Genomic DNA, 57,671 nt, shown 5'->3' with positions numbered 1-57,671 from the left:
GATTTCGGTTGGCAGGCCATCTTCAGCCGCCACCACATCACGCACCACATCCCAGTCCATGCGCAGGTTGTTGGTGATGTCTTCACGCTTGAGCATCGCGTTGATCACGGCGGTGTGCTTGTCGACCACCGACGGGTTGCCCTTGTCGTCGATCGGCGTGTGCGCTTCCAGGTAGATCTTGCCGCCACTGCGACCGAACTTGTACGCGTCGTTGAGAATCCGCACCGAAGTCCCCACCGGCACCATGCCGGCCATTTCCAGCACGTTGTTGTTGAACATGCGGAAGCAGCCGTGGCTGGTGCGCATGCCGATGCCGAACTTCTTGTTCGAACCGTGGATCAGGTAGCCCGGCGTGCCCAGGGTGAACTTGAACGGCCCCAGCGGGTTGTCAGGACCGGCCGGCACCACGTTCGGCAGCGGATCACCGTCGGCAGCGTGCTCGGCCTTGATCGAGGCAGGCGGCGTCCAGGTCGGATTCGGCGTCTTCGCGGTGATCGTGGTGTGCGCGATCGGCGAGCCCCAGCCTTCACGGCCGATACCCAGCGGGAAGGTGTACACCACGTTCCGGCCTTTCGGGTAGTAGTAGAGGCGGTATTCGGCCAGGTTGATCACGATGCCTTCGCGCGGGCCCGGTGGCAGGATGAAGCGGGTCGGCAGGACCACTTCGGTGCCGGCGCCCGGCAACCAGGCATCGACGCCCGGGTTGGCCGCGACCATTTCCGAATAGCCCAGATCGTAGGTGGTGCCCAGATCGGCAAAGGTGTCTTCGTACTTGGCCTTGATCACCTGCACCTGGCCGATGATGTCTTCACCGGGTGGTGGCAGGGGAAACTCCAGTGCAGCAACGGGACCGGCCACACACAGGGCGGCAAGAGACAGGCAGCGGGTGACGGCAGGAAAACGCGGCAACATCCGGAGAATCCTTCGCAAGATCGACAAGGGTAATAAGAACGCGATTGTACACCGCGTCCAGAGAATTCGGGGAGATGCGCCGATGGGCTGGCAAACTCTTCATGATTGAAGCTGCCGCCCGCCCGGACTGCATTCGGAAGATGCCTGCGCTTAAAGCTCGAATCGCAACTCGGGCCAGATCGGCGAGGTGCCGCGCTTCTGCGATTCGAGGATCGCCCGGCACAGCGAACACAGGCGCTGATCCTGGAACACCCGGCGATCCACGCTCGACCAGCGCGGTTGCGCCGGCAGCAGACTGCCGCACAGGGTTCGGTCAGCCGAGCCACCGAGCTCCAGTTGACGGGTCACCAGATGCACTCGCACTTCCTGGCAGGCGAACAGATCCAACTGTTCGTCAGGCTCGATCAGTTGGTAGGCGAACAGGGACCAGGCAGAACGCGGCATCGGGGGCTCCAAATTAGGGGGCGCCACATTAGCCGAAAGCCTGCCGCTAGAAAAGCCTCATAACAGCGGTTTTAGCGTCGGCCAGACATTTTCCAGCAACTTGCCCTGAGCCCCGGCCGCCGGGTGCAGACCGTCGGCCTGCATCAAGTCCGGATGCCCGCCCACACCGTCGAGGAAAAACGGCACCAGCGGGATTTTTTTCTCCTCGGCGAGCTTGCCGTAGACCTCGGCAAAGGCATCGGTGTAGCGCTTGCCGTAGTTGGGCGGCAACTGCATGCCGAGCAACAGCACCTTGGCACCGCTTTGGCGGGAGCTGTCGATCATCGAAGCAAGATTTTGTTGCAATTGCGTCGGCGGCATTCCGCGCAGGCCATCGTTGCCGCCCAATTCGAGGATCACCAGTTCCGGTTTGTGCTCTGCAAGCAGCGCAGGCAGCCGCGCCTGGCCTCCGGCACTGGTGTCGCCACTGATGGACGCATTGACCACTTTGTCGTCAAAACCTTCGGTCTTGAGCCGCTGTTCGAGCAACGACACCCACCCCAGCCGGGTATCCAGTCCGAAACCGGCGCTGATACTATCGCCAACGATCAGGACTGTACCCGCCGCTGCGTTCTGGGCCATGCACATCAAGGCCAGGCCAGCACTCAAAAACCACACACGCATCGGATTCTCCATGGGCGCAAGCATTCTCACCGCGAAGAACCTTAGCAAAGTGGTTCCCAGCGCGGAAGGTGAACTGACCATCCTGCACGAACTCAGCCTGGAACTGAACAAGGGCGACAGCCTGGCCATCGTCGGCGCGTCCGGTTCCGGCAAATCCACCCTGCTCGGTCTGCTCGCGGGCCTTGACCTGCCGAGCAGCGGCGAAGTAACGCTCGCCGGGCAAGGCCTGAGCAATCTCGACGAAGATCAGCGCGCGCGCATTCGCGCCGAACACGTAGGCTTCGTCTTTCAGTCGTTCCAGCTGCTGGACAGCCTCAACGCGCTGGAAAACGTCATGCTGCCGCTGGAGCTCGACGGCCGCAAAGACGCTCGAAGCCGCGCCACCGGATTGCTGCAACGGGTCGGCCTTGGCCAGCGCCTGACTCACTCGCCACGCCAGCTCTCCGGTGGTGAGCAGCAGCGCGTGGCGATTGCCCGGGCGTTCGCCGCCGAGCCGGACGTGCTGTTCGCCGACGAACCCACCGGCAACCTCGACAGCCACACCGGCGAGCGCATCAGCGACTTGCTGTTCGAATTGAACAAGGAACGCGGCACCACCCTGGTGCTGGTGACCCACGACGAACGCCTGGCCCATCGTTGCCGGCGTCTGATCCGTCTTGAAGCCGGCCTGTTGGTCGCCCCTCTGGAGCCTTGATGGCACGTCTGCCGCTGTTGCGTCTGTTCAGTCTCGCCCTGCGCCAACTGATGCGCGATGCCCGCGCCGGTGAACTGCGGGTACTGTTTTTCGCCTTGGTCGTGGCAGTCGCGGCGAGTACCGCGATCGGCTATTTCGGTGCCCGCCTCAACGGCGCGATGATGCTGCGCGCCACCGAGTTTTTAGGCGCCGACCTGTCGCTCGAAGGCAGTTCGCCGGCCCGGCCGGAACAGATCCGGAGCGGCACCGAGCTGCGTCTGGATCATGCGCAGGTGGTGGAGTTTTCCAGCGTCATCGCCACGGACAACGGCATTCAGCTCTCCAGCATCAAAGCGGTCGACCGCGCCTATCCGCTGCGCGGCGAGCTGAAAAGCGCTCTCGCCCCTTACGCGACAGAAGAAACGGGAGGCGAGCCGCAGCCCGGTGAAGCCTGGGTCGAAGCGCGCCTGCTGACGGCGCTGGACCTGAAGATCGGCGACAGCATCGACGTCGGCATGAAGACGTTGAAACTGACGCGAGTGCTGACCTACGAACCGGATCGCGCCGGCAACTTCTACAGCCTGACGCCACGGGTGCTGATCAACCTCGACGACCTCGCCGCGACCGGCGTGGTGCAACCCGGCAGCCGGGTGAGTTACCGAGAACTGTGGCGCGGAGAGCCGCAGGCGCTGGAAACCTATCGCCAGCTAATCAAACCGGGACTCGCCGCCAACCAGCGGATTCAGGATGCCCGCGATGGCAACCGGCAGATCGGCGGTGCACTGGGCAAGGCCGAACGCTATCTGAACATGGCCAGTCTGGTTGCCGTGCTTCTGGCCGGTGTCGCGGTGGCGCTATCGGCGAACCGCTTCGCCAGCCGGCGTTTCGATGCCAGCGCCCTGCTGCGTTGCCTGGGCTTGTCGCGCCGGGAAACCCTGGTGCTGTTCAGTATGCAACTGACGGTGCTCGGCCTGCTCGCCAGCCTCAGCGGTGCCCTGCTCGGCTGGCTCGCGCAATTGGGATTGTTCGCGCTGCTGCATGATCTGCTGCCGACCGACGTACCGCCGGGTGGCTTGCTGCCGGCGCTGGCCGGCATCGGTACCGGGCTGGTGGCACTGGCCGGTTTCGCCCTGCCGCCGCTCGCCGCACTGGGCCGCGTGCCTCCGTTGCGGGTATTGCGCCGGGACATGCTGCCGATTCCATCGAGCACCTGGATGGTCTATGGCGCGGCACTCGGCGCGCTCGGGTTGATCATGTGGCGCCTGAGTCTGGACCTGCTGCTGACGTTCGCCCTGCTCGGCGGCGGTGTGGTCGCCGCGCTGGTGCTCGGCGGCTTGCTGCTGTTGCTGCTGCAAAGCCTGCGTCGCCTGCTTGCGCGCGCGTCCTTGCCGTGGCGTCTCGGGCTGGGTCAGTTGTTGCGCCATCCTTTGGCGGCGGCTGGCCAGTCATTGGCCTTCGGGCTGATTCTGCTGTCCATGGCGTTGATTGCACTGCTGCGCGGTGAACTGCTCGACACCTGGCAAAACCAGTTGCCGAAGAACGCACCCAACTATTTCGCCCTGAACATCCTGCCGGCCGACAAACAGGCCTTCACCGATCACCTGATCAATGTCTCGGCCCAGGCCGCGCCGTTGTATCCGGTGGTACCGGGACGGCTGATCAGCATCAATGGCGAAGCGGTGCAGCAGATCGTCAGCAAGGATTCGGCCGGCGACCGCGCGATCCAGCGCGACCTGAGCCTGACCTGGGCGGCGGATCTGCCGGCGGGCAACAAGATCACCGCCGGTTCGTGGTGGACCGGGCAACCTTCGGATGACGTTCCGGGCGTTTCGGTGGAAGGCAAGGTGGCCGAGAGTCTCAAGCTCAAACTCGGCGATCACATGGTGTTCAGCGTCGGCGGGGTCAATCGCGAAGCGAAGGTCACCAGTTTGCGGGAGATCAACTGGGACAACTTCCAGCCGAACTTCTTCATGATCTTCCAGCCCGGCACCCTGAAGGATCTGCCGGCGACCTACCTGACCAGCTTCTATCTGGCACCCGGTCACGATCAGCAGATTGTCGAGCTGTCCCGAGCATTCCCGGCAGTGACCATCCTGCAGGTCGAAGCCTTGCTCGAACAGCTGCGCAGCATCCTTGCCCAGGTCACCCTGGCGGTGGAGTATGTGTTGTTGTTTGTGTTGGCGGCGGGGATGGCGGTGCTGTTTTCCGGTTTGCAGGCAACCCTGGATGAGCGCATTCGCCAGGGTGCGCTGTTGCGTGCGCTGGGGGCCGAGCGGCAGTTGCTGATCAAGGCGCGACGGATCGAGTTCGGCTTGCTCGGCGCAGTCAGCGGATTGCTCGCGGCGATCGGTTCGGAAGTGGTGAGTCTGGTGCTGTATCGCTTCGCCTTCGACCTGCCGTGGCATCCCCATCCGTGGTTGCTGCTGTTGCCGTTGATCGGCGCGGCGCTGATTGGTGGCGCCGGGGTATTCGGCACGCGGCGTGCGCTGAACGCCAGCCCGCTGACAGTGTTACGCGAGGGTTGATAGACTCCAGCCGTCTTAATCACAAGAAGTCGCCATGAGCCGTTATCGCCCTCCCCGCACCGCCGGCACCGCGCTGATCACCCCCGAAGGTGAAGCGCGGATGCGCGCCGAATTCCATGAGCTGTGGCATGTGCGCCGTCCGCAGGTGACGCAGTCGGTCAGCGAAGCGGCGGCTCAGGGTGATCGTTCGGAAAATGCCGAGTACACCTACGGCAAGAAAATGCTGCGCGAGATCGACAGCCGCGTGCGTTTTCTCACCAAACGCCTTGAGGCGTTGAAAGTGGTCAGCGAAAAACCGAGTGATCCGAACAAGGTCTACTTCGGCGCCTGGGTGACCATCGAAGACGAAGACGGCAAACAATCGCGCTATCGCATCGTCGGCCCGGACGAACTGGACCTGAAACTCGGCCTGATCAGCATCGACTCACCGCTGGCCCGCGCCCTGATCGGCAAGGCGCTGGATGCTGAAGTGCGGGTACAGACGCCGACCGGCGAACAGTTCGTCTACATCGTGGCGATCGAATATCCCTGACGCTCAGCGCCGGGTGATCAGGCCTTGGCGTGCGACGCGGGTCAGTTGGCGAATCATTTCCGGCGCCTCTTCAAGGCTCGGGGCCTGAATGACGGCCAGATCGAAACTGTCATCGGCAAAACGCGCCAGCGACTCACCGTCTTCAACGAACTGGATCAGGAAGGCGGCAGGACCGCCGCTGCGGCGTGGCCAGCCATCGAGATAACGCAACAGCGTCGGCTGATGTTTGCCGCCAAGCAGGATTTTCGGATTGCGCTGGGTGATGTGTGCCGTGATCGGCGCGGGACGTGCTGGAGGGCGTAGTGCATTCATCGTGTCGTGTCTCTGCCTCAAAAGTCTGCATGGCAGGTGAGAGGCAACACCGAACCAGCGCTTTAGCGGTATTTCGAAGCCCTGTTCCGGCTTCTGACGGCAACTGAAGAATAGTCACCTGGCGCCCCGCAAGTAGCTGTTTAAATCGGCGCATGAGCGGCATCCTAGAGAACGTGACCGGCCAGTGTCAAGAATCAGCCGCAACAAAAAAGGCCCGCACAATGCGGGCCTTTTGCTTGAGCCAGAGCCTTCACCCGGCGATGGCGCGATCCACCGAGAGCTTGCCGGCGCCTTCGATCAGCACCGCGAGGCTACCGCCGAGCAGGGCCAGAGCGAACTCGTAACCGTTGTTGGCCATGAACAGACCGTTGCTGATGTGCACGGTGAAGATCGCCACCAGCGACAGGAAGGTCAGGCCCAGTGCCGCCGGGCGAACCAGCAGGCCGATGATCAGCGCCAGACCGGCGAAGAACTCGGTACCGCCGGCCAAGGTGGCCATCAGGTAACCCGGGGTCAGGCCGATGCTTTCCATGTATTGCGCAGTGCCCGCCAGGCCGTAGCCACCGAAGAGGCCGAAGAGTTTCTGCGAGCCGTGGGCGGCGAAGATCACGCCGACGGCAATGCGCAGAATGGTCAGACCGTAGCCGGCGCGGGTGAACAGAACCTTGTTGATCAGAGAGCTCATGTTGCGTTTCCTTGTTGTCAGAAGTGCTTGTTGGTTGGCCGCTATATTAATCAGTTATTTTCATGTTAAAAGCGCAAAAATTCCGCCATAACAATCAACTTTTTTGATCATTTGCGTGAAACCACTTTCTGCCCCCCGGGCTCCAACGACTCCCGCTCCCGGTCGAACGCCAAGTAATACTTGTTCACGCTATTAACATAGCTGACGGCGCCCATTCCCACCTGCTCCATGGCGATGCGCTCGACCTGAAAGAACCATTGGTTGGGATTCAGGCCGCGACGTCGTGCCTCGGCACGCATGCCCTGTACCCGCTCCGGGCCGATGTTGTACGCCGCCAAAGTGAACGCCATGCGCTCGCGCTCGTTGAGTTTCGGGCTGTTGAAGAACTTGCGGCGAATCATCGCCAGGTACTTGGCCCCGGCCTGCACATTCGCATCGAGATTCTGGATATTGTTGACGCCAACCCGCTGCGCCGCGGACGGGGTGATCTGCATCAGCCCGGTCGGCCCGCTGCCGCTGCGCGCGTTGGGCTGTAGCGCCGACTCCTTGAAGGCCAGCGCCGCCAGGTTGAGCCAGTCCATGTTTTGCGCTTCGGCGTGTTTCTGCAGGGTCGGTCGCAGTTTTTCCAGGCGCTGACGGTCAGCCTTGGCCAACGGATAGTGCACTTGATACAGACGGCGGTAGATCCGCAGGAACGCCGCATCTTCGTTCGATGGTTTTTTGTAGCCGGTCAGGAAGCGGTCGATGCTGGCACGCAACATCGACGCATCACGGCGCACGAACCAGTATTCCTCGCCCGGTTCGCTGATCATCACCTGACGGTCGAAACGCAGCTTGGGCAGGATCTTGCCCCACCGCTCGGCAATCGGTTGCTCGACGATAGTCAGGTGGAAGATCCCGCCCTGAACCATTTCCAGCACATCCTCGACCGCCAGCGTCGGATCGACCCATTCAATCTTGATCGGCGCCAGCTTGTGCAGCGCCAGTTTCTGGTTGAGCTGGCTGACCGCCTCCCCCGCCGCACTGCCGGTGGGCAGCGCCAGGGTTTTGCCGGCCAGTTGCTCGACCTTGGTGTAGCGCTTTTCACCCTTGATGCCGACCAGCACCAGCGGCACGTTGCTGGCGATCGGCTCGCTGCTGGCGACCGCGTGGCCGGGTTGCAACTCGAGCAGTTCGCCTGGCGCAACAAGATCGCCTTCGCCACGCTGCAGCGCGCCGAGCAATTGATCCTTGGCTTTGGGGATGATCTTGAGGGTGATTTCCTGGCCGTCGCGGGCGTGGCCATTGAGGTATTGCTCGAAGGCGCGCAGCCGGTGGTATTCGATGCCGATGGCCTGGCCCTGGACTTCGCCGGAGCTGTTGCGGCTCTGGTTGACCAGCACCCGCAGCACGCGGCTGCTGCGGATTTCGGTCAGGTCGCGAACCTTGGCGGCCGGCACGGCTTGCAGCGGCCCGGGCAGCCGCGCGACCGCCGTCATCGGCAGCAGCAGCGAACCACACAGCAGGAGCAAAACCGAGGGACGAACCATCCACTCTCCGGAAAGAATACGGGGCGTTTTCACCGCTGAGCGGTCGCAAAACACCGACGAAAACAGAGCGCCTGGAGCGCTGATAAAGTGCGAGAGACTGGCACAGTGATGGCAACTCTGCCACCCCAGCCTGCCTCGCGGCCTCAACAGACAGCCATAAGCCGTTGTAGTTCTTGGCTTTTCTTATAAATCTACAGCTCTGATATGCTTTCCGGCCTTCGGCCCGAGGTAGCACCATGCAACTCATCGATATCGGCGTCAACCTGACCAACCCCAGTTTCGCCGACAAACACCAGGCCGTGCTCGACCGCGCCTATGCGGCCGGAGTCTGCCAACTGGTGCTGACCGGCACCAGCGTCGAAGGCAGCGAACAGGCACTGGAGCTATGCCAGCAACTGGATCCTGACGGCCAGCGACTGTTCGCCACCGCCGGCATTCACCCGCATTCGGCCAGCGACTGGAACGCCGACAGCGCGCGGCGTCTGCGCAGTCTGCTGCAGGAATCGAACATGGTCGCGGTGGGCGAATGCGGGCTGGATTTCAACCGTGATTTTTCGCCGCGCCCGCAGCAGGAAAAAGTCCTCGAAGAACATCTGGCGCTGGCTGCCGAACTGCAATTGCCGGTGTTCCTGCACGAGCGTGATGCGAGCCAGCGCCTGCTGGACATCCTCCGTGACTTCCGCGACCGCTTGCCCGCCGCCGTGGTGCATTGCTTCACCGGCGAGCAGAAAGCCCTGTTCAGCTACCTCGATCTGGATCTGCACATCGGCATCACCGGCTGGATCTGCGACGAGCGTCGCGGCACCCATTTGCATCCGCTGGTGAAGGAGATCAAGCGCGGTCGCCTGATGCTGGAAAGCGATGCACCGTACCTGCTGCCGCGCACGTTGCGGCCGAAGCCGAAAAACGGCCGCAACGAGCCGGCGTATCTGACCGAAGTGCTGCGTGAAGTGGCGTTGCATCGAGGCGAGACCGAAGCAGACCTGGCGGCCCACACCACCGCTTGCGCACGTGCTTTCTACGGTTTACCTACCCTGCCCTAGCCGAGGCCAATGCATCAGTTGTTGATGCACATCAAGATCCGGACACCTGCGTAGCGGCACAATAATGGCACCTTGCCAAAACTGTTTCCGCTATCAGAGAAGACCTCCATGGGTGCCTGGCTTAGCAATATCTCGCTGAAATACAAATTCTGGGCGGTCAACGCGGTCGCCTTTGTCACCACCCTGTTGCTGGTGCTGTACGCCGTGCAGCTCGAACAACAGGCCCGCAGCCACGCCGCGCAAACTTCGGCCCAGGCCCAGGCGCAATTGCTCAAGGCCTGGCCGGCCGGGCAGGCGCTGCCCAAATCCGATCAAGTGCTGACTTTCAAACGCGGCGAAGCGCCGCGCCTCAACGATCAACCGCTGCTGGAGATCACCGACAGCAACGGCTGGATCGAGATCAGTCACTTGCCGTTGTTCGGTGAAAACCCGCTGCTCGGCGCCGAGGTCTTCAGCCGTGCCGATGGTCAGCAGGTCGCCGTGATCGCCTATGCCCCAAGCCTCAGCCAGGTGTTCAGCGAGCGCTTCGCCAACTACGCGGTGGCGGTGTTCATCCTGATGCTGGCGATGCTCGGCGCTTCACAATTGTTGATCCGCTTTCTGCTCAGTCAGCTCAATACGCTCAAGGACGTGATGCTGCACGTGGAGAAAACCGGCGACCTTGCCGCCCGGGTGCCGCTGGCCTGCAAGGATGAAGTCGGTCAGATGGCCAACGCGTTCAATGCGATGCAGGCTGGTTATCAGCGAGTAGTGACCACCGTGGCCAACACCGCGCGGCAACTCGACGTCGGTGCCGCGCGACTGGCGTCGAGCATGAACGAAGTACGTCACGGCATGCTCGGCCAGCAGAGCGAAACCGATCAGGCCGCCACGGCGATCAACGAAATGACCGCCACCGTCTACCACATCGCCCAGCACGCCGGCGCCACTCGCGACCTGTCGCAGACCGCCGACGGCCTGGCCGGCAGTGGCCAGCAAGTGGTGAGCCGGGTGCAGACTTCGATTGCCGGCCTGTCCAGCGGCGTGCAGCAGACCGCCGAGATGATCCAGCGTCTGGCCGAGGACAGCCAAAAGATCAACGGCGTGGTCAGCGTGATCCACAGCATCGCCGAACAAACCAATCTGCTGGCGCTCAACGCCGCCATCGAAGCGGCCCGTGCCGGGGAAATGGGTCGCGGGTTTGCGGTGGTCGCCGACGAGGTGCGCAACCTTGCCAAACGTGTGCAGACCTCCACCGATGAGATCACCACCATGGTCTCGGCGTTGCAGGCCGGCACCCGCGACGCGGTGGACTTCATGCAGGAGAGTTCGTACAAGGCCGACGACTGCGTGCAGCAGGCGCAAGAAGCCGGCGAAGCGCTGGCGGAAATCACCGGGGCGGTAGCGCAGATGCGCGAGAGCAACACGCAGATTGCGGTGGCGGCAGAACAGCAAAGTCAGGTGGCCGAAGAGATGAACCGCGCGGTAGTGAGCATTCGCGATGTCACCGAAAACACCGTACAACAGACCGTGGATTCGGCGACCACCAGTAACGAGTTGGCGACACTGGCCGGGGAATTGAACAAGGCGATCGGCCAATTGAAGCTCTAGGGGGCAACATCAAGAATGGCCATTGTTCCTATCACTTCAATAGCCAACCTTGATTCGCCGCCCTCGCTGCCCCGGCCTATTCTTCAACCATGTACCGAACGAACATGGATCGAGGAGCAGCAACATGGGCAAACGTCACCCCAACCTTCCCGCGTGGCAATGGCGCGCGTACCCGAACAACCATCAGCACCCGACCAATCTGGTGCTGCACCTGATTGCCGTGCCGCTGTTCATCGTCGCGTTTCTGTTGATCGTCTCGGGCGTGTTCAGCCTGAGTCTGGCCAGCGTGGCGATCGGCGTGATTGGCGTCATTGCGGCGCTGGGTCTGCAGCGTCACGGTCACAGCCTGGAGGCGCAAGCCTCCGAGCCGTTCAGTGATCGCAAGGACGCCGTCTCGCGTCTGCTGGTCGAGCAGTTCCTGACGTTTCCGCGGTTCTTCCTCAGTGGCGGCTGGTTTCGCGCCTGGCGTGAACGCCATCGCCGCCATTGAGTCAGGCGAAGATCGTCACCGTCTGCCGACTCATGGCAATCAGTTCACCCTTCGCGCTCCACAGCTTGGCGGCGACATGCCCGTAACCGTCAGCCGCATACTCGATGTCCGCCAGGTATTGGCAAAAATCCAGCGTACTCAAATCCCGTAACGGCTGAACGAATTCGATGGTCCAGGTCAGCGTGCTGCCCGGTGCCGGCTTCTTCAGATACGGCAACAGCGCGGGCGGCCAGGCATCGACCAGCGCCAGCAGGTGCGCTTCGTTGACCGGCTCTTCCTTCACATCCCCACGCAAACGCACCCAGCCGCCCATCAGCCGCGATTGATTGCCGGTGAACGGCATGCCGCCGACACTCCAGCGCATCGCCAGATGGCGCATGAACTCGGGGGTTACGCCCTTGATATACGGCAGTTCCTGGCAGTCATCCCAGTGTTTCATCTCCGGTGCCGGATAGGCTTCAACCGCCACTTCCGACGAGCGCGAAGCCCCGAAGCTGCCTTGCACCATCGTCACCACCTGACCGTTCTGCACAGCGCGCCCCAGCACCTGGCTGACCGCTTTGCCTTCGCGCAGTACTTCGACTTCAAAGCTCACCGGCACTTCGGGCTCGACCGGGCCGACGAAAGTGATCGCCAGCGAACGCACCGGCCGATCGGCAGGCACCTTGGTACGCATCACTTCAAACTGCAGCGCGGCCACCAATCCGCCAAAACTGGCCCGGCCCTGCCCCCACTCCGCCGGAATCGTGACCTCCGGTTGACGACGGACAGCATCGATCAGATCGCAAAAGCGCATGGAAACCTCGGACACGAAAAAGGGAATGACCGGATCTTAACCAGCGCGGGAGAGCGGCGCAGCGTCCATTCCGGTCAAAGAGACTGACAGATAAGACAGCGATGCTGCGCGCCAGCGGGTTTCAGGACTTGAAGCAGGCTGTGCTGAGTTTTTCCAGCACCCGGTCGGCCTTGATTTCGGCCTTGGCCATGGTCGCCTGCCAGGTGGCGACGCAGGGTTGCAGATCTGGCTCCAGCTCGGCGCGGGCCAGCCATTGCCAGCAATCGTGCCAGTCACCGAGGGCGCCTTGTGCGGATTTCAAACGGGGTAATGCGGCTTCGGGCAAACGATCCAGTTCAGGATAGGCCTCGATGCCGTAACGCACGCGCTTGATCAGCAGGCGCAGGCGATGACGGTCATGGGCCGGGTCGTGCAGCGCCACATCGAGGTTCTTCCATTGTTTGCCCAGACGTTTTTCGATGCGTCTGTCCAGATTCTTGAGTAGTCCCTGGCGCTGGGACGCGCGCAGAAAACGCGGAAAGGCGTCGAGGATCATCAACAGCGACGCCACTTCGGCGCTGGCCGCCAGCGTCGGGTACGCCTCGGCCATCTGCGCCATGCGGCGCTGCGCGGCTTCGGGCTGATCGTGTTTGATCAGCCAGGCTGCCAACACCTCGCGATCGCGCCACGGCGTGGTCAGTTGCCCGACGCTGGCCGCCGCGCTTTCCAGTTGCTCGACACCGGGCAAGCCGCGCAACGGTCGCAGCAGACTGCGCAAGCGCCGCACGGTGGTGCGCAGATCGTGCAGTGCTTCAGGGTCGGTTCGAGCGGTCAAACGGGCCTGACAGCCCAGCAGCCTGACTTCCAGGCTCAAGACATGAGCCACCAACCGATCGACCAACGCAGACATTACTTGCTCCTGAATTCAATGGCGCTGCATGAGTGTGCACCTGCGCAAGGGACCTGCCCTTGCGCCACGTCAGCAGCTTAGCGCCCGGCGCGGGATTCGCGAATGTAGAAACGTGCCTTTTCGGCTTTCTTGGTGCAGCCTTCAAACCCTTCGAATTGCTGCTGGGTCTTGGCCGCCGTCAACAGCGACAACGCCTTGGAATAGCTGACGGTGCCGGCAAAACCTTCGGCCTTAGCCAGATCCAATTCATGCCACGCCGCGTCCAGCTGGCTGCCGCAGCTGTCGCGGTAAGCGGTCTTGCCGGCGCAACCGGCCAATGCCAGCGCCATCAACGGCACACAGATCCAGGCTTTCATCACTCACACCTCGAAGATTGGTCAACAGTCGTGCAGGTAAGACGGTGCGGCAGCGAAAAAGTGCCTTGCGTCCCGCATTTGCACCGCTCTGCAAAAGATAACGCCGACGGGTCATGAAGTATCGAAAAAACGACGCCATCGCCGCCCCTAGCGACCCCGGCGATTGAAGCCCGGCCCTCGATGGGTGCATTGTGCAACCTTGTCGGGAGGAAGTTGGATGAAAAAGCGTGTCGCACTGGTGCTGGGCTCCGGTGGCGCCCGGGGCTATGCCCATATAGGGGTCATTGAAGAGATCGAACGACGGGGCTATGACATCAGTTGTATTGCCGGCTGTTCAATGGGGGCCGTGGTCGGCGGAATCTACGCCGCCGGCAAGCTCGACGAGTACCGCAACTGGATCGAAAGCCTGGATTACCTCGACGTGTTGCGCCTGGTGGATGTGAGTTTCCGACTCGGTGCGATCCGTGGCGAAAAAGTCTTCGGCCAGATCCGCAAGATCGTCGGCGAGATCAACATCGAAGACCTGCGCATCCCCTACACCGCCGTAGCCGCCGACCTCACCAATCAACAGGAAATCTGGTTCCAGGAAGGCTGCCTGCATCAGGCGATGCGCGCCTCGGCGGCGATTCCCAGCCTGTTCACCCCGGTGATGCAAGGCAACCGGATGCTGGTGGACGGCGGCATTCTCAACCCTTTGCCGATCGTGCCGGTGGTGTCGAGCCATTGCGATCTGATCATCGCGGTCAATCTCAACTCGACCAACCAGCGCCATTACAAACTGCCGGTGATCCAGCGGCCCGCCGCGTTCCGCACGCGCTTCGACAGCCTGATCAATTCGTTGGGCTCGAAGATGCCGTTCCGCCGCAAACAGGCCGAGCAACTGCTGATGCTGGAACAGGAAGCGCTGCGTGCCGAAGCGGCGGACATCAATCCGTGGGTCGAAGGCGCCGAGCCGGAAACCCAGCAACCGGCCGCCGCCCCTGAGCGCGACGGCGCACCGAAATCCGCCACTGGATCGTTCATCATCGATAACGTCGGGCCGGCGTCATTGCTCGACCTGATCAACCAGAGTTTCGAGGTGATGCAGACCTCGCTGGCGCAGTACAAGATCGCCGGGTATCCGCCGGACATCCTGATCAACGTGCCGAAACGGGTGTGCCGGTTCTTCGAGTTCTACAAGGCGCCGGAGCTGATCGCGCTGGGTCGCGAGATTGCCCGGGATACCCTCGACCGCTACGAGAGCGAGCAGAACTAAAGGCTGCTCTCACTCAACAAGCGATAACCGACGCCGGCCTCGGTCACGATGAACCGTGGTCGGGTCGGGTCGTCCGCCAGTTTCTGTCGCAGATGCCCGACGACGATCCGCAGGTAATGACTATCCTCGGTGTGAGTCGGGCCCCAGATGTCCTTGAGCAATTGCTGCTGGGTGATCACCCGCCCCGGATGCCGCGCCAGTTGCGCCAGCACTGCGTATTCTTTGCGGGTCAGGGCGACTTCGACGCCGTCGAGCAGCACGCGGCGATACGCCAGGTCCACGGTCAGCGGGCCGAAATTCAACGCGGCTTGCTGCGCTTCGCCGGCCGGTGCCTGACGCAGCAACGCGCGCACCCGAGCGAGAAACTCCTGAATGCCGAACGGCTTGGTCACGTAGTCATTGGCGCCGCCATCCAGCGCCTGGACTTTCTGCCCTTCACTGGCGCGCACCGACAGCACCAGCACCGGCGCCGTGGCCCATTCGCGAAACTCGCGCAGCACTTGCTGGCCGTCCATGTCCGGCAGGCCAAGGTCGAGCACCAGCAGATCCGGTTTGTTCAGCGCCGCCTGGGCCAGGCCCTCGGCGCCGGTGCCGGCCTCCAGCACTTTGTAGCCTTGGGAAGCGAGGCTGATACGCAGGAACTTGCGGATCTGCGGTTCGTCATCAATGACCAAAATGGTCGCGGTCTGGCTCATGAATTCACATCAACACAAAAGAGTGGCAAGAGAGTAGCGCAGCGCGGATCAGGCTTCACCGTCCATCCCCGGTTGCGTCTGCAAGGGCAGGTGCAGGGTGATGCAGGTGCCGCGTCCGTCGATGCCATCGCCGACACTGATCCGCCCGCCATGGGCGCCGACCATGCCCTGACAGATCGCCAGGCCCAGCCCCGTGCCCTGCCCGCCCCGGTCACCTCGGGCGGCGGTGTAGAACATGTCGAAAATCTTCGCCCGCTCATCGACCGGAATCCCCGGCCCTTCGTCACTGACCGAGAAAAACACTTCGCTGTCATCCGCTCCGGCGCGCAATTGCAGACGGCCGTGGGACGGCGAGAATCGGGCGGCGTTTTCCAGCACGTTGACCAGCGCCTGCTCGATCAGCGCGGCATGCACATACAGCAGCGGCAACTCGGCCGGTACATCAGTGCTCACTTGCAACGACGACAATACGGCTCGCAGACGATTGAGCGCACTACCGACGATGTCCGCTGGCGACACCCAGTCCCGCGCCAGCTTCAGGGCGCCGTGGCCGAGACGGGTCATGTCCAGCAGGTTCTGGATGTAACGATCGAGACGTTCGGCTTCATCGCGGGTGCCTTCGAGCAACTCGCGGCGATCCTCCAGCGGGATCGCTTCGCCGAGGGCCAGCAGGCTGTCGATGCTGCCGCGCATCGAGGTCAGCGGCGTGCGCAGATCGTGGGACACCGAGGCCAGCAAGGCGCTGCGCAGTTGTTCGGTTTCGCCGTGCAGGCGCGCGGCTTCCAGGTCATCGGCCAGTTGCGCGCGGGCCAATGCTTGAGCCAGCGGCTGACTCAACGCGGTCAGCAAGCGACGGCGCTGGCCGCTCAGGGTCTGGCTCTCTTTGGCACACACACCGAGCAGCGCCAACGGTCCGTCCTCCACCGACAGCGGCCACCACCACCAGCGGCCGAACGGCAACGTGCCGGTGCCCATTCCCGCCGGCTGATCGTGTTGCCAGGCCCAGTCGGCGGCGGCGCGTTCGGATTCAGTGAATTGCAGCGGCCCGCCGGTTTCGACTTTCCAGCCGCCCTGCCCGTCGCGATTGAGCAGGCACAGTTGCAGATCGCTCCAGCCATTGAGGTGCTGCGCGGCGGCGCTGACCACGGCCTGACGGTCGGTGGCGGCGGTGAGTTTGCGCGACAGGTCGAGCAGTTCGGTGGTCTCTTCCTGGGTATCGCGCAGCGCCTGCAATTGCCGACGCTGACGCGCTGCTAAGTTGCCGGTGAGCGCCGCCATCAGCAGGAAGAACAGCAAGGTCAGCACGTCTTCTTCGCGCTGGATGCTGAAGGAGAAATTCGGCGGAATGAACAGAAAGTCATAGGTCAGAAACGACAGCGCCGCACAAGCCAGCGCCGGGCCGAGACTGCTGCGCACCGCCACCAGCAACACCGCCGCAAGAAACACCAGTGAGATGTTCGGCAGCGGCAGCACGCTGGACACCGCCCACGCCAGCGCACTGGCCAGAATTGTCGCCACCAGCGCCAGCGCATAGTCGAACCACACCAGCGTCGGCGCTACACGCGGGCGCGGTTGATGCTGTTCCTGATCACTGTCCAGCACGTTGATTTCCAGACCATGGGCCTGACGCAGCAAACGCGCCGCCAGCCCACCACCGAACAGACGCCTGCGCAGACGCCGCCGCGACTGGCCGACCAGCACCAGACTCGCCCGACGTTCCGCCGCATGCTGGATCAGGGTTTTCGCCACTTCACCGGCCCGCAGCAGGACCACTTCGCCGCCGAGGCGTTCGGCCAGTTGCTGGGCGCTTTGCAGGCGCAGGCGCGATTGCTCGTCACGCACGCTGCCGTTGTCGACGTGCACCAGACTCCACGGCAAATGTCGGCGCTGGGCAACGCGACTGGCGTGACGCACCAGCCGTTCCGCCTGGGCATCGCCATCGACGCCGACCAGCAAGCGCCCACGTACCGCCGGCGCGGCTTGACCGAGCTGGCGATAGCCTTGGGCGAGATCGTTATCGACCTGCGCGGCAGCGGTCTGCATCGCCAGTTCGCGCAGCGCGGTGAGGTTGGTCTGGGTAAAAAATGCATCGATCGCGGCGCGTGCCTGCTCCGGCACGTAGACCTTGCCTTCGCGCAGGCGCTCGAGCAGTTCGCGGGGTGGCAGGTCGATCAGCAGCAGTTCGTAGGCTTCCTGCAACACCCAGTCCGGCAGGGTTTCGCGCACTTGCACACCGGTGATGCCGCGCACCTGATCGTTGAGACTTTCCAGGTGCTGGACGTTGACCGTGGTGTACACGTCGATGCCGGCGGCAAGCAGTTCCTGAATGTCCTGCCAGCGTTTGGCGTGGCGGCTGCCGGGGGCGTTACTGTGGGCGAGTTCGTCGACCAGCACCAGTTTCGGCTTGGCCGCGAGCAGGCCGTCGAGGTCCATTTCTTCAAGCGTCACGCCGCGATATTCCGAGCGCACCAGCGGCAACTGCGGCAAGCCGCCAAGCAGCGCTTCGGTTTCGGCGCGGCCGTGGGTTTCGACCACGCCGGCAATGACTTTCACGCCTTGGCGCAACTGGGTATGGGCCGCCTGCAGCATTGCGTAAGTCTTGCCCACACCCGGCGCTGCGCCGAGAAAAACCTTGAGCCGGCCGCGTCCGTCGCGGGGCAGTTCTGCTAACAGCGCGTCGGCGCGGCCGGAGTCACTCATGCTTGAAGCTCTCTCTTCCTGATGTGATCGCGATTCACAGCTTTTCCAGCGCCATGTTCAGCGCCAGCACATTCACCACCGGCGGACCCACCAGAGGCTGTTCGATGTGCGCGTCGAGCAACTGCTGCAAGGTCGCCACCGGCAGATTGCGCGCTGCCGCAACACGCGCCAGTTGATAGGCAATCGCCGCCGGTGGCAAGTGCGGATCGAGGCCACTGCCGGAGGTGGTCACCAGCGCCAGCGGCACCGGGCCCTGGCCGGGCACCTGCAGTTTGTTGGCGTCATCGATCACCCGAGTGGCCAGCGCCGGATTGCTTGGCGACAGGTTGCTCGCACTGCTCGACACGGTGGCAAAGGCACCGGCTGATGGACGCGGATGGAACCAGGCATCGCCGACAAAATCCTGGGCGATCAGCGACGAGCCGCGCACCTTGCCTTCGGCGTCGCGCACCAGGCTGCCGTTGGCCTGCTCGGGGAAGGCGACTTGCGCGACGCCCGTGACTACCAGCGGATAGGCAACGCCGGTCATCAGGGTCATCAGCACCAGCAGGCTCAGGGCCGGACGTAACATTGTGGACATTTCAAAATCCTCGAATTCGTGCTTGAAGCGGTGTGCCCGGCACACCGCTGTTCAGGTTCAAACCAGATGCAACGCCGTCAGCAGCATGTCGATCGCCTTGATCCCCACGAACGGCACCAGAATCCCGCCCAGGCCATAGATCAGCAGATTGCGACGCAGCAGCGCCGCCGCGCTCGCTGCCTGCACCCGCACACCACGCAGGGCCAACGGAATCAGCACCACGATGATCAAAGCGTTAAAGACGATGGCCGACAGGATCGCGCTCTGCGGGCTGCTCAACTGCATGATGTTCAGCACACCCAGTTGCGGGTAGATCGCAGCAAACAGGGCCGGCAGGATCGCGAAATACTTGGCCACGTCGTTGGCGATGGAAAAGGTCGTCAGCGCGCCACGGGTCACCAGCAATTCCTTGCCGATCTGCACCACGTCCAGCAACTTGGTCGGGTCGCTGTCGAGGTCGACCATGTTGGCCGCTTCGCGCGCGGCTTGGGTGCCGTCGTTCATCGCCATGCCAACGTCAGCCTGGGCCAGCGCCGGGGCATCGTTGGCGCCGTCGCCGCACATCGCGACCAGACGACCGTCGTTCTGCTCGTGACGGATACGGGCGAGTTTTTTCTCCGGCGTGGCCTCGGCCAGCACATCGTCGACGCCTGCTTCAGCGGCAATCGCGGCAGCGGTCAGCGGGTTGTCGCCGGTGACCATCACCGTGCGGATCCCCAGCTTGCGCAGCTCGGCGAAACGCTCGCGGATGCCTGGCTTGACCACGTCTTTCAGGTGGATCGCACCGAGCAGTTTGCCGTCGGCGCACACCAGCAACGGCGTGCCGCCGCTCTGGGCAATCTTGTCGATTTCCCGGGACAGCGCCGGGGCCAGATCCTTGCGTTGTTGACCGAGGAACGCCAACAGCGAATCCACCGCGCCCTTACGGAATACACGGCCCTGATAGTCGACACCGGACAATCGGGTTTCAGCACTGAACGGTACGGCGGTCAGAGTTTCCGGCGAAGGTTCCGGCTGTGGATTGGTGCCGCGCAGGTACTCGACGATGGACTTGCCTTCGGCGGTTTCGTCGGCCAGCGAAGCGAACAGTGCGCCTTCGGCCAGCTCACGGGCATTCACGCCCGGCGCGGCATATACCGCACTGCAACGACGGTTACCGAAAGTGATGGTGCCGGTCTTGTCCAGCAGCAACACGTGCACGTCACCCGCCGCTTCCACCGCGCGACCGGACTTGGCGATCACGTTCAGGCGCACCAGACGATCCATCCCGGCGATACCGATCGCCGACAGCAGACCGCCGATGGTGGTCGGAATCAGCGTGACCAATAACGCCACCAGGAACACCAGCGGCAGGCTGCCGTTGGCGAAGTGGGCGAACGGCTGCAGGGTCACGACCACCAGCAGGAAGATCAGGGTCAGGCCGATCAGCAGGATGTCCAGCGCCACTTCGTTCGGGGTCTTCTGGCGTTTGGCACCTTCGACCAGCGCGATCATCCGGTCGAGGGTCGATTCACCGGGGTTGGCGGTGATCTTCACCAACAACCAGTCGGACACCAGCCGGGTGTTGCCAGTGACGGCGGAGCGGTCGCCGCCGGACTCGCGGATCACCGGAGCAGACTCACCAGTGATCGCCGCTTCGTTGACCGCCGCGATGCCTTCGATGACCTCGCCGTCACCGGGGATCATTTCCCCGGCTTCGACGCGCACCACATCGCCCTTGCGCAGACTGGTGGCCGGTACGACCTGGAAGCTGCCGTTGGCCAGTTTGCGTCGGGCGCTGAGGCCCTCGCTGCCGGCCTTGAGGCTGTCGGCGCGGGCCTTGCCGCGACCTTCGGCCAGCGCTTCGGCGAAGTTGGCGAACAGCACGGTGAACCACAGCCACAGGGCAATTTGCGCGGCAACGAAGGTCGGCACGCTGCTGTCGGGAATGAAGCACAGCACGGTGGTCAGGATCGCCGTCAGTTCGACCACCAGCATCACCGGCGAGCGTTGCAACTGGCGCGGGTCGAGCTTGACGAACGCTTGCACCAGCGCCGGACGCCACAGGGCGCTGATCGCGGTTTTCGGAGCTTCAGCCGACTTGGCAGCTGTCGCTGGTTTTGAAGCTGGAACATGCATATTCATGATGGATTCCTTAGAAGCCCATGCTCAGGTGTTCGGCAATCGGGCCGAGCGCCAGGGTCGGCAAGAAGGTCAGGCCGCCCACCAGCAAAATGGTCACGGTCAGCAGGGTCACGAACAGCGGGCCGTGGGTCGGGAAGCTGTTCTGGCCGATCGGTGCGGTTTTCTTCATCGCCAGGCTGCCGGCCAGGGCCAGTACCGGAAGGATGTAACCGAAGCGGCCGATCAACATGCCCAAGCCCAGCATCAGGTTGTGGAACGCGGTGTTGGCGCCGAAGCCGCCGAACGCCGAACCGTTGTTGGCACTGGCCGAGGTGTAGGCGTAGAGCAACTGACTGAAACCGTGCGGACCGGGGTTGCTCACCGCCGCCACCGGACCCGGCAGGCTGGCGGCAATCGCGCCGAGCACCAGCACGCCGACCGGCATCACCAGCAGGGTCACCACCAACAGTTGCACTTCGCGGGCCTGGAGTTTCTTGCCGAGGTATTCCGGGGTGCGACCAATCATCAGACCGGCGAGGAACACCGCGATCAGCACGTTCAGCAACATGCCGTAGAGCCCCGCGCCGACGCCGCCGAAGATCACTTCGCCGACCATCATGTTGACCAGCGCGACCATGCCGCTGAGCGGGTTGAGGCTGTCATGCATGCCGTTGACCGAACCGTTCGACGCCGCGGTGGTGGTCACCGACCAGAGCACGGTGGCGGTGGTGCCGAAGCGCGCTTCCTTGCCTTCCAGCGGCGCGGTCTGCTCGACGGCGACATTGTTCAAGGCAGGGTTAGGTTGATACTCGGCCCACAGCGAAGTGGCGCCGCCGATGATGAACAGCGCGAGCATGCAGCCGATGATGGCGCGGCTCTGGCGCAGGTCCTTCACGTAGTGGCCGAAGGTGAAAACCAGCGCCACCGGGATCAGGATGATCGAGGCGACTTCGAACAGGTTGCTCCACGCGGTCGGGTTCTCGAACGGATGTGCCGAGTTGACGCCGAAGAAACCACCGCCGTTGGTGCCCAGTTGCTTGATCGCAATCTGGCTGGCGGCCGGGCCGAGCGGGATGACTTGGTCAACGCCCTGCATCGTCACAGCATTCACGTATTGCGCGAAGGTTTGCGGCACGCCCTGCCACACCAGATACAGCGCCAGCAGCAGGCACAGTGGCAGCAGGCCGTAGAGGGCGGCGCGGGTCATGTCGACCCAGAAGTTGCCGAGGGTCTTGGTGGATTTGCGCCCGATGCCACGGCACAGCGCAACCAGTACGGCGAGGCCGGTGGCGGCGCTGACGAAGTTCTGCACGGTGAGCCCGACCATCTGGCTCAGGTAGCTGAGCGACGCTTCGCCGCTGTAGGCCTGCCAGTTGGTGTTGGTCATGAAACTGACGGCGGTGTTGAACGCGAGGGTCCACTCCTGGCCCGGCAGGTTTTGCGGGTTCAGCGGCAGGTGATCCTGAAACAGCAGGATCGCGAACAGCAGCAGGAAACCGGCGAGGTTGAACGCCAGCAGCGCCAGCGTGTACTTCTGCCAGCTCTGTTCATCCTGCGGGTTAACGCCGGCAATGCGGTAACAGCCGCGCTCGACCGGGCCGAGAATCGGCGTCAGCCAAGTGCGCTGGCCCTCCATTACCTTGTAGTAGAAGCGCCCGAGGAACGGCGCCGGCAGCAAGACCACCGCGAAGAATGCGAGGATCAGCCAATAGTCATAACTGTGCATAGCCGCTCCTAAGTCCGGTCCGCGCGCAACAGCGCAACCAACAGATAAATGAACAGCCCCACTGCCAATAGCAGTGACACCCCGTCCAGAACGCTCATGGAAGATCTCCGTGTTACGGCGTATTGCCGCGTGTGGAGGCATTGTCGGAAAGGAGGCTGTAAAGGAACGAGAGCGAGGGTGCGCGCGGGGCATAAAGAAAGCGTAAAGAGTGGGTTTATGCCTTCTTTACGACGGCGTTCGGCGGGCGGCGCACCTGACTGGCGCACACAAATAAGGCTATCGAGCCGCGAACATCCCCGATACGACAGCTTTCAGCCCATTACGACCCGCCAATACAAAATGGCACGCCCACTGCACACGCCCTTCCCCGAGCTTTCCAAACCGTTCAGGGAGCAAACGCATGAACACACAACTCAAACCCACGCTGGGCACGTTGCACCTGTGGGGCATTGCTGTGGGGCTGGTGATTTCCGGGGAATATTTCGGCTGGAGTTATGGCTGGGGCGTCGCGGGAACACTGGGCTTTCTGGTGACCTCGTTCATGGTCGCGACCATGTACACCTGTTTCATCTTCAGCTTCACCGAACTGACCACGGCGATCCCCCACGCGGGCGGGCCGTTTGCCTACAGTCGCCGGGCTTTCGGTGAAAAAGGCGGATTGATCGCCGGACTGGCGACGCTGATCGAATTCGTCTTCGCCCCGCCGGCGATTGCCTTGGCGATTGGCGCGTACCTGAACGTGCAGTTTCCGGCCCTCGACCCGAAACACGCGGCGGTCGGCGCGTACATCGTGTTCATGGGTCTGAACATTCTCGGTGTGAAACTGGCCGCGACTTTCGAGTTGATCGTCTGCGTCCTGGCCGTCGCCGAGTTGCTGGTGTTCATGGGCGTGGTCGCCCCGGCCTTCAGCTTCAGCAACTTCGCGCTCAATGGCTGGGCCGGCTCGGACATCTTCGGTGCACCGGCGATTGCCGGGATGTTCGCGGCGATTCCGTTCGCGATCTGGTTCTTCCTCGCCATCGAAGGCGCGGCCATGGCCGCGGAAGAAGCCAAGGATCCGAAACGCACGATTCCCAAGGCCTACATCAGCGGCATTCTGACCCTTGTATTGCTGGCGATGGGCGTGATGTTCTTCGCCGGAGGTGTCGGCGACTGGCGGACCCTGTCGAACATCAACGACCCGTTGCCACAAGCGATGAAAACCGTGGTCGGCGACAACTCCGGCTGGCTGCACATGCTGGTCTGGATCGGTCTGTTTGGGCTGGTGGCGAGTTTCCACGGGATCATTCTTGGCTACTCGCGGCAGTTCTTCGCCCTCGCCCGCGCCGGTTACCTGCCCGCTTCGCTGGCGAAACTGTCGCGCTTTCAAACCCCGCACCGCGCCATCATCGCCGGCGGCGTGATCGGCATCGCGGCGATCTACAGCGACGGCCTGATCAACCTCGGCGGCATGACCCTCACTGCCGCGATGATCACCATGGCGGTGTTCGGTGCGATCGTGATGTACATCATGAGCATGCTCAGCCTGTTCAAACTGCGTAAATCAGAACCGAATCTGGAACGCACCTTCCGCGCGCCGTGCTATCCGCTGATTCCATTGATCGCACTGGTGCTGGCCGTGGTGTGCCTGGTGGCGATGGCCTGGTTCAATGCGTTGATCGGGCTGATCTTCCTCGGCTTCATGGCAGTCGGTTTCGGCTACTTCCTGTTGACCGGCCAATTGCGCGCCAACGCCCCGGCAGACGCGATGCTCACCGGACTGTAAACCGCGACGGGCATAACCGGCCTAGAATGGAACCACTGCGAATGCACTTCGCTCAAAGTGGTATGCAGCGTTGCACGGCGAAACCCTCGCCCGTCGACCTGCCTTTAAGGAGAGCCGTTATGCCCTGGTATGCCTGGTTGATTCTGGTCGTTGCAATCGGCTCGATCGTCGGCGGTCTGATGATGTTGCGTGACACCGCCAACAAGGTCGAACTGACCGATGAACAACGCAAGCGTGTCGCTGAACGCAATGCCGAAGCGGACATCAAGGACGCGCAGGACCGCTGAACGAAAAACCCCGCCTGAATCGGCGGGGTTTGTTTTTTGTAGCGATTATTTTTCCCACTCGGCCTTCGCGATGTGCAAGCCATGCAGGCCTTTGTACGCCGCGCGCTCCGGCTGGCTCCAGCCTTCGAGCAACTCATCGTCCAGACGATAGATTTCCACCCCGAGCGGGCGGCACACGGTCAGCGGATCCTGCGCGTCCGGCCCCCACATCGCCAAAGACAAGTCACCACCTGGACAGGTCGACAACGCGCACAGCAAGTCGATTTCGGCGAAGAACTCCAGATAATCGCCCTTCTGCGCCGGGCAGGCCTTCATGAAATACAGGTCATCGTGATTCAGGCCGGTGCACTGAAAGATGTTCAGCACGTCATGCACATCGAACTCGGTCAGACCGTGTGGAAGTACGGCGCGGGTCAGGTTGGAATGGCAGTGATGGTGGAAATCCTCGCCAGTGAGCATTTTGTTCACATAGGGATCGCAGCGCGTGCCGAGCAAATCGTGCAAGCGCCCTCCGTGCTCGTCGATGCCGTAGCCGGCCAGGCTGTCATCGGTGATGGTCACCAGCGGACGCAGAAAAGGCAGGTTCGACCACAACCGGTCATGAGTGCTGACATGCGCGCCCTGCAGTTGCCGGGTGCGCGCCGCCCACATCCGCTCGCGCGGATCGTGTGCGTTCCACACATTGAAATCGCCCACCTGGGGCCCGACCGGTGTGGTGACGCGAAACACATGCCCCGCCGGCACGTGCCAGGCGCGGCCGGTGCGGATCGGCACCTCGAATTGCTCGATCAGCGTGCGCCCGTCCTTGCGGTCGCGAATCCGTTCGTAGAAAGGTGTATCGACCTGCAACGCCGAGCCTTTGCTGACCTGATAGGCGGCCGGGTAGTCTTTGTACATGATTCTTCTGCTCCTCAAGCGATGGCAACTTTGCAAGCTGCAACCACTATCCGTGCCAACCGTTGGCGGCTGTTACGAACATATCGGAGTCACCGACAGTTTTTTTAGAAGTAGAAGTACAGTCACCATTCAATTTGCATTGGTTAAGATGGCGGTCTTGTTGCGGAGAGTTTAAATGCGTTACTCGCAGGATCATAAAGCCCAGACCCATCAGCGCATCATCAAGGAAGCGTCCGAGCGGTTTCGCAAGGACGGTATTGGTGCAACCGGTCTGCAACCATTGATGAAGGCGCTGGGCCTGACCCATGGCGGCTTTTATTCGCATTTCAAATCGAAGGACGAGTTGGTTGAAAAAGCCCTGCAAGCGGCTGGCGATCAGGTTGCGGGCTTGTGCGAGGAGCTGTTCGCCCAGGAAAAACCACTGGAAGCCTTCATCGAGACGTACCTCTCCGAATGGCACCAGACCTCCCCTCATGAAGGCTGCCCGCTGTTGACCATTTCTTCGGAACTGGGGCTACGCGGCCAGCCGAGCCCGACCAGCGATGAAGTGCTCAAGGCGCGCCTGGATCAGATCCAGAGCACGCTCGAAGGCGATAACGCCGCCCAACGCAGCATCGTCATCATGTCAACGCTGGTAGGGGCGCTCCTGCTATCACGCAGTGTTGCGGATGCCGATTTTGCGCAACAGATCCTCGACGTCACCCGCGAACACCTCAAACGCTCGGAAGACTAAGCCTGCCAGCGTTTGAACAGCACACTGGCATTGACTCCACCGAAGCCGAACCCGTTGGACAACGCATACTCGATCGGCATCGACCGCGCCTGACTGTGGACGATGTCCACGCCTTCGCTGGCCGGATCGGGATTTTCCAGGTTGAGAGTCGGCGGAACGATCTGATCGCGGATCGCCAACAGCGTGAAGATCGCCTCCAGACCTCCCGCCGCACCGAGCAAATGCCCCGTCGCGGATTTGGTCGAGGTCACGGCGATGGAGTTTTGCGTTCCAAACACCGACTTGATCGCCGCCAGTTCACCGAGGTCGCCCACCGGCGTCGAAGTCGCATGGGCGTTCAGATGCTGCACCTGATCCGGCGTGATACCGGCCTGGGCCAGCGCGAGAGTCATCGCCCGTCGCGCACCGCTACCGTCTTCCGGCCCGGCGGTCAGGTGATAGGCATCGGCGCTGGTGCCATAGCCGACCAGTTCGACCAACGGCTGTGCGCCGCGCGCCAGTGCGTGCTCCAGCGACTCGATCACCAGCAGCCCGGCCCCCTCGCCCATCACGAAACCATCCCTGCCGCTGTCGAACGGGCGTGAAGCGCGTTCAGGCGTGTCGTTGTAGCCGCTGGACAAGGCCCGCGCCGCCGCAAATCCGGCGAGGCTGACTCGATCGATTGATGCCTCGGCACCGCCGCACACTGCAATATCGGCCTCACCGGCACGAATTAGCCGCGCCGCGTCACCGATCGCCTGCACACCGGCGGCACACGCGGTGACCGGTGCACCAAGCGGCCCCTTCAGACCATGCTGGATCGAGACATGCCCCGCCGCAAGGTTGACCAGAAACGAGGGAATGGTGAACGGCGACAAGCGTCGCGGGCCTCGGCTGTCAGTGGTGCGCACCGCATCGGCGATCGCGCCGAAGCCGCCGACACCGGAGCCGATGATGGTGGCCGTGCGCTCCTGAGCGTGGGGCTCGGTCGGGTGCCAGCCGGCCTGTTCAAGCGCCTGACGCGCAGCCTCCATCGCGAACAGAATGAAACGGTCCATTTTCTTCTGCTCTTTGGGCGGCGTGGCGCGATCCGGATCGAAACCTGCTTCGGCGTCCTCCTCCATCGTCGGCACCACACCGCCAACCCGGGTCGGCAGATCGGCAATCACCGCTTCCGGCAAGTTTCGCAAACCCGAATGCCCGGCCAGCAGGCGCTGCCAGACGACTTCGACGCCGCTTCCCAAGGGCGATACCAGGCCCATACCCGTGACAACTACTCGACGCTGATCCATATCGGGTTGACCTCTCGTGACTCAAAAGACTTTTACTTGTAACGGCTGGCCGCTGAACTGTGGGACAGATTGGGCGCCATCACATGACGGGCGGCAACGAAGGCTTGCCACTCGCCCGCATCGGGCAACGAAGGAATCGTGACGAGCTCGCCCTGATCCAGACCGGACAGCGCGGCATCGACCATCTCACCCGCCTCCATGACCATTTCCGCTGGAATGCCGCTGGCATCGAATCCGGAGCGTTCCCAGATTTCGGTGCGGGTCACACCGGGCAATACCGCTTGCACCTTGACCCCGGTGCCTTCCAGTTCCGCATTAAGCGTTTGGGTGAGGCTCAACACATAAGCCTTGCTGGCACTGTAGGTGGCATTGAAACGCTCAGGAAACAGGGCAACCACCGACGCAATGTTGATGATCGTGCCGCGCCCGGCGCGGGTGAACGCCGAGGCGGCTGCGGCTGCCAGCCGGGTCAGGGTCGTCACGTTCAACTGAATCAGTTTTTCCAGCTCGTCCGGGTCGGCGTTCGCCAGCAATCCGTTGACCGCTACCCCCGCATTGTTGACCAGCAGACTAATGCTGGAGTCGCTGCGCAGACGCTGCTCAAGCTTGAGCACTTCATCCTTTTGCGTCAGATCGGCCTTCAGGACTTCGACCTGTACGCCATGGGCGTCTCGCAGTTTGCTGGCCGCGGACTCCAGGCGCTCCTGATCGCGAGCCACCAGCAACAGATCAAAACCACGTGCCGCCAACCGCTCGGCATACACCGCACCAATGCCGGAAGAAGCGCCAGTGACCAGCGCCGTGCCTTGGGATTTCGGGGAATTCATGACGATACTCCTGGAATGCGTGAGGAATGAGCGACCGCTGAAAAGCAGAGGGCTTCAGTGGCTACTGAAATTATTATAGGCATAATCTTAAACCAATATGATAGCCGTAATTTTCTATTTTCCGACGGAAAGGCTGTCGCCCTCTTGCGACGCTTGAAGGAAGCGGGAAGCAAAAAGGGCCGGTCAATGACCGGCCCCTTGGCGTTGAACAATCAGCTTAGTTCACTTCCAGCTTGTCGCGATTGCGATCCAGGATCGCCTTGCCGATCCCCTTCACTTCCAGCAATTCATCCACGGACGCGAACGGCCCGTTTGTTTCACGATAAGCAACAATCGCTTTCGCCTTGGCCTCGCCCACGCCTGCCAGTTCCTTCTGCAAAGTGGCCGCATCGGCGTTGTTGAGATCGACTTTCAGGTTTTGCGACGTAGCATTGACGTCGATGACCAGCGGTGTTCCATCCACGTTCGGAGCTACTGCTGGCGCAGCAATCACGGCGATCGAGGTGCTGGTGAGAAGGGCAAATACCAGGGAGTAGAAAAAGCCGGTACGCATAGGTGACGCTCCATGAGATCAAGTTGGGAAAGCAGCTTTTCCGTAGCTGCTCTCCAAACCTAGGTCATCCCGGGCGCTTGTCAAAAATGCGTTCGTTACCAGATGTGAAACAATCAGGGCTCCAGACGGCGCTGCTGATAAATCCAATCGACGATTTCACCATCCGGAGAATAGCCACTGACCGTTTCACGCAGGAGCTGACGGACTCGCGAGTAGTCGTCCCGCTCGATCGCAACCAGCAACTGATTCAGTTTTTCCTTGAGCAGATCCCAGTCCAGATAGTCTTCGTTGGCAGTCATGATCATTGGATGAGAGGTCGCTGACACGTTGTCGCCGATCAGCAATTCTTCGTAGAGCTTTTCTCCCGGACGCAGGCCGGAAAACTCGATATCGATATCACCGTGCGGGTTTCTTTCCGAACGCACGCTGAGACCAGACAGGTGAATCATCTTCTCCGCCAGCTCAACGATCTTCACCGGCTCTCCCATGTCGAGGACGAAGACATCCCCCCCTTGCCCCATCGAACCCGCCTGGATGACCAATTGGGCAGCTTCAGGGATTGTCATGAAGTAGCGTGTGATCTTCGGGTGCGTAACGGTGAGCGGCCCACCCGACTTGATCTGCTTGTGAAAAAGCGGGATCACCGAACCGGAGGAGCCCAGTACGTTACCGAATCTCACCATGGTGAAACGGGTCTTGTTGACTTGAGACACGCACGCCTCATCACCGAACAGCACCGGGGCTTTCTCACGACTGAGTGCCTGCAGCGTCAGTTCCGCAAGGCGCTTGGTGCTCCCCATCACGTTGGTTGGGCGTACGGCCTTGTCTGTAGAGATGAGCACGAAATTGGCAACACCCGCCTGCAAGGCAGCCTGCGCGGTGTTCAGGGTGCCAATGGCGTTGTTCAACACGCCCTCGGCGATGTTGTGTTCGACCATCGGTACATGTTTGTAGGCTGCGGCATGGTAAACCGTATCGACATGCCAGGTTTTCATCACGTCGAGCAGCTTGTTTTCATCCCGGACGGAACCGAGGATCGGAAGCAGTTTCACAGACAGGGATTCGCGAGAGATCCTCTGCTCCAGCTCGGAAAGAATACTGTAGAGATTGAACTCGCTGTGTTCGAACAACAAAAGAGTGGTCGGCTGCAACTCAAGAATCTGACGGCACAGTTCAGAGCCGATTGATCCACCGGCGCCCGTTACCATGACGACCTGGCGAGTGATGCAGTGCTCCAGCAGATCATCCTGGGCGGGCACGGCATCGCGCCCCAGCAGATCCGCGATATCCACCTCCTGGATATCATCGACCTTGACGCGTCCGCTGGCCAAATCCATGAATCCCGGAACACTGCGAACGTGCAGGGGAAACTTTTCCAGATAACTGAGAATCTCACGACGCCGGCCGCGGTTGGCGGAAGGGATCGCCAACAGAATTTCCTGAGCGCCAGTCGTATCGATCATTTGCTGAATATGCTTGGGCTTGAAAACCTGCAAGCCTGCAATCACACGGCTGGCAATACTGCCATCGTCATCGATGAACGCTACCGGACGCATCGCACGCCCCATGCGCAAGGCAGCGACCAACTGGTTGCCTGCTGCGCCGGCGCCATAGACAGCGACCCGTGGCAAGCCATCGTCGATATTGGCAAATGGAACGTGTTGAGCCGCGACAAACCAGTCGCCGGAAAAATACTGTCGCATCGCAACGCGCAGGCCGCCGATCATCACAAGACTGAGCCACCAGTAATTGAAAATGATGGATCTGGGCACGATGGTTTGATGATTGCTGTACCAGTAGACCACTACGCCGAGAATAAGCGAGGAAAGCGTCACCGCTTTAACGATAGCGATCAGTGCGTCGTTACCGACATAACGCATGACCGCGCGATACATGCCGAATCGAATGAAGAGGGGAATAGCCACTACGGGGGCGCTGAAAAACAACCAGAGGTGCTGTTGAATGGGACTGTTGAGTTCGTCTATTCCCAGACGTACGACAAACGCCATCCACAGAGAAAGCCAGACCAGAAAAACATCGGCAATTACCTGCAAGACCCGCTTGCGTCGGCGAGGAAGGGCTAACAAAACTGCTCTGATATTATCCATAAACGTATCAAACACCCCTTCAAGCTCCTGAAACCGAGAAAAACTATTGCCCATAGACTCAAAATTGAAACGCTCAGATACACAATGCTTCGACCCCGAAGCTTTTGTCCTTCGCTCCTTGTATGGGTCTTTGTGTCGGCGTCATGATACCTAGGTTCTGGCAAAAATCCCTTTAAAACCCTCTGTCTGGATAAAAATGGCCTGCCGCTGATTGCCGACAGTCATGGCAGAAAATCAAAAACCGCCAGTCTTCGGCCAATGCATTGCATTGACTGCCAGGAGGTACCGATCGTCAGGTCGGCATCAGCCGCATGTCACTTCAAGGACGAGAGTGATCGATGCAACGTACCGAAACCGATACATTCGACGTCCCTTCATGGCTTCAGACCTCTTGAAGCCTGATGGACAGCAAAAACGAGAGACCGCGATCCGCAACGCCACAACCTTGGAAAGCGTCGCGCAAAGAAGGCTATAATCGGCGTCGCATTTACATGCGGCACGTTCGATACCGACTAACAGCGGCTTCCAGACGCGCTGATTCATTTCAATTCCCAAGACATGCACGGTTAACACAAACTGAGCGGTTGCCCCTGATGACAAAGATGTCTCTCGACAATGTCGATTACGCCAAAGGAATTACACAGGCTCCCTGCGAGCGACTATTCATGGGAAAAACGCGCTCGCGCGCTCATGAGGGCAAACTGCGCATGCTCTCGGGTCTCCTCCTGGACAAGCGTCCCGACGGTCGATCGACCACGCTGCTCAAGGCATGACTCTGCCCTGCGTGCAATAGCGGCTTCCTGGGTAACGATAAGATACGTCAGACAGTGCAAGATGCCGGAAACGAATCAATCCCGACCAGAAAGCCCATTACCCCTTGAGCGCAACATGTACAGAACATCAATAAACCCGATGAACCTATATAAGACCTGCGGGCTTCAGCATGCCGGTTGAATTACGCGTCATTAGGCTAAACCAAGGAAGAACGGCTCAGTGAGTTATCCAATCGTCCCTCTGCGGACAAGTGGTACGGCATGTACACGCGGTAAATTTCATTTATTTTCAATAGCGGTGTTGTGATGACTTTGAAAACGTTATGTGTGTTCGGCACGCGCCCTGAAGCGATCAAAATGGCTCCCCTGGCGCTGAGCCTTGCTGCCGACGAACGCTTCGAAGCCAAAGTGTGCGTGACCGGTCAGCATCGCCAGATGCTCGACCAGGTACTGGATCTGTTCGAGATCAAGCCCGACTTTGATCTGAACATCATGAAGCCGGGCCAGGATCTGACCGACGTCACCACGGCAATCCTGCAAGGCATGAAAAAGGTCTTTGCCGAATACAAGCCGGATATCGTTCTGGTACATGGCGATACGGCAACCACGTTTGCAACGACACTGGCGGCCTACTACCAGCAGATCCCGGTTGCTCATGTCGAGGCGGGGTTGCGTACCGGCAATCTCTATTCGCCCTGGCCGGAAGAGGCTAACCGCAAACTTACCGGCGCACTGGCAGCGGTCCACTTCGCTCCTACCGAGACCTCCAGACAAAACCTGCTCAAGGAAGGCGTAGCGGAAGCTTCGATTCACGTGACCGGGAACACGGTCATCGACGCCCTGCTGGACGTTGTTTCACGCGTCAGCAACACAGCCTCTCTGCAACAGGCTTTCCACGAGCAGTTTTCGTTCATCGGTGAAGGCAAGCGAGTAATCCTCGTCACCGGCCACCGCCGTGAAAGCTTCGGCGACGGCTTCGAGAACATCTGCAAGGCACTGGCCACTACCGCGAAAGCCTTTCCGGACGTCGAGATTGTCTACCCTGTGCATCTGAATCCGAATGTACGGGAGCCTGTGAATCGTCTTCTGGCAGGCATCGGAAACATCCACCTGATCGAGCCTCTGGAATACTTGCCGTTTGTCTGGCTGATGAATCGCTCTTACCTGATCCTCAGCGACTCGGGCGGCATTCAAGAGGAAGCCCCCTCGCTCGGCAAGCCGGTCCTGGTGATGCGTGATACAACGGAGCGCCCGGAAGCTGTTGAGGCAGGTACCGTAAAACTTGTCGGTACTGCCGTAGACGCAATTACAAGCAACTTGAGCCGCCTGCTGACTGACTCTGATGCCTACGAGCAGATGAGCTACGCTCACAATCCCTACGGTGATGGGAAGGCTTGTGCTCGCATTCTCGAAACTCTTTCCAAAATCCAATAAGGCCAACGTATGAGCTTTGAAACTGTTTCTGTGGTCGGTCTCGGCTACATTGGACTGCCAACGGCAGCCGTTTTCGCCGCCCGCAAGAAAAAGGTGATTGGCGTCGATGTAAACCCCCGCGCTGTCGAAACGATCAATCGCGGTGAAATCCATATCGTCGAACCAGACCTGGATATCGTCGTCCACGCAGCCGTGACCGAAGGTTTCCTGCGGGCCACCACCGTCGCCGAACCGGCAGATGCGTTCATGATCGCCGTTCCTACGCCTTTCAAAGGCGACTATGAGCCCGATCTTGCCTACATCGAATCCGCCAGCAAATCCATCGCTCCGGTTCTGAAGAAAGGCGATCTGGTCATTCTCGAGTCCACTTCTCCAGTGGGTGCGACCGAACAGATGTCCGCGTGGCTGGCAGAGGCCCGCCCGGACCTGACCTTCCCGCAAACCCATGGCGAAGAGTCCGACATTCGTATCGCACACTGCCCCGAGCGCGTTCTGCCGGGTCACGTACTGCGTGAACTGATCGAGAACGATCGCATCATTGGCGGCATGACATCGAAATGCTCCGCAGCTGCCGTGCAACTGTACAAAACTTTCGTTGAAGGCGAGTGCATCATCACGGACGCCCGCACCGCCGAAATGTGCAAACTGACCGAAAACAGCTTCCGTGACGTGAATATTGCATTTGCGAACGAGCTTTCGATCATATGCGACAAGCTGGGTATCAGCGTCTGGGAATTGATCCGTCTGGCCAATCACCACCCACGAGTGAACATTCTGCAACCCGGCCCGGGTGTCGGTGGCCACTGCATCGCCGTGGACCCATGGTTCATTGTCAGCAAGACTCCGGAGCAGGCGCGCCTGATCCGCACAGCTCGTGAAGTGAACGACAGCAAGCCGCAATGGGTGATCGACCAGGTCCAGCAAGCCATCGGCAAGCATCTGCAGGCAAACCCGGACAAGACGGCCAAGGATGTTACAGTCGCCTGCTTCGGATTGGCCTTCAAACCGGATATCGACGACCTGCGTGAAAGCCCGTCCAAGGCAATCACTTTGAAAATTGCCGATGCTCATCCGGGCAAGGTACTGGCCGTCGAACCCAATATCGATCAATTGCCTGCCAACATGGAAGGCAAAGTCACTCTCTGCGATATCGACAGCGCACTGGCTCAAGCAGATGTGATTGTTCTGCTTGTCGACCACAAGCAATTCAAGTCGATCCCGCAAAGCAGCCTGGCGCGTGCAGAGCGAGTCGATACGCGCGGTATCTGGAACTGACCACTTATCGAAACTGAGCGCAGGACCAGGTGTCTCCACGAGTCATCGGGTCCTGCGCACTTCGTTGTTTCGATGAAAACTCCGATGATCATGTGCTCGAATTAGTCATGATGAGATTGAAGAAGGTTGAGACATGGTCAATCTGCTGATTCAGGCGCTGACACTGATTAGTGGCCTGGTAGTAAACTTTGTTATTCCTGGTTTATATGGACTTGAAGCCTATGGCGAGTTCATCAAAGCCAACGTGCTGGTTTTTTTATTTCAGAAACTGCTGGACATCATCAACGAGCAACTTCTTGCAAGCGTTGAACCTGAACACATCCTTGTCACTTCCTTATTTATGGCAAGCCTGATCTTCCTGCTCTTCAGCGGACTAAGTCAGTTGACGGATCTGGGCAATCCCTTGCTGCTCAGCGTCATGCTGCTTAGTTCAGCCTGCCTGCTGTCACTTTTCGGACTGCGACTCTACCGCTGGATCGTCGGGTATCTGATTCTGTTTCTGGGGGTTTTCTTCGCCGCCCTGTTTGTCAGCCATCAGAACATCTGGCCGCTGAGCATCGTGGACATCCTGTGCCTGACCAACCTGATCCCTTGTCTGCTGGCACTGGTTGCGCTGTTTACTCACGGAGCAAAACTACCGCTTGGCAAGCAGCTGGGCTCAACGCTCTGGCAGGTCATTACCCTTCTGCCGCGCATGATCTCCATCACGCTGTTCTTCAACCTGTTCACCAACATACTACCTTACATACTCTCGAAGATCCTGCCGGTTCGTGAGCTGGGACTGTTTCGCGTGATTGTGTCGATCATTCAATCCGCAACCAGTCTTTTCCCCATCAACGTCAGGGCAGTATTTGTTTCGTTCATATCCGGAGGCCAGCGCCAGGAGCAATACCGGATCATCATGTCGATCGCCGTGATGTACTTCGCGCTCGTGGGGTTGTTCGGTTATTTCGTATCGTGGCTCTTTCCCAAATATTCGGGCTATCTGGCCCTGCTCCCCTGCTTGCCGGTTCTCTACTGGGCGGTGGTGACGGAGCGATATCTCATTGCCTCGGGATTTCACCGCAGGGTCATCGCGATAAACGTATCACTGGGTTGTATCGCTGTGGTCTGCATGGTCTTTTTCGTGCAGGGACTTGAGGCCGCAAAAGTATTCTATGCACTGGGGTTCTCCGCTTACCTGCTGACACTGCACCTGTTCTGTCGCCCCGGCATCCAGCTTCCGGTGATTTTCTGGGTGGCAATACTTTCCCCCCTTTCTATAGTCATGGCCAACGTCAGCCTGATCTGGGGCATTTTCTATATGTGCTCCCTGTTGATCATCGCAACCTGGACTCTCCGTCTGCGCCTGGCAGATTTCCGTAAATTGAGGTTTTGAGAATGAACGCAGTCACGCTTTATCGTATTGGACACTGGTTCTATCAACGAAAGATCCCGGTTATTCCGATGCTCATTCGAAATTTCATTTTCCTGATCTTCAATTCGTATGTCCCCGTTTCGGCAAGCATTGGCAAAGGCTCGATCTTCGCTTATGGCGCCATCGGCGTTGTGCTTCACGCAAACGCCAGGATCGGTAGCGGCTGCGTGCTGGGCCAGGGCATCACGATCGGTGCGGCGGAAGGCTTTGCATCCAGCGAAATAAACAAGTGCCCCGTGATTGGCGACAACTGCTATATCAGTGCAGGCGCAAGAATAATCGGCGACATCAAGATCGGGAACAACTGCCAGATTGGCGCGTCCGCCGTCGTACTGAAGGACGTACCAGACAACTCCGTGGTTGTTGGAATTCCCGCTCGAATTGTTGGCCAGACATCTGCTGATTTCAAAGCAATTCGTCCGCGGAAGATGGCCGGAGAATAATGATGAAAGAATCATATTTTAATAAAAACAGTTGCGCGATTGCTGCCGGCGCGGGCACTGCCATTCTTCTTTCACAAGATCCTGGCGCTGCGTTCTACATCGGTACCGCCGGCGTTCTTCTCCTTATTCTCATGGCACTGAAATCGCCTTGGCACGGTTTGCTGGCGCTCTTTCCAATGGCATTTGCCATGCGTCCGGCGCCACCCTCACTGGGCCTGCAGGAGCTATCATTTGCAGCATTGCTGGCCACCGTTTTTGCAGGCAGCCTGCTGCAGCTCCTGCGCACGTACACGTTAAAAGATGCACTGAAGGTATTCGCAGCTCCCCTGCTGGTCGGTCTCCTTATATTGGGCACCAACCTGGCAGTTGCCATGCACAATCACGTTCCCCTCGCCGACTGGGTGAGGGGCGTCATTCCCTTCCTGTTCATCTACGCATTGATCCCTGTCTGCATATTGGTCAGTCAGGATCAAACGCGTATTCACTGGGTAGGCGGCTCAGTAGCGACGCTGGTCTTTCTGACCGCCGGATATATCGTTTTTTACTACTTCTACCAAGGCATCTGGAGACCCTACTGGATCGACCCTGCAGACGCTCAGGCCATCAAACTTACAAAAGAAGCCGCCTTGCACAATGCCAATGCTATCGGCCCCATGCGCGACCGTATAACCATGGTTCTGGCGCAAGCGACCGACAGTCTGCTGCCCGTGGGAATGGCGGCCGGATTTGTCACTTGCATCCTGTCGCGGCAAAAGCAGATCACCGCTGTCGGTGCCTTGATGTCTCTGCTTTGCATGACCGCCGTACTGATCACTTTCACCCGCAGCATGCTGTTGAGCGCACTGCTGGTGATGATGCTGTTTTCCGCCTTCGTTTTTGTGTTTCACGCCCAACTGCGAAAAAAATTGATGGTGAGCGCCACCGCTCTGGGCATCTGCGCGCTGCTGTTCATTTTCGCTACAGGCATGCAGCAGATCTGGCTCGGCAGGATGAGCCTGCTGATCGAGTCTGGCATAGAGACAATCGTTAACTGGAAGCCAAGTGAAGAATCAAAAGCCGGCGACGATGGCATGTTGCAACCCATCGTTCCAACAAAGGAAAATGCCGACTTCAACGTCTCTTCGCGCGTTGTAGAGTATGGCATTGCATGGGACATGTTTAAGTCGCACCCGGTAGCGGGTAACGGACTGGGCATCAAACACGAAATGCGCTGGGAAACATCCAGCGGGGAATCGTTTACCCAATGGGTCGCTTATATTCACAACTGGCCGCTCTATACCTTGATGGTCGGTGGCCTGCTGGGAATCATTACTTATGCGCTGGTCCTGCTGGGCCCGATTGTCCTTCGAGTGACCTCGCTCAGAGTCGAGCCAGCCCACTGGACGATACTGCGATCCGTGGTATTGACCATGGCCATCTACGGCTTGTTTTTCGCCGTTTTCCGCCTGATCACCTTCAACTTGCTGCTCGCTACAGCCTGGGGCCTGATTCTCACCCAAGCGCTCTCGCGAGCGCCGAAAGTTCAAAACGACAGGAAGAGTGTTGATACAGGCGAGGCTTCACCCTCACCGTCGTCGCCTGTGCAAAACACCACCAATCAAGAAAATATGGAGCTCAAGGCATAATGTGCGGTTTAAGTTTCTTTTGTGTTAAGCAGTCCGCGTCCGACACCAACCTCCAGTTGGAAGCGAGTCTTGCCGTCACAAAACATCGTGGACCGGATGCCTCTGGAACATACTTCACTACCGTTGCGGACTTCCAGATAGGACTCGGTCACAACCGACTGAGCATTCTGGATCTGACAGCCGCCGGCAGCCAGCCCATGCATGCCGGGAATGGCATCAGCATCATTTTCAACGGCGAAGTCTTCAACCATCACGAGTTGAGGGACGACCTCGTCAAGAAGGGTTATACCTTCAACGGCACGTCCGATACCGAAGTCATCCTGAAGCTGTATGTCGAATACAAGGAACAGGCATTCAAGCAACTGCAAGGAATGTTTTCGCTGGTCATTCTTGACGAGAATGCCAGGAAGTTCTTTCTGGTCAGAGATGTCGTGGGCATCAAGCCGGTTTATTACTATTCAAGCGCCAATGGTTTTTATGCCTGCTCGGAAATACGCGGTCTGAAAAGCTATCCAGAGGTTGTTGCTGAGATCGATAACGATGACGTGTTCGAGTTCTTCAACAATGGGTTCATCTACGAGCCCAACACCGGTTACAAGGCAATCAAGAAAGTACAGCCGGGAACCTATATCGAATTTGACCTGACCACCGGTGCCCGTACAACCGTACGCTACCAGGACATCATCAACTTCAATACTCAACGGTCCATTGCCGACACCATCGAGTCTGCGGTCACCCGTCAATTGGAAGCTGATGTTCCGGTAGGGGTGTTCTTCAGCGGCGGCGCCGACTCCAGCATTCTTGCGAACTACACAGGAGCTGCGGACCTGTTTTTCGCGAAATACGAAGAAACCGAAGACTCCGCGGTGGACATGAAGTTTTCTGCCGAGATCGCCAAGCACTTGGGCAAAGAACTTAAAGTTACCGAAATTCTCGACGCGAACGACAATCCGTTTGAATCCATCGACTTCGTCGCCAAAAATACTGAAGAGCTAGTGTCGGATTATACGTTCTGGGCCACCTATCGACTGTCCGACGAGGCCAGGAAGAGCGGATATACCGTAATGCTCAGCGGAATGGGTGGCGACGAAGCGTTTGCCGGATACCCCCGATACAAGGTCCTCAAGCACCACAATCTGATCCGCGCGGTCTACCCGCTGCTCAAATCGTTGCTGAAGCTCAATCTTTTCCCGAAAAAACTCGACAAGAAGTTCGAGCGACTCGTCTCGTACGCCCAGGAAAGTTATTGGCCGCTGGCGTATTCGCGGATGCTCGGCTATTTCTCAAAACAGGAACTCAGCAATTTCTTCTCCAACTACTCGACACTGGAAAACACGTACAAACAGCGCCTGGACAATGTGCTGACCCAGTACAAAGGCGATGTGGACGATAAAGTGAAATGCGCACAGCATTTCGACATGACCGGGTTCCTGAGTCACAACCTGGGCGTTTCCGACAAGGCAAGCATGCTGGCAAGCATCGAACTCAGAGTGCCGTTGCTGGATGAGCGCGTCGTTGCCAACGGGTTCGCAACCTCCAGTGCCGATCTGTTGAAAGACGGCGCGCCTAAAGCACCGCTCAAGACGCTCTTGAAAAGCCTGCTCCCCTCCACGCTGGTCAACCGTCCGAAAACCGGGTTCAACCCTCCTCTGGACGGGATCATTCTGCGCCTGGGTGCGGAACGCCTGGCATCTGAATTCCAGCGAATCTATCAATTCCTCAATCGCGAGGAAGTTGAGCGGCTGATAAAGAGTCACTTTTCCGGTGCCGCCAATAACACCTACAAACTCTGGCAACTTCTGTATTTTGAACGCTGGCTCAAATTCAACTTCGCTTGAGTAGCTCGAAAATACATTACAACGAATCAACCATTTGAATCAGTGACTCATATGCGCAACGCACGGATAGCCCGGCTCACAAAGCTCTACCACACTGCCAAAGTGCTGCGACCGGAGCAGATTCTCTATCGAATCTACTATCGTTTTGCCAAGATCAAACCGTATGCCGCAACACCGGCGAGCAAGAACCCGTCCTTTGATCTGGCCAATCCACCTCGCTGGAATTCATCGCGCATAACCGAAGACGGGCAGTTCGACTTCATGGGCAGCAAGGCGGCCATCGAATGGCACAACGAGTCGCTGCCAAAGATCTGGCAATACAATCTGCATTATCTGGATCACCTGACCGCCCGCCAGGAACATGATTCATCCCTCTCGGAAACGGATCTGGTCAACAGCTGGATCACGGCCAACCCGCCGTTCGCCGGCTGTGGCTGGGAACCTTATACGCTGTCCCTCAGGATCGTTAACCTGGTCAAGTGGTTGCAAATGCAGCCGCATCTGGATCAGCGCTGGCTGGAAAGCCTGGCAGTGCAGACACACGCACTGTCACAACGGATTGAATATCACATCCTCGCAAATCACTTGTTCGTGAATGGCAAGGCGCTGGTTTTCGCGGGCAGCTTTCTGCAGACCGGGGAGGCCGGGAACTGGCTGAAAACCGGACTGAAGATTCTGGACAGAGAGGTGAAGGAGCAATTCCTGACAGATGGGGCGCATTTCGAACTGTCGCCCATGTACCACGCCTCGTTGCTTTGGGACATGTGCGACCTGCTCAATCTGGCACTCAATGCCAAAATCGACGCACTGAAAAGCCGTGCACCCGAGTGGCGCCGAGTGATCGAGCAAGGAATCATCTGGCTGCGCAGCATGCAGCATCCTGATGGCGAAATCCCCTTCTTCAATGATTGCGCCTTCGGCATTGCTCCTGCCCTGCGCGACATCGAAGGTTATGCCGCCTTGCTGGGTTGCCAGCCACCGGCAGACGCAGCGGACACTTCTTCGATCGGTGCCATTTGCCATGCCGAAAGCGGGTTTGCGCACATAGCGTTCGGTGAGGGCAGCAAAGCACTCTTGAACTTTGCACAAGTCGCTCCCGTTTATCAGCCCGGCCATACTCACGCAGATACGTTGAGCTTCGAGTTGAGCGTATTCGGGCAGCGAGTATTCGTTAACTCCGGCACATCGCAATACGGCGAGGACAGCGAGCGTCATCGTCAACGCAGTACCGCCGCTCATAACACCGTAGAGATCGATGGCGAAAATTCCTCGGAGGTCTGGGCCGGCTTCAGGGTCGCCCGCCGCGCCCGCGTCAGCCTGAGCACCTTCGAGAGCACCGGTGAATCCGTTCGCATCGTTTGCTCACATGACGGCTACCAGCGCCTGAAGGGCAAGAACCTTCACACGCGGGAGTGGAACGCCACCAGGAACACGCTACAGATCAACGATTCGGTAACGGGCGCCTTTGACAAGTCGATCGCAAGATTCCACCTCCACCCCGAGGCGTCAGTGACTCAGAATGACAACGGCCTGACAATCACCCTGGCTTCTGGAGAGACAGTCTCTGTCTCCATCTCGGGCGCGGCATGCATCAGCATTGCGAACACAACCTGGCACCCGGAGTTCGGCAAGTCCGTGGCGAACCAATGCATCGTTGTCGAACTATCATCAGACACACTTATTACCCGCGTAACGTGGTGAGGCTTATTTGAAACTTTTAGTCCTGAGTTTTTATTATCAGCCGGATCTGTCCGCCGGCTCATTCCGCACCACGGCACTGGTAAAGGCATTGCTGGATAAATTGCCGGCTGATGCCCATATCGAACTGATCACGACACTGCCCAATCGCTACAGCTCATTCAGCAGCGAAGCGCCCGAGCTTGAAGAACATCCGCGCCTGACCATACGCCGTATCGCCCTGCCCGCTCACAAAAGCGGGATGGTCGATCAGGCAAAAGCGTTTCTGGTCTACGCCAGACATGTGCGCAACTTCGCTCGCGGCAAGCACTACGACCTTGTTTATGCAACGTCTTCACGCCTGATGACCGCAACACTTGGAGCCGTCATTGCCCGCAGCAAGAAAACACCACTGTACCTCGACATCCGTGACATTTTCGTGGACACCATCAAGGACGTTCTATCCGGGAAGATGGTGCGGTTCATCAAACCGATCCTCTCGTTGCTCGAACGCTTCACGATAAAGTCGGCGCGCAAAGTCAACCTGGTCTCAGCAGGCTTTCTTCCTTACTTCAAATCCAGATACCCGGACCAGAAGTATTCGCTGTTTACCAACGGTATCGATGACGAATTCCTCAACCTGCCGATTGTGAACACCGAAGACAACCAGGACCGCATTCTGGATGTGGTGTACGCAGGAAACTTCGGGGAAGGTCAGGGCCTTCACAACATCATCCCTCAACTGGCAAAACGCCTTGAAGGAAAGGTGCGATTCAAGGTAATCGGTGATGGCGGCCGACTGGCTGCATTGAAAGACGCCATCAATGCGTCCAAGTGCAACAATGTCGACCTGCTGAGCCCGGTCAAACGCGACGAACTGATCGGCGTCTACCAATCAGCGGACATATTGTTTCTGCACCTGAATGACTACGATGCATTTCGTAAAGTATTGCCGTCCAAGCTGTTCGAATATGCTGCCCTGGGAAAACCGATCTGGGCGGGCATTGCAGGCTACGCGGCAGAGTTTGTGACCGAGCACATCGAAAATGCATCGGTATTTGCACCTTGTGATGTCGATGCGGCGGTCGAATCCTTCGAAAGACTGACGATCTCCACGACCCCACGCGCGGCCTTTATCGATCGGTTCTCCAGAGCGAATATCATGCGCGACATGGCTGTAGATGTAATCTCCACATCGGAAGTTTCCTGATCATGCGAATTCTACTTACAGGCGCAACGGGCTTTGTGGGACGCGGCCTGACACCTCTGCTGCTGGAGCAGGGTCATGAGGTTACCGCTGCTGTTCGCAAAAACTCGAATGAGCTCGACTCCCGTGCAACTCAGGCGCTGATCAGCGATCTGTCCAGCGAGCAGAACTGGATGTCGGTGCTGAGCGGACATGATGTCGTCATCCATTCGGCTGCCCGCGTGCATGTCATGAGCGACGAGTCATCCGACCCTCTTGCCGAATACCGCAAGACCAATGTCGAGGGCACGTTGAATCTCGCCCGGCAATCGGCTGAAGCAGGCATCCGAAGATTCATCTTCATCAGCTCAGTGAAAGTCAACGGCGAGAGCACAACCCCAGGCAACCCTTACAGCGCTGAAAGCCAACCTGTGCCTCTTGATCCCTATGGGATTTCAAAACTTGAGGCCGAACAGGGACTACGTGCGCTTTCCACAGAAACCGGGATGGAAGTAGTCATCATCCGTCCCGTACTGGTTTATGGGCCAGGTGTACAGGCCAACTTTCTCAGCATGATGCGCTGGCTCCACAAAGGCGTGCCGCTGCCATTCGGCGCACTTCACAACCGCCGCAGCCTCGTCGCACTGGACAATCTCACTGACCTGATTGCGACTTGCGTAGTCCATCCTGCTGCTGCGAACCAGACTTTCATGGTCAGCGATGGCGAAGACCTATCGACTACCATGCTTCTTCGGCGCATGGGCGCTGCGTTGGGCAAACCTGTCCGAATGCTGCCAATCCCCGGCTGGGTACTTGAAACCGGGGCATCGATGCTGGGCAAGCAAGCCCTGGCACAACGACTGTGCGGTTCACTTCAGGTAGATATTGAAAAAACACGTACCCTTTTGAACTGGACCCCGCCCGTCTCTGTCGATGAGGCGCTGCGTAAAACGGCTAAACACTTTCTGGACCTGCGAATCAAATGAATATGTGGTGGTTATTACCGGCTTGCGCCGTCGTTGCACTGTTTCTGACCGGAGCCCTACGGCAATATGCGCTGGCTAAAAGCCTTATAGACGTGCCCAACGCCCGAAGCTCCCACGCCGTCCCCACCCCAAGAGGTGGCGGCGTTGCGATCGTTGTGAGCTTTCTGGTCGCACTGATATTGGCGACAAGCATGGGTGCCATCACTTTGCCGACGATGTGGGCATTGATGGGGGCAGGTGTCGGCATCGCAGTACTGGGCTTTCTGGATGATCACGGCCATATCGTCGCCCGCTGGCGTTTGCTGGGTCATTTCATTGCAGCCATTTGGGCACTTTACTGGATAGGCGGCTTACCACCTCTGACGATCTTCGGATTCGTATTTGACCTGGGTTGGGTTGGCAATGTATTGGCCGCGTTTTATCTGGTCTGGCTGCTGAACCTGTATAACTTCATGGATGGTATTGATGGCATTGCCAGCGTCGAGGCGATTTTTGTTTGCCTGGGTGCAACGTTGCTTTATTGGCTGACGGGCAATGGTGTATTGGCCCTCCTCCCGCTTCTGCTTGCCTTCGCAGTGTCCGGTTTTTTGTATTGGAACTTCCCGACAGCTCGCATCTTCATGGGGGATGCTGGTAGCGGCTTCCTCGGGATCACTCTGGGCGTCCTCTCCCTGCAGGCTGCCTGGGCCGCACCACAATTGCTGTGGAGCTGGCTGATTCTGCTGGGCGTGTTTATCGTCGATGCAACCTGGACTTTGTTCCGCCGGCTGCTACGGGGAGAAAAAGTCTACGAAGCTCACCGTAGCCATGCTTATCAATTCGCTTCTCGAAAATACAAAAAGCACCTGCCCGTCACGCTGGGCGTTGCCGCGATCAATCTTTGCTGGCTGTTGCCGATTGCGCTATTGGTGGCTAACGGTTACCTGGACGGTCTGCTGGGGGTTCTGATTGCTTATGTGCCATTAGCAGCGCTGGCAGTGAAGTTCAATGCTGGAGGCAAGGAATAAGCCAGTGGTGATTTAGTATTTTGTTGCAGAAACAATTGAGGGGAAGCCATGGCTTCCCCTCTTTATTCTGCTCAGGAAACTTAAAAAATCTAAATCGAAGGTTTGCGCCGAGCGCGTAGAGCACGACCCAATAACAGACGTAACAGAGGGCCGATGATCATACCGACCAAGAGTGCCGCCAACATTACGACAGAAGCGGGTAAATGAGGTGCTTCCCAACCGAGAAACAGCAGGAATACTGTTTGCTGATTTTCAAGTACAAATGCCAGGATTACCAGAACCAGCAGCAGTAGAAATCCTCCCAAGAGGATTCGTTTGAGATTAGTCATAAACTGCTTCCCTGGTCATATCTACTATTCATCCTCTTCCTCATTCACTCGATCCCGAAGCTCTTTGCCTGGCTTGAAATGGGGAACGAACTTTCCGTCAAGACTGACAGACTGCCCTGTCTTCGGGTTGCGGCCGACTCGCGGCGCACGATAGTGCAAGGAGAAGCTGCCAAAGCCACGGATCTCGATACGATCACCTGTGGCAAGGCACTGGGACATTTGCTCAAGCATGGTCTTGATGGCCAGCTCAACATCCTTGGATGAGAGCAGCCCCTGATGGGTGACAATTCGTTCGATCAACTCCGACTTCGTCATATTTTTCCCTTCTTTTTCAAGCAGCTAGATCAGCGCTTGAAAGGTTTTAGCACGCCCGGAAGATTTTGAACAGCCCAGGGCTTGACATATCTTTCCGCTCGCCGAAACGCCCATTTTCAGGGCATCGGATCGCATGCACGCCAACGCTCACTCACCGACAAATCACCAGCATGGTTCGAGTGACATAGCCGGCAGGATTGAAACCAAAGGGAAACTCATCCTCATCCCGCGCATCATCAGATCGCGTGATCACCTTGTAACCCGCCCCCTTGCATTCCTTGGCTGCGCGCTTCTGACACCTCTCCCAGCCCGAACCCAAGCCGGAGCAGTCAACCTCGATACCGCTGACTCCGCGCACCGCATGAGTCTTGGCGCTAGTCGTACAGCCTGCCAACACCAACATACCCAACAGAACTATAAACTTGTTCATTCACATCCTTATGCCAGGCGCCTGCCCGACTACTGCGATCTTCAGACTAAGCCTAGACGCGAATAGACGATTGATCCGATTAAAGAAACAGACCGCCCGGCAAAGGAAATGGTTTCACCCGTATAACCAGAGAGCGAGGCTTACCAAATCGAAGGCACAAAAAAGGGCGACCGAAGTCGCCCTTTTTAATGATCAGACAGAACTCAGTTCTGTTTGGCCATTGCTTGACGCAGCAGTGCCGCCATGGTGGTGTCAGCTGCTTCGCCTTCCGGAGCGGTTTTCAGGCTCTGGATAGCTTCTTTTTCTTCAGCATCGTCTTTCGATTTGATCGACAGCTGGATTACGCGGCTCTTACGATCAACGCTGATGATCTTGGCTTCTACTTGCTGGCCTTCTTTCAGAACGTTGCGCGCGTCTTCAACGCGGTCACGGCTGATTTCGGAGGCTTTCAGAGTCGCTTCGATATCGTCGGCCAGAACGATGATGGCGCCTTTGGCGTCAACTTCTTTCACGGTGCCAGTAACGATTGCGCCTTTGTCGTTAACCGAGACGTACTCGGAGAACGGATCGCTTTCCAGTTGCTTGATACCCAGGGAGATACGCTCACGCTCCGGGTCAACCGACAGGATAACGGTGTCCAGCTCGTCGCCCTTCTTGAAACGACGTACGGCTTCTTCGCCCACTTCGTTCCAAGAGATGTCGGACAGGTGAACCAGACCGTCGATGCCGCCGTCCAGACCAATGAAGATACCGAAATCGGTGATCGACTTGATGGTGCCGGAGATCTTGTCGCCCTTGTTGAACTGGCCAGAGAAGTCTTCCCATGGGTTCGACTTGCACTGCTTGATGCCCAGGGAGATACGACGACGCTCTTCGTCGATGTCCAGAACCATGACTTCCACTTCGTCGCCGACTTGTACGACTTTCGAAGGGTGGATGTTCTTGTTGGTCCAGTCCATTTCCGAAACGTGTACCAGACCTTCAACGCCTTCTTCCAGCTCAGCGAAGCAGCCGTAGTCGGTCAGGTTGGTTACACGAGCGGTAACGCGAGTGCTTTCTGGGTAACGGGCTTTGATAGCAACCCATGGATCTTCGCCCAGTTGCTTCAGGCCCAGGGAAACACGATTGCGCTCGCGATCGTACTTCAGAACCTTGACGTCGATCTCGTCGCCAACATTGACGATTTCGGAAGGGTGCTTGATACGCTTCCACGCCATGTCGGTGATGTGCAGCAGGCCGTCCACGCCACCCAGATCGACGAATGCGCCGTAATCGGTGAGGTTTTTGACGATACCTTTGACTTGCTGGCCTTCCTGCAGGGATTCCAGCAGAGCTTCACGCTCGGCGGAGTTCTCGGCTTCCAGGACGCTGCGACGGGAAACGACAACGTTGTTGCGCTTCTGGTCCAGCTTGATGACCTTGAATTCCAGCTCTTTGCCTTCCAGGTGCGTGGTGTCGCGCACTGGACGGACGTCAACCAGGGAACCTGGCAGGAACGCACGGATGCCGTTAACGTCGACAGTGAAGCCGCCTTTAACCTTACCGTTGATAACGCCCTTGACCACTTCCTCGGCTGCGAAGGCTGCTTCCAGAACGATCCAGCATTCAGCGCGCTTGGCTTTTTCACGGGACAGCTTGGTTTCGCCGAAACCGTCTTCAACCGAGTCCAGAGCAACGTGAACTTCGTCACCGACGTTGATGTTCAGTTCGCCAGCGTCGTTGTAGAACTGCTCCAGAGGGATCAGTGCTTCGGACTTCAGGCCAGCGTGAACGGTTACCCAGCGAGCTTGGTAATCGATATCAACGATAACACCGGTGATGATGGAGCCTGCCTGAAGGTTCAGGGTCTTTAGGCTTTCTTCAAAGAGTTCCGCAAAGCTTTCGCTCATTTTAATTCCTGTTGATTAGGGCGAAAAATACGCCCGTCTCCACATCCCAGACGATGCGGGTCAGTTTCATTTAAAGGAAGCCACCGCAGGACTATGACTGGTCCCCTGCGGCCTTCCTGTTCACCCGGCGATATCGCGAATGGCGATCTCGCTCATGATGCGTTCCAGCACCTGATCGATGGACAACTCCGTGGAATCCAGCTGTATGGCGTCGGCCGCCGGCTTTAGCGGGGCCACCGCTCGCTGGGTATCACGCTCGTCGCGCGCACGGATCTCATCTAGCAGACTCGACAGACTAACACCCTCGACTTTGCCCTTCAACTGCAAATATCGACGGCGCGCCCGCTCCTCGGCACTGGCGGTCAGGAAAATCTTCAAGGGCGCATTCGGAAATACCACCGTGCCCATGTCGCGACCATCGGCCACCAGCCCCGGCGACTCCTGAAAAGCACGCTGGCGCTGCAACAGCGCCTCGCGCACGGCCGGCAATGCAGCCACCTGAGAAGCGCCGGAACCGACGCTTTCAGTGCGGATGACATCGCTGACTTCGTCACCTTCCAGAATGATGCGTTGCAGTTGACCGTCGGTCGCCGCGATGAACTGCACATCCAGATGAGCGGCCAGTTTCTTCAGCAGCTCTTCATTGGTCAGGTCAACACCATGGTTGTGCGCAGCAAACGCCAGCAGGCGATACAGCGCACCGGAATCCAGCAGGTTCCAGCCCAGACGCTTGGCCAGAATCCCGGCTACGGTGCCTTTGCCCGAGCCGCTTGGCCCATCGATGGTGATGACCGGAGCAATATTGTTCACGACTGAGCCTCTTGCGCCACACGAATGCCGACCTGTGCGCACAGCGCCAGGAAGTTCGGGAACGATGTCGCGACGTTGGCGCAGTCATGGATGCGGATCGGTGCCGTGGCGCGCAGCGAGGCCACGCTGAAAGCCATCGCGATACGGTGATCGCCATGACCATGCACTTCGCCGCCGCCGATCTGGCCGCCGTCGATGATGATGCCGTCCGGGGTCGGTTCGCACTTGACGCCCAGCGCCAGCAGACCGTCCGCCATGACCTGGATACGGTCCGACTCCTTGACCCGCAGCTCTTCGGCGCCGGTCAGCACGGTGCGCCCTTCGGCACAGGCCGCGGCCACGAACAGCACCGGGAATTCGTCGATCGCCAGTGGAACCAGCGCTTCCGGAATCTCGATACCCTTGAGTTTAGCCGCTCGCACGCGCAGGTCGGCAACCGGCTCGCCGCCCACTTCACGCTGGTTTTCCAGAGTGATGTCGGCGCCCATCAGGCGCAGGATGTCGATCACACCGGTACGGGTCGGGTTGATGCCGACGTGCTCGAGCACCAGCTCCGAACCTTCGGCAATCGACGCCGCCACCAGGAAGAATGCCGACGACGAGATATCGCCCGGCACTTCGATGTGGGTCGCGGTCAGCTTGCCGCCGGACTCAACCGATGCCGTGGCACCGTTGACGCTCACCGGGTAGCCGAAGCCGCGCAGCATGCGCTCGGTGTGGTCACGGGTCGGAGCCGGCTCGGTGACGGTGGTCTTGCCTTCGGCGTACAGACCCGCCAACAGCAGGCAGGATTTAACCTGGGCACTGGCCATCGGCATGGTGTAGGTCAGGCCTTTGAGTTTGTGACCGCCACGAATGGTCATCGGTGGACGACCCTCGGCAGCGGTTTCGATCACGGCACCCATTTCCCGGAGCGGGTTGGCGACGCGATTCATCGGACGCTTGGACAGCGAAGCATCACCAGTCAGGGTGCTGTCGAAGTCCTGCGCGGCCAGCAGGCCGGACAGCAGGCGCATCGAAGTGCCGGAGTTGCCCAGATAGATCGGGCCCGGCGCAGGCTTCAGGCCATGCAGGCCGACACCGTGGATGGTCACGCGGCCGTGATGCGGGCCTTCGATGACCACGCCCATGTCGCGGAACGCCTGCAAGGTCGCCAGGGCGTCTTCGCCCTCGAGGAAGCCTTCGACTTCGGTGACGCCTTCAGCCAGAGAACCGAGCATGATCGAACGGTGGGAAATCGATTTGTCACCCGGTACGCGAATCCGACCGGACAGGCGGCCACCAGGTTGAGCCAGGAAAATCAGATCGTTGGAATTCATAGCGTCCACATAGGCCCTGCGGGCCAGGATTTTACTGAAATGCTCGCGGGCAACCCGGGCGCGCGTGAAGACGCCCAACAATTGGTGCCCATCCCCTGCATCGACCGCGTCGCGCAAGGCGTCGAGGTCGCTGCGAAATGTATCGAGTGTGCGCAGGACAGCCTCGCGATTGGCGAGAAAGATGTCATGCCACATGACCGGGTCGCTTCCGGCGATTCTTGTGAAATCACGGAAACCGCCCGCAGCGTAACGGAAGATCTCAAGGTTTTCATTGCGTTTGGCCAGCGAATCGACCAGACCGAAGGCCAGCAGGTGCGGCAGATGACTGGTCGCAGCCAGCACTTCATCGTGACGCTCGACCTGCATGTGCTCAACGTCGGCACCCAGCTCGCGCCACAAGCGATCAACCACCGCCAGGGCAGCCGGATCGGTCTGCTCCAGCGGGGTCAGAATGACTTTATGACGGCGGAACAGTTCCGAGTTGGAGGCTTCCACCCCGCTCTGCTCGGAACCGGCAATCGGATGGCCCGGCACGAAACGCGCCGGCATGCCGCCGAACGCTTCGGTCGCCGCGCGCACCACATTGCCCTTGGCGCTGCCGACATCCGTCAGGATCGCCTGCCCCAGATCCATACTGGCCAGACGGGCCAGCACTTTTTCCATGGCCAGGATCGGTACCGCCAACTGGATCACGTCCGCGCCCTGGCAAGCCGCTGCCAGATCATCTTCGCAGCGATCCACCACGCCCAACTCGACCGCCAGCTTGCGCGATTGCGGATCGAGATCGACCCCGACCACTTCGCGGCACACGCCGCTTTCACGCAAACCTTTGGCAAACGAACCACCGATCAACCCCAGACCGACCACCACCAGGCGCCCGATCATAGGTGCAGCAGATTGCAGCGCAGTGACATCACCCACGAGCCAGAACCTTGCGCAGCGCTTCGAGGAAGCGGCTGTTTTCCGCCGGCAGACCGATGGTCACCCGCAGATGGTTCGGCATGCCGTAGTTGGCGACCGGACGCACGATCACGCCTTCGCGCAGCAGGCCCTGGAACACCGGAGCCGCCACCTGACCAAGGTCGACGCAGATAAAGTTGCCCTTGGACGGAATCCAGCTCAGGCCCAGCTCGCGGAAACCCGCTTCCAGCTGTTGCATGCCGGATTCATTGAGCTGACGGCTCTGCGCCAGATACTCCTCGTCCTTCAGCGCCGCACACGCCGCGGCCAAAGCCAGGCTGTTGACGTTGAATGGCTGACGTACGCGATTCAGCACGTCTGCCACCACGGGTGTGGACAAGCCGTAACCAACGCGCAGCGCCGCCAGACCGTAGGCCTTGGAGAACGTACGCGAGACCAGCAGGTTCGGATAAGCCGCGAGGAAATCCAGACCGTCCGGCAGATCACTGCCTTCGGCGTATTCGATGTAGGCCTCGTCCAGCACCACCAGCACATGCTCCGGCACGTCCTGCAGGAACTCGTCCAGCGCTTCGGCGCCGAACCAGGTGCCGGTCGGGTTGTTCGGGTTAGCAATGAACACGACGCGGGTGTTGGCGTCGATGGCCGCCAGCATGGCCGGCAGGTCATGCCCCCAATCCTTGGCCGGAACGACCTTCGCCTGAGCGCCGACCGCCTGGGTCGCGATCGGGTAGACCGCGAACGCGTGCTCGCTGAACACCGCATTCAGGCCCGGCGCCAGATAGGCGCGCGCCACCAGTTCGAGAATGTCGTTGGAGCCGTTGCCCAGGGTCACCTGGTTCAGCTCGACACGGCATTGCTCGGCCAGCAGGGATTTCAGGGCAAAACCGTTGCCGTCCGGATAACGGGTCAGCTCGTCCAGCGCTTCGCGGATCGCGGCCAGCGCTTTCGGGCTGGCGCCCAACGGGTTTTCGTTGCTCGCCAGCTTGACGATGCTTGCCGGATCCAGATCCAGCTCGCGCGCCAGTTCGTCCACGGGCTTGCCCGGTACGTAGGGCGAAAGTTGTTGCACGCCCGGCTGTGCCAGAGCGAGGAAGTTGCCACTCATTGCTACCACCCCTTAAAGAACTGCTTTCGGGTAGGAACCCAGCACCTTGAGTGCTACTGCTTCCTGACTGATCTTTTCCAGTACACCTTTGATCAGCGGATCACGGTGATGACCGACGAAGTCGATGAAGAACACGTAGGTCCATTTGCCGCTGCGCGACGGACGGGTTTCGATCCGGGTCAGGTCGATCCCGTTGTCATGGAACGGCACCAGCAGCTCATGGAGCGCGCCAGGCTTGTTGCTCATGGACACGATGATCGAAGTCTTGTCGTCGCCGGTCGGTGGCACTTCCTGGTTACCGATCATCAGGAAGCGCGTGGAGTTGTCCGGGCGATCTTCGATCTTCTCGGCCAGACGGGTCAGGCCATACAGCCCGGCCGCCATGTCGCCGGCGATCGCCGCCGAGTTCCACTCACCCTTGACCCGCTTGGCCGCTTCGGCGTTGCTGGACACCGCCACGCGCTCGACATTCGGGTAATGGGCGTCCAGCCATTTGCGGCACTGGGCCAGCGACTGAGCGTGGGAATAGATGCGGCTGATGCTGTCGGTCTTGGTGTTTTCACCGACCAACAGGTGGTGGTGAATGCGCAACTCGACTTCGCCGCAGATCACCATGTCATGTTCGAGGAAGCTGTCGAGGGTGTGGTTGACCGCGCCCTCGGTGGAGTTCTCCACCGGCACCACGCCAAAGTTCACCGCACCGGCCGCCACTTCACGGAACACTTCGTCGATCGCCGCCATCGGCTTGCTGATCACCGCGTGACCGAAGTGTTTCATGGCCGCCGCCTGGGTGAAGGTGCCTTCCGGACCGAGATATGCAACTTTCAGCGGGTTCTCGAGGGCCAGGCACGAAGACATGATTTCGCGGAACAAGCGCGCCATCTCTTCGTTGCCCAACGGCCCCTTGTTGCGTTCCATCACACGCTTGAGAACCTGCGCCTCACGCTCGGGACGATAGAACACTGGCTGCTCGCCTTCGGCCAGACTGGCCATCTTGACCCGGGCAACTTCTTCGGCGCAGCGCGCGCGATCGCTGATCAGCTGGAGGATCTTCTCGTCCAGGTTATCGATGCGAACGCGCAGCGCCTTGAGCTCCTGCTCGGACATCAGGAATGCTCCTTCTCGAATTCAGCCATGTAGCCAACCAGCGCTTCCACGGCGTCCAGACCCAGAGCGTTGTAGATCGAGGCACGCATGCCGCCAACCGAGCGATGGCCCTTGAGGTTGAGCAGGCCACGGGCGTCGGCGCCAGCCAGGAACGCCTTGTCCAGGCGCTCGTCAGCCAGACGGAACGGCACGTTCATCCACGAGCGGGCGTTGACGCTGATCGGGTTGGTATAGAAGTCACTGTTGTCGATGAAGCCGTACAGGCGATCTTTCTTCGCCTTATTGCGCTGCTCCATCGCGGCGACGCCACCCTGCTCCTTCAGCCACTCGAAGACGAGGCCCGAGAGGTACCAGGAATAGGTCGCCGGGGTGTTGTACATCGAGCCGTTATCGGCCGAGACCTTGTAGTCGAGCATGGTCGGGCACGAACTGCGGGCGCGGCCCAGCAGGTCTTCACGGACAATCACTACCACCAGACCGCTCGGGCCGATGTTCTTCTGCGCGCCGGCGTAGATCAGGCCGTACTGCGACACATCGATCGGACGCGAGAGGATATCGGAGGACATGTCGACCACCAGCGGAACGTCACCAGCCTCGGGAACCCAGTCGAACTGCAGGCCGCCGATGGTTTCGTTGGACGCATAGTGCAGATAGGCCGCACCCGGAGTCAGCTTCCACTCGTTCTGGCCAGGGATGGCCAGATAGTCATAAGGCTTGGCGCTGGCGGCAACATTGACGTTGCCGAAGCGACGCGCTTCCTCGATGGCTTTCTTCGACCAGATGCCGGTTTCGACATAGTCGGCAGTGCCGTTCTCGGGCAGCAGGTTCAGCGGAATCTCGGCGAACTGTTGGCTCGCACCGCCCTGCAGGAACAGCACTTTGTAATTGGAGGGGATGGACAGCAGGTCGCGCAGGTCTTGTTCGGCCTTCTCGGCGATGGCCACGTAGTCATCGCTGCGATGGCTCATTTCCATGACCGACAGACCCTTGCCGTGCCAGTCGAGCATCTCGGACTGGGCACGCAACAGGACAGCTTCAGGCAGCGCAGCGGGACCTGCGCAGAAGTTATAGGCTCGTTTGCTCACATCCACTCTCGCTATGCAATCACGGTAGCGGACAGAGCAAACACTCTGCCCTGCTACGATTTGGTTAGTCTTGCGACTCTTCTTCGTCTGCGGCGTCCGCCTGCAGGTTGTCGACCGCATCGTCCGGTTCGGCGCCGATCACGCCCTCTTCCAGTTCGACACCTTCTTCACCTTCAAGCTCTTCACCCTCGACTTCCGACGGCTCCTGGACCCGCTCCAGACCGACCAGGGTTTCATCCTTGGCCAGCTTGATCAGGGTCACGCCCTGGGTGTTACGACCCAGGCTGGAAACTTCGTCGACACGGGTACGCACCAGCGTGCCCTGGTCGGAAATCAGCATGATCTCCTCGCCATCAAGCACCTGAACCGCACCGACCAGACGGCCGTTACGCTCGTTGCTGACCATGGCGATCACGCCCTGGCCGCCACGTTTGTACTCAGGGAACTCGGTGATCGCGGTGCGTTTGCCGTAGCCACGCTCGGAAGCGGTGAGGATCTGGCTGCCTTCTTCCGGGATCAGCATCGAAATCAGCTTCTGCCCTTCCGGCAGACGCATGCCGCGCACACCGCGGGCGGTACGGCCCATGGCACGCACGTCGGATTCCTTGAAGCGGGTGACCTTGCCGCCGTCGGAGAACAGCATTACTTCACGCTCGCCATCGGTGATGGCCGCGGAGATCAGCACGTCACCTTCGTCCAGTTCCAGCGCGATCAGACCGACGCTGCGCTGACGGCTGAAGGATTCCAGCGGGGTCTTCTTCACGGTGCCGTTGGCGGTGGCCATGAAGATGTAGTGACCTTCGGTGTATTCCTCGACCGGCAGCATGGTGGTGATGTATTCACCGTCATCCAGCGGCAGCAGGTTGACCAACGGACGACCACGGGCGGCGCGGGACGCTTCAGGGATTTCGTAGGTTTTCAGCCAGTACACCTTGCCCTTGCTGGAGAACAGCAGCAGGGTGGTGTGGCTGTTGGCGACCAGCAGGTGAGCGATGTAGTCCTCATCCTTCACGCCAGTAGCCGATTTGCCTTTACCGCCACGACGCTGGGCCTGGTACGCAGCCAGCGGCTGGGTCTTGGCATAGCCACCGTGGGAGATGGTCACGACGCGCTCTTCTTCCGGGATCATGTCGCCCAGGGTCAGGTCGAGACGGGCATCGAGAATTTCGGTGCGGCGCACGTCGCCGTATTCGGCACGGATCACTTCCAGTTCTTCGCGGATCACTTCCATCAGGCGCACGGCGCTGTTGAGGATGCGGATCAGCTCGCCGATCTGGTTGAGGATCTCTTGATACTCGGCCAGCAGCTTTTCGTGCTCCAGACCGGTCAGACGGTGCAGACGCAGCTCCAGAATGGCTTGCGCCTGTTCCGGCGACAGGAAGTACTTGCCGTCGCGCAGCCCGTATTGCGGATCGAGGTTTTCCGGACGGCACGAATCGGCACCGGCACGTTCCACCATCGCCACCACAGCCGAGGATTCCCACGGCGTGCTGACCAGCGCTTCCTTGGCTTCCGACGGCGTCGGCGAAGCCTTGATCAGGGCGATCACCGGGTCGATGTTCGACAGGGCAACGGCCTGACCTTCGAGGATGTGACCGCGCTCGCGCGCCTTGCGCAGTTCGAACACGGTACGGCGGGTAACCACTTCGCGACGGTGACGGACGAAGGCTTCCAGCAGGTCCTTGAGGTTCAGGATCCGCGGACGGCCGTCGATCAGCGCAACGATGTTGATGCCGAATACCGATTGCAGCTGGGTCTGGGCGTAGAGGTTGTTGAGGATCACCTCAGGCACTTCGCCGCGACGCAGTTCGATCACGACGCGCATACCGTCCTTGTCGGACTCGTCGCGCAGTTCGGTGATGCCTTCGAGTTTCTTCTCTTTTACCAGCTCGGCGATCTTCTCGATCAGGCGTGCCTTGTTCAGCTGGTAAGGGAGTTCGGTGATGACGATCTGCTGACGGCCACCGACCTTGTCGATGTCTTCGATGATCGAACGGGCGCGCATGTAAATGCGGCCACGGCCGGTGCGGTAGGCTTCGATGATGCCGGCGCGACCGTTGATGATCGCGGCAGTCGGGAAGTCCGGACCGGGAATGTATTGCATCAGCTCATCGACGGTCAGCTCGGGGTTGTCGATGAGGGCCAGGCAACCGTCGATGACTTCACCGAGGTTGTGCGGCGGAATGTTGGTCGCCATGCCCACGGCGATACCACTGGAGCCGTTGACCAGCAGGTTCGGAACGCGGGTCGGCATGACCGCCGGGATCAGCTCGGTGCCGTCGTAGTTCGGCACCCAGTCCACGGTTTCCTTGTGCAGGTCGGCCAGCAGCTCGTGCGCCAGCTTGGTCATGCGCACTTCGGTGTATCGCATGGCCGCGGCGTTGTCGCCGTCCACCGAACCGAAGTTGCCCTGGCCGTCGACCAGCAGGTAACGCAGGGAGAAAGGCTGCGCCATGCGGACGATGGTGTCGTACACCGCGGTATCACCGTGCGGGTGATACTTACCGATCACGTCACCGACGACACGGGCAGATTTCTTGTACGGCTTGTTGAAGTCGTTGCCCAGCTCGCTCATCGCGAACAGCACGCGACGGTGCACGGGCTTCAAGCCATCGCGCGCATCCGGCAGTGCACGGCCGACGATCACGCTCATCGCGTAGTCGAGATAGGACTGTTTCAGCTCGTCTTCGATATTGACCGGGAGGATTTCTTTGGCCAGTTCGCCCATGAGAAGCCTGATTCCTTTTTCTGGTGAAACTTCGCCATATCCATAGGGGACGCACGAAGCTCGTCGATGCAGGCCGAGTGCCATGCGCCGACTTACGACAAATCGACAAGTTGACCCTGGATTTGCGCAGTGAAGACAACCCCGTGGGACTGCCTCGGAAAACGCCGGATGTTATCACAAGAGCCGCCACGCACCTATCCCCCAGATGCGCATGGAGCATAGTTAGATGACCGATGACAGGCTTAACGGGGACGAGAGAAGCTCAGAGCTTCCCTGAATGCAAATTTCGGGACGAAATTGCGGATGTTTATTGACTTTCAAGACCTCATCGCTGGCAAGTCGAGTCGTCGCACCGCAGCTCCCACAAGTTCGGCGGCGTGCACAAAACCTGTGGGAGCTGGCTTGCCAGCGATGGCGTCCGAACAGACGCCAGAGTCAATCAATGCAGGCGCTTGCGGCACATCAACTGCGCCATCTTCGCAGTGTCCGGGCGCTCGACGATGCCTTTTTCGGTGACGATCGCATCGATCAGATCCGCCGGGGTCACGTCAAACACCGGGTTGAACGCTTCGACGTCAGCCCCGACACGTTTGCCGCCAACCTCCAGCAACTCGGCGCCGTCGCGCTCCTCGATCGGGATGTCGTCACCGCTGGCCAGATTCATGTCGATGGTCGAACTCGGCGCCACCACCATGAAACGCACGCCGTGGTGCATGGCGTTGACCGCCAGTTGATAGGTGCCGATCTTGTTCGCCACGTCGCCGTTGGCGGTGATCCGATCGGCGCCGACGATCACCCAGGTCACGCCTTTGGTCTTCATGATGTGCGCAGCGGCGGAGTCGGCGTTCAGGGTCACCGGAATGCCTTCGTTGGCCAGCTCCCACGCGGTCAGCCGCGAGCCTTGCAGCCACGGCCGGGTTTCGTCGGCGTAGACACGCTCGACCATGCCCTCGATGAACGCCGCGCGAATCACCCCGAGCGCCGTCCCGAAACCGCCGGTGGCCAGGGCGCCGGTGTTGCAGTGAGTGAGAAT

At 59.6% G+C, this 57,671-nt stretch carries 51 protein-coding genes (2 of these 51 cut by a window edge); 20 read left to right on the top strand and 31 right to left on the bottom strand.

The annotated features are described in order from the left end of the window. The 3 genes from C1X29_RS06905 to C1X29_RS06895 all read right to left on the bottom strand — a co-directional run. Positions 1-912: the 5' portion of a L,D-transpeptidase family protein gene (locus C1X29_RS06905; protein ID WP_085744978.1), read on the bottom strand. Its footprint begins 60 nt before the window's first position; only the first 912 of its 972 coding nucleotides appear in the window; the start codon lies at positions 910-912; its stop codon lies beyond the left edge, outside the window. Positions 913-1,062: 150 nt separating this feature from the next. After that, on the bottom strand, positions 1,063-1,356 hold the full coding sequence (locus C1X29_RS06900; RefSeq protein WP_007955656.1) for a hypothetical protein: 294 nt from the start codon (positions 1,354-1,356) through the stop codon (positions 1,063-1,065). A gap of 57 nt (positions 1,357-1,413) precedes the next feature. Then, positions 1,414-2,019: an arylesterase gene (locus C1X29_RS06895; RefSeq protein ID WP_007955652.1), complete on the bottom strand. Its 606-nt coding sequence runs from the start codon at positions 2,017-2,019 to the stop codon at positions 1,414-1,416. Positions 2,020-2,029: 10 nt separating this feature from the next. On the opposite strand from C1X29_RS06895, the gene C1X29_RS06890 reads away from it, so the two are divergent. The 3 genes from C1X29_RS06890 to greB are packed head-to-tail and all read left to right on the top strand — an operon-like array spanning position 2,030 to position 5,749. Then, positions 2,030-2,713 (top strand): ABC transporter ATP-binding protein, encoded by a 684-nt coding sequence (locus C1X29_RS06890; RefSeq protein WP_102717112.1) that lies wholly within the window; start codon positions 2,030-2,032, stop codon positions 2,711-2,713. Then, positions 2,713-5,217: an ABC transporter permease gene (locus C1X29_RS06885; protein ID WP_102717111.1), complete on the top strand. Its 2,505-nt coding sequence runs from the start codon at positions 2,713-2,715 to the stop codon at positions 5,215-5,217. Before C1X29_RS06890 ends, C1X29_RS06885 begins: the two co-directional genes overlap by 1 nt. 34 nt (positions 5,218-5,251) lie before the next feature. Then, a complete protein-coding gene (gene greB, locus C1X29_RS06880) occupies positions 5,252-5,749 on the top strand; it encodes a transcription elongation factor GreB (protein ID WP_039770483.1) in 498 nt (165 codons plus the stop codon). Positions 5,750-5,752: 3 nt separating this feature from the next. Here greB and C1X29_RS06875 read toward each other — a convergent pair whose 3' ends face one another. From C1X29_RS06875 to C1X29_RS06865, 3 genes are all read right to left on the bottom strand, one after another. Then, positions 5,753-6,061 (bottom strand): hypothetical protein, encoded by a 309-nt coding sequence (locus C1X29_RS06875; protein ID WP_085607170.1) that lies wholly within the window; start codon positions 6,059-6,061, stop codon positions 5,753-5,755. Between the two features lie 250 nt (positions 6,062-6,311). Further along, positions 6,312-6,746: a DoxX family protein gene (locus C1X29_RS06870; protein WP_007950955.1), complete on the bottom strand. Its 435-nt coding sequence runs from the start codon at positions 6,744-6,746 to the stop codon at positions 6,312-6,314. Positions 6,747-6,853: 107 nt separating this feature from the next. Beyond that, positions 6,854-8,275, bottom strand: a complete 1,422-nt coding sequence (locus tag C1X29_RS06865) for a transglycosylase SLT domain-containing protein (protein WP_064598358.1) — start codon at positions 8,273-8,275, stop codon at positions 6,854-6,856. 236 nt (positions 8,276-8,511) lie between these two features. On the opposite strand from C1X29_RS06865, the gene C1X29_RS06860 reads away from it, so the two are divergent. The 3 genes from C1X29_RS06860 (at position 8,512) to C1X29_RS06850 (ending at position 11,398) form a co-directional block, all read left to right on the top strand. Further along, entirely contained in the window at positions 8,512-9,318 is an 807-nt protein-coding gene (locus tag C1X29_RS06860; protein ID WP_102717110.1) for a TatD family hydrolase, read from the top strand. A gap of 108 nt (positions 9,319-9,426) precedes the next feature. Then, a complete protein-coding gene (locus C1X29_RS06855) occupies positions 9,427-10,908 on the top strand; it encodes a methyl-accepting chemotaxis protein (protein ID WP_085744983.1) in 1,482 nt (493 codons plus the stop codon). Between the two features lie 124 nt (positions 10,909-11,032). Then, complete coding sequence (locus tag C1X29_RS06850) at positions 11,033-11,398, top strand: Mpo1-like protein (RefSeq protein WP_085612198.1); 366 nt, start codon at positions 11,033-11,035, stop codon at positions 11,396-11,398. 1 nt (position 11,399) lies between these two features. Here the strand turns inward: C1X29_RS06850 and C1X29_RS06845 are convergent, their stop codons facing one another. The 3 genes from C1X29_RS06845 to C1X29_RS06835 form a co-directional block, all read right to left on the bottom strand. Continuing rightward, a complete protein-coding gene (locus C1X29_RS06845) occupies positions 11,400-12,194 on the bottom strand; it encodes an acyl-CoA thioesterase II (RefSeq protein ID WP_102686467.1) in 795 nt (264 codons plus the stop codon). 121 nt (positions 12,195-12,315) lie between these two features. Beyond that, on the bottom strand, positions 12,316-13,083 hold the full coding sequence (locus tag C1X29_RS06840; RefSeq protein ID WP_102717109.1) for a CHAD domain-containing protein: 768 nt from the start codon (positions 13,081-13,083) through the stop codon (positions 12,316-12,318). 77 nt (positions 13,084-13,160) lie between these two features. Continuing rightward, on the bottom strand, positions 13,161-13,439 hold the full coding sequence (locus C1X29_RS06835; RefSeq protein ID WP_007950948.1) for a hypothetical protein: 279 nt from the start codon (positions 13,437-13,439) through the stop codon (positions 13,161-13,163). Between the two features lie 217 nt (positions 13,440-13,656). Between C1X29_RS06835 and C1X29_RS06830 the strand changes: the two genes are divergently transcribed. Beyond that, entirely contained in the window at positions 13,657-14,694 is a 1,038-nt protein-coding gene (locus tag C1X29_RS06830) for a patatin-like phospholipase family protein (RefSeq protein WP_085607182.1), read from the top strand. On the opposite strand, the gene C1X29_RS06825 is transcribed toward C1X29_RS06830, so the two are convergent. Genes C1X29_RS06825 through kdpF form a run of 6 tightly spaced genes read right to left on the bottom strand, consistent with a single transcriptional unit; the run spans position 14,691 to position 22,596 of the window. Beyond that, positions 14,691-15,389 (bottom strand): response regulator, encoded by a 699-nt coding sequence (locus C1X29_RS06825; RefSeq protein WP_039770498.1) that lies wholly within the window; start codon positions 15,387-15,389, stop codon positions 14,691-14,693. The two genes, C1X29_RS06830 and C1X29_RS06825, sit on opposite strands and share 4 nt — an antisense overlap. A gap of 48 nt (positions 15,390-15,437) precedes the next feature. Further along, the gene (locus C1X29_RS06820) at positions 15,438-18,089 is read right to left on the bottom strand and encodes a sensor histidine kinase KdpD (protein ID WP_102717108.1); all 2,652 of its coding nucleotides are present in this window, start codon (positions 18,087-18,089) and stop codon (positions 15,438-15,440) included. Positions 18,090-18,123: 34 nt separating this feature from the next. Further along, on the bottom strand, positions 18,124-18,669 hold the full coding sequence (gene kdpC, locus C1X29_RS06815) for a potassium-transporting ATPase subunit KdpC (protein WP_085744987.1): 546 nt from the start codon (positions 18,667-18,669) through the stop codon (positions 18,124-18,126). 57 nt (positions 18,670-18,726) lie between these two features. Next, positions 18,727-20,787 carry a potassium-transporting ATPase subunit KdpB gene (gene kdpB / locus C1X29_RS06810; RefSeq protein WP_173940181.1) on the bottom strand — a complete coding sequence of 687 codons (2,061 nt, stop codon included), beginning with the start codon at positions 20,785-20,787 and terminating at the stop codon, positions 18,727-18,729. 16 nt (positions 20,788-20,803) lie between these two features. Next, a complete protein-coding gene (gene kdpA / locus C1X29_RS06805) occupies positions 20,804-22,498 on the bottom strand; it encodes a potassium-transporting ATPase subunit KdpA (protein ID WP_102717106.1) in 1,695 nt (564 codons plus the stop codon). Between the two features lie 8 nt (positions 22,499-22,506). Further along, the gene (gene kdpF / locus C1X29_RS06800; RefSeq protein WP_007950940.1) at positions 22,507-22,596 is read right to left on the bottom strand and encodes a K(+)-transporting ATPase subunit F; all 90 of its coding nucleotides are present in this window, start codon (positions 22,594-22,596) and stop codon (positions 22,507-22,509) included. 302 nt (positions 22,597-22,898) lie between these two features. On the opposite strand from kdpF, the gene eat reads away from it, so the two are divergent. Beyond that, positions 22,899-24,263, top strand: a complete 1,365-nt coding sequence (gene eat, locus C1X29_RS06795; RefSeq protein WP_085607188.1) for an ethanolamine permease — start codon at positions 22,899-22,901, stop codon at positions 24,261-24,263. A gap of 119 nt (positions 24,264-24,382) precedes the next feature. Beyond that, complete coding sequence (locus C1X29_RS06790) at positions 24,383-24,550, top strand: DUF2897 family protein (protein ID WP_007950938.1); 168 nt, start codon at positions 24,383-24,385, stop codon at positions 24,548-24,550. A 45-nt stretch (positions 24,551-24,595) separates the two neighbouring features. Here C1X29_RS06790 and C1X29_RS06785 read toward each other — a convergent pair whose 3' ends face one another. Beyond that, entirely contained in the window at positions 24,596-25,447 is an 852-nt protein-coding gene (locus C1X29_RS06785) for a DUF1989 domain-containing protein (RefSeq protein ID WP_102717105.1), read from the bottom strand. Between the two features lie 175 nt (positions 25,448-25,622). Here C1X29_RS06785 and C1X29_RS06780 point away from each other — a divergent pair, with 175 nt between their 5' ends. Then, positions 25,623-26,180, top strand: a complete 558-nt coding sequence (locus tag C1X29_RS06780; RefSeq protein ID WP_102717104.1) for a TetR/AcrR family transcriptional regulator — start codon at positions 25,623-25,625, stop codon at positions 26,178-26,180. On the opposite strand, the gene fabF is transcribed toward C1X29_RS06780, so the two are convergent. The 4 genes from fabF to C1X29_RS06760 form a co-directional block, all read right to left on the bottom strand. After that, the gene (gene fabF, locus C1X29_RS06775) at positions 26,177-27,451 is read right to left on the bottom strand and encodes a beta-ketoacyl-ACP synthase II (RefSeq protein WP_102717103.1); all 1,275 of its coding nucleotides are present in this window, start codon (positions 27,449-27,451) and stop codon (positions 26,177-26,179) included. The genes C1X29_RS06780 and fabF overlap by 4 nt on opposite strands. 32 nt (positions 27,452-27,483) lie before the next feature. Next, the gene (locus tag C1X29_RS06770; RefSeq protein WP_085744991.1) at positions 27,484-28,278 is read right to left on the bottom strand and encodes an SDR family oxidoreductase; all 795 of its coding nucleotides are present in this window, start codon (positions 28,276-28,278) and stop codon (positions 27,484-27,486) included. 217 nt (positions 28,279-28,495) lie between these two features. Next, positions 28,496-28,831 (bottom strand): helix-hairpin-helix domain-containing protein, encoded by a 336-nt coding sequence (locus tag C1X29_RS06765; protein ID WP_085744992.1) that lies wholly within the window; start codon positions 28,829-28,831, stop codon positions 28,496-28,498. Positions 28,832-28,944: 113 nt separating this feature from the next. After that, entirely contained in the window at positions 28,945-30,939 is a 1,995-nt protein-coding gene (locus C1X29_RS06760; protein WP_085744993.1) for a nucleoside-diphosphate sugar epimerase/dehydratase, read from the bottom strand. A 1,079-nt stretch (positions 30,940-32,018) separates the two neighbouring features. On the opposite strand from C1X29_RS06760, the gene wecB reads away from it, so the two are divergent. The 10 genes from wecB to C1X29_RS06705 all read left to right on the top strand — a co-directional run bounded on the left by wecB (position 32,019) and on the right by C1X29_RS06705 (position 44,600). Beyond that, the gene (gene wecB / locus C1X29_RS06750; protein WP_102686476.1) at positions 32,019-33,146 is read left to right on the top strand and encodes a non-hydrolyzing UDP-N-acetylglucosamine 2-epimerase; all 1,128 of its coding nucleotides are present in this window, start codon (positions 32,019-32,021) and stop codon (positions 33,144-33,146) included. 9 nt (positions 33,147-33,155) lie between these two features. Further along, entirely contained in the window at positions 33,156-34,421 is a 1,266-nt protein-coding gene (gene wecC / locus C1X29_RS06745) for a UDP-N-acetyl-D-mannosamine dehydrogenase (RefSeq protein ID WP_085744996.1), read from the top strand. A 133-nt stretch (positions 34,422-34,554) separates the two neighbouring features. Then, positions 34,555-35,799 (top strand): hypothetical protein, encoded by a 1,245-nt coding sequence (locus C1X29_RS06740; RefSeq protein WP_085744997.1) that lies wholly within the window; start codon positions 34,555-34,557, stop codon positions 35,797-35,799. Positions 35,800-35,801: 2 nt separating this feature from the next. After that, on the top strand, positions 35,802-36,281 hold the full coding sequence (locus tag C1X29_RS06735; protein ID WP_085744998.1) for a serine O-acetyltransferase: 480 nt from the start codon (positions 35,802-35,804) through the stop codon (positions 36,279-36,281). 2 nt (positions 36,282-36,283) lie between these two features. Next, a complete protein-coding gene (locus C1X29_RS06730; RefSeq protein WP_102717102.1) occupies positions 36,284-37,906 on the top strand; it encodes an O-antigen ligase in 1,623 nt (540 codons plus the stop codon). After that, the gene (gene asnB, locus C1X29_RS06725) at positions 37,906-39,744 is read left to right on the top strand and encodes an asparagine synthase (glutamine-hydrolyzing) (protein ID WP_102717101.1); all 1,839 of its coding nucleotides are present in this window, start codon (positions 37,906-37,908) and stop codon (positions 39,742-39,744) included. Before C1X29_RS06730 ends, asnB begins: the two co-directional genes overlap by 1 nt. 51 nt (positions 39,745-39,795) lie before the next feature. Further along, positions 39,796-41,445: a heparinase II/III family protein gene (locus C1X29_RS06720; protein WP_102717100.1), complete on the top strand. Its 1,650-nt coding sequence runs from the start codon at positions 39,796-39,798 to the stop codon at positions 41,443-41,445. Between the two features lie 7 nt (positions 41,446-41,452). After that, complete coding sequence (locus tag C1X29_RS06715) at positions 41,453-42,631, top strand: glycosyltransferase family 4 protein (RefSeq protein ID WP_085745002.1); 1,179 nt, start codon at positions 41,453-41,455, stop codon at positions 42,629-42,631. Between the two features lie 2 nt (positions 42,632-42,633). Then, on the top strand, positions 42,634-43,593 hold the full coding sequence (locus tag C1X29_RS06710) for an SDR family oxidoreductase (protein ID WP_085745003.1): 960 nt from the start codon (positions 42,634-42,636) through the stop codon (positions 43,591-43,593). Continuing rightward, entirely contained in the window at positions 43,590-44,600 is a 1,011-nt protein-coding gene (locus C1X29_RS06705; protein WP_102717099.1) for a glycosyltransferase family 4 protein, read from the top strand. Before C1X29_RS06710 ends, C1X29_RS06705 begins: the two co-directional genes overlap by 4 nt. A gap of 89 nt (positions 44,601-44,689) precedes the next feature. Here C1X29_RS06705 and C1X29_RS06700 read toward each other — a convergent pair whose 3' ends face one another. From C1X29_RS06700 to mtnA, 11 genes are all read right to left on the bottom strand, one after another. Further along, positions 44,690-44,929: a lipopolysaccharide assembly protein LapA domain-containing protein gene (locus C1X29_RS06700; RefSeq protein WP_102717098.1), complete on the bottom strand. Its 240-nt coding sequence runs from the start codon at positions 44,927-44,929 to the stop codon at positions 44,690-44,692. 24 nt (positions 44,930-44,953) lie between these two features. Then, complete coding sequence (ihfB, locus tag C1X29_RS06695; RefSeq protein WP_085745006.1) at positions 44,954-45,244, bottom strand: integration host factor subunit beta; 291 nt, start codon at positions 45,242-45,244, stop codon at positions 44,954-44,956. Between the two features lie 151 nt (positions 45,245-45,395). Continuing rightward, entirely contained in the window at positions 45,396-45,674 is a 279-nt protein-coding gene (locus C1X29_RS06690) for a hypothetical protein (protein ID WP_085745007.1), read from the bottom strand. A gap of 203 nt (positions 45,675-45,877) precedes the next feature. After that, positions 45,878-47,563 (bottom strand): 30S ribosomal protein S1, encoded by a 1,686-nt coding sequence (gene rpsA, locus C1X29_RS06685; RefSeq protein ID WP_102717097.1) that lies wholly within the window; start codon positions 47,561-47,563, stop codon positions 45,878-45,880. Positions 47,564-47,683: 120 nt separating this feature from the next. Then, a complete protein-coding gene (cmk, locus tag C1X29_RS06680) occupies positions 47,684-48,373 on the bottom strand; it encodes a (d)CMP kinase (protein ID WP_085647507.1) in 690 nt (229 codons plus the stop codon). Beyond that, positions 48,370-50,577 (bottom strand): bifunctional prephenate dehydrogenase/3-phosphoshikimate 1-carboxyvinyltransferase, encoded by a 2,208-nt coding sequence (locus C1X29_RS06675; protein ID WP_240868636.1) that lies wholly within the window; start codon positions 50,575-50,577, stop codon positions 48,370-48,372. The genes cmk and C1X29_RS06675 overlap by 4 nt, the downstream gene beginning before the upstream one ends. 28 nt (positions 50,578-50,605) lie before the next feature. Then, on the bottom strand, positions 50,606-51,718 hold the full coding sequence (gene hisC, locus C1X29_RS06670) for a histidinol-phosphate transaminase (RefSeq protein ID WP_007950914.1): 1,113 nt from the start codon (positions 51,716-51,718) through the stop codon (positions 50,606-50,608). Positions 51,719-51,730: 12 nt separating this feature from the next. Then, complete coding sequence (pheA, locus tag C1X29_RS06665; RefSeq protein ID WP_007950913.1) at positions 51,731-52,825, bottom strand: prephenate dehydratase; 1,095 nt, start codon at positions 52,823-52,825, stop codon at positions 51,731-51,733. After that, positions 52,825-53,910: a 3-phosphoserine/phosphohydroxythreonine transaminase gene (serC, locus tag C1X29_RS06660; protein ID WP_085745010.1), complete on the bottom strand. Its 1,086-nt coding sequence runs from the start codon at positions 53,908-53,910 to the stop codon at positions 52,825-52,827. The genes pheA and serC overlap by 1 nt, the downstream gene beginning before the upstream one ends. A gap of 64 nt (positions 53,911-53,974) precedes the next feature. After that, positions 53,975-56,638 carry a DNA gyrase subunit A gene (gene gyrA, locus C1X29_RS06655; protein WP_085745011.1) on the bottom strand — a complete coding sequence of 888 codons (2,664 nt, stop codon included), beginning with the start codon at positions 56,636-56,638 and terminating at the stop codon, positions 53,975-53,977. Between the two features lie 439 nt (positions 56,639-57,077). Beyond that, positions 57,078-57,671, bottom strand: the 3' portion of a protein-coding gene (mtnA, locus tag C1X29_RS06650; protein WP_011335374.1) for an S-methyl-5-thioribose-1-phosphate isomerase. It continues 483 nt past the right edge of the window; 594 of the gene's 1,077 nt are visible here — the last part of the coding sequence; its start codon lies off the right edge, out of view; the stop codon is at positions 57,078-57,080.

The organism is Pseudomonas sp. GW456-12-10-14-LB2, from assembly GCF_002884345.1.
In the GTDB taxonomy this organism is placed as follows: domain Bacteria; phylum Pseudomonadota; class Gammaproteobacteria; order Pseudomonadales; family Pseudomonadaceae; genus Aquipseudomonas; species Aquipseudomonas paraglycinae.
This window is presented reverse-complemented; position numbering and strand designations above follow the sequence as displayed.

Excerpts from the sequence above, each read along its gene's own strand:
- C1X29_RS06900 (WP_007955656.1), bottom strand. The coding sequence starts at position 1,356 with ATGCCGCGTTCTGCCTGGTCCCTGTTCGCCTACCAACTGATCGAGCCT.
- C1X29_RS06895 (WP_007955652.1), bottom strand. The coding sequence starts at position 2,019 with ATGCGTGTGTGGTTTTTGAGTGCTGGCCTGGCCTTGATGTGCATGGCC.
- C1X29_RS06890 (WP_102717112.1), top strand. The coding sequence starts at position 2,030 with ATGGGCGCAAGCATTCTCACCGCGAAGAACCTTAGCAAAGTGGTTCCC.
- C1X29_RS06885 (WP_102717111.1), top strand. The coding sequence starts at position 2,713 with ATGGCACGTCTGCCGCTGTTGCGTCTGTTCAGTCTCGCCCTGCGCCAA.
- greB (WP_039770483.1), top strand. The coding sequence starts at position 5,252 with ATGAGCCGTTATCGCCCTCCCCGCACCGCCGGCACCGCGCTGATCACC.
- C1X29_RS06875 (WP_085607170.1), bottom strand. The coding sequence starts at position 6,061 with ATGAATGCACTACGCCCTCCAGCACGTCCCGCGCCGATCACGGCACAC.
- C1X29_RS06870 (WP_007950955.1), bottom strand. The coding sequence starts at position 6,746 with ATGAGCTCTCTGATCAACAAGGTTCTGTTCACCCGCGCCGGCTACGGT.
- C1X29_RS06865 (WP_064598358.1), bottom strand. The coding sequence starts at position 8,275 with ATGGTTCGTCCCTCGGTTTTGCTCCTGCTGTGTGGTTCGCTGCTGCTG.
- C1X29_RS06860 (WP_102717110.1), top strand. The coding sequence starts at position 8,512 with ATGCAACTCATCGATATCGGCGTCAACCTGACCAACCCCAGTTTCGCC.
- C1X29_RS06855 (WP_085744983.1), top strand. The coding sequence starts at position 9,427 with ATGGGTGCCTGGCTTAGCAATATCTCGCTGAAATACAAATTCTGGGCG.
- C1X29_RS06850 (WP_085612198.1), top strand. The coding sequence starts at position 11,033 with ATGGGCAAACGTCACCCCAACCTTCCCGCGTGGCAATGGCGCGCGTAC.
- C1X29_RS06845 (WP_102686467.1), bottom strand. The coding sequence starts at position 12,194 with ATGCGCTTTTGCGATCTGATCGATGCTGTCCGTCGTCAACCGGAGGTC.
- C1X29_RS06840 (WP_102717109.1), bottom strand. The coding sequence starts at position 13,083 with ATGTCTGCGTTGGTCGATCGGTTGGTGGCTCATGTCTTGAGCCTGGAA.
- C1X29_RS06835 (WP_007950948.1), bottom strand. The coding sequence starts at position 13,439 with ATGAAAGCCTGGATCTGTGTGCCGTTGATGGCGCTGGCATTGGCCGGT.
- C1X29_RS06830 (WP_085607182.1), top strand. The coding sequence starts at position 13,657 with ATGAAAAAGCGTGTCGCACTGGTGCTGGGCTCCGGTGGCGCCCGGGGC.
- C1X29_RS06825 (WP_039770498.1), bottom strand. The coding sequence starts at position 15,389 with ATGAGCCAGACCGCGACCATTTTGGTCATTGATGACGAACCGCAGATC.
- C1X29_RS06820 (WP_102717108.1), bottom strand. The coding sequence starts at position 18,089 with ATGAGTGACTCCGGCCGCGCCGACGCGCTGTTAGCAGAACTGCCCCGC.
- kdpC (WP_085744987.1), bottom strand. The coding sequence starts at position 18,669 with ATGTCCACAATGTTACGTCCGGCCCTGAGCCTGCTGGTGCTGATGACC.
- kdpB (WP_173940181.1), bottom strand. The coding sequence starts at position 20,787 with ATGCATGTTCCAGCTTCAAAACCAGCGACAGCTGCCAAGTCGGCTGAA.
- kdpA (WP_102717106.1), bottom strand. The coding sequence starts at position 22,498 with ATGCACAGTTATGACTATTGGCTGATCCTCGCATTCTTCGCGGTGGTC.
- kdpF (WP_007950940.1), bottom strand. The coding sequence starts at position 22,596 with ATGAGCGTTCTGGACGGGGTGTCACTGCTATTGGCAGTGGGGCTGTTC.
- eat (WP_085607188.1), top strand. The coding sequence starts at position 22,899 with ATGAACACACAACTCAAACCCACGCTGGGCACGTTGCACCTGTGGGGC.
- C1X29_RS06790 (WP_007950938.1), top strand. The coding sequence starts at position 24,383 with ATGCCCTGGTATGCCTGGTTGATTCTGGTCGTTGCAATCGGCTCGATC.
- C1X29_RS06785 (WP_102717105.1), bottom strand. The coding sequence starts at position 25,447 with ATGTACAAAGACTACCCGGCCGCCTATCAGGTCAGCAAAGGCTCGGCG.
- C1X29_RS06780 (WP_102717104.1), top strand. The coding sequence starts at position 25,623 with ATGCGTTACTCGCAGGATCATAAAGCCCAGACCCATCAGCGCATCATC.
- fabF (WP_102717103.1), bottom strand. The coding sequence starts at position 27,451 with ATGGATCAGCGTCGAGTAGTTGTCACGGGTATGGGCCTGGTATCGCCC.
- C1X29_RS06770 (WP_085744991.1), bottom strand. The coding sequence starts at position 28,278 with ATGAATTCCCCGAAATCCCAAGGCACGGCGCTGGTCACTGGCGCTTCT.
- C1X29_RS06765 (WP_085744992.1), bottom strand. The coding sequence starts at position 28,831 with ATGCGTACCGGCTTTTTCTACTCCCTGGTATTTGCCCTTCTCACCAGC.
- C1X29_RS06760 (WP_085744993.1), bottom strand. The coding sequence starts at position 30,939 with ATGGATAATATCAGAGCAGTTTTGTTAGCCCTTCCTCGCCGACGCAAG.
- wecB (WP_102686476.1), top strand. The coding sequence starts at position 32,019 with ATGACTTTGAAAACGTTATGTGTGTTCGGCACGCGCCCTGAAGCGATC.
- wecC (WP_085744996.1), top strand. The coding sequence starts at position 33,156 with ATGAGCTTTGAAACTGTTTCTGTGGTCGGTCTCGGCTACATTGGACTG.
- C1X29_RS06740 (WP_085744997.1), top strand. The coding sequence starts at position 34,555 with ATGGTCAATCTGCTGATTCAGGCGCTGACACTGATTAGTGGCCTGGTA.
- C1X29_RS06735 (WP_085744998.1), top strand. The coding sequence starts at position 35,802 with ATGAACGCAGTCACGCTTTATCGTATTGGACACTGGTTCTATCAACGA.
- C1X29_RS06730 (WP_102717102.1), top strand. The coding sequence starts at position 36,284 with ATGAAAGAATCATATTTTAATAAAAACAGTTGCGCGATTGCTGCCGGC.
- asnB (WP_102717101.1), top strand. The coding sequence starts at position 37,906 with ATGTGCGGTTTAAGTTTCTTTTGTGTTAAGCAGTCCGCGTCCGACACC.
- C1X29_RS06720 (WP_102717100.1), top strand. The coding sequence starts at position 39,796 with ATGCGCAACGCACGGATAGCCCGGCTCACAAAGCTCTACCACACTGCC.
- C1X29_RS06710 (WP_085745003.1), top strand. The coding sequence starts at position 42,634 with ATGCGAATTCTACTTACAGGCGCAACGGGCTTTGTGGGACGCGGCCTG.
- C1X29_RS06705 (WP_102717099.1), top strand. The coding sequence starts at position 43,590 with ATGAATATGTGGTGGTTATTACCGGCTTGCGCCGTCGTTGCACTGTTT.
- C1X29_RS06700 (WP_102717098.1), bottom strand. The coding sequence starts at position 44,929 with ATGACTAATCTCAAACGAATCCTCTTGGGAGGATTTCTACTGCTGCTG.
- ihfB (WP_085745006.1), bottom strand. The coding sequence starts at position 45,244 with ATGACGAAGTCGGAGTTGATCGAACGAATTGTCACCCATCAGGGGCTG.
- C1X29_RS06690 (WP_085745007.1), bottom strand. The coding sequence starts at position 45,674 with ATGAACAAGTTTATAGTTCTGTTGGGTATGTTGGTGTTGGCAGGCTGT.
- rpsA (WP_102717097.1), bottom strand. The coding sequence starts at position 47,563 with ATGAGCGAAAGCTTTGCGGAACTCTTTGAAGAAAGCCTAAAGACCCTG.
- C1X29_RS06675 (WP_240868636.1), bottom strand. The coding sequence starts at position 50,577 with ATGATCGGGCGCCTGGTGGTGGTCGGTCTGGGGTTGATCGGTGGTTCG.
- hisC (WP_007950914.1), bottom strand. The coding sequence starts at position 51,718 with ATGAGTGGCAACTTCCTCGCTCTGGCACAGCCGGGCGTGCAACAACTT.
- pheA (WP_007950913.1), bottom strand. The coding sequence starts at position 52,825 with ATGTCCGAGCAGGAGCTCAAGGCGCTGCGCGTTCGCATCGATAACCTG.
- gyrA (WP_085745011.1), bottom strand. The coding sequence starts at position 56,638 with ATGGGCGAACTGGCCAAAGAAATCCTCCCGGTCAATATCGAAGACGAG.